The 57671-nt window shown below is 59.5% G+C and carries 47 protein-coding genes, 2 pseudogenes and 1 riboswitch (1 of these 50 running past the window's edge); of the genes and pseudogenes, 27 read left to right on the plus strand and 22 right to left on the minus strand.

Annotated elements, in window-relative coordinates; all coding sequences use genetic code 11:
- On the plus strand, positions 1–1224 hold a 1224-nt coding region (gene gspD, locus BMW76_RS25195), incomplete at its 5' end, for a type II secretion system secretin GspD (protein WP_090870155.1).
- Between the two features lie 546 nt (positions 1225–1770).
- On the opposite strand, the gene BMW76_RS25205 is transcribed toward gspD, so the two are convergent.
- Complete coding sequence (locus tag BMW76_RS25205) at positions 1771–2772, minus strand: pectate lyase family protein (RefSeq protein WP_238558670.1); 1002 nt, start codon at positions 2770–2772, stop codon at positions 1771–1773.
- A gap of 522 nt (positions 2773–3294) precedes the next feature.
- Between BMW76_RS25205 and BMW76_RS25210 the strand changes: the two genes are divergently transcribed.
- The 4 genes from BMW76_RS25210 (at position 3295) to BMW76_RS25225 (ending at position 9584) form a co-directional block, all read left to right on the plus strand.
- Positions 3295–4329: an IS630 family transposase gene (locus tag BMW76_RS25210; RefSeq protein ID WP_090870157.1), complete on the plus strand. Its 1035-nt coding sequence runs from the start codon at positions 3295–3297 to the stop codon at positions 4327–4329.
- Between the two features lie 311 nt (positions 4330–4640).
- Entirely contained in the window at positions 4641–5651 is a 1011-nt protein-coding gene (locus tag BMW76_RS25215; RefSeq protein WP_090870159.1) for a YecA/YgfB family protein, read from the plus strand.
- A 234-nt stretch (positions 5652–5885) separates the two neighbouring features.
- Positions 5886–8564: a DEAD/DEAH box helicase gene (locus BMW76_RS25220; RefSeq protein WP_090870161.1), complete on the plus strand. Its 2679-nt coding sequence runs from the start codon at positions 5886–5888 to the stop codon at positions 8562–8564.
- Between the two features lie 18 nt (positions 8565–8582).
- Positions 8583–9584 (plus strand): zinc finger, SWIM-type, encoded by a 1002-nt coding sequence (locus BMW76_RS25225; protein WP_015004173.1) that lies wholly within the window; start codon positions 8583–8585, stop codon positions 9582–9584.
- A 412-nt stretch (positions 9585–9996) separates the two neighbouring features.
- Here BMW76_RS25225 and BMW76_RS25230 read toward each other — a convergent pair whose 3' ends face one another.
- The 3 genes from BMW76_RS25230 to BMW76_RS42835 form a co-directional block, all read right to left on the minus strand.
- The gene (locus BMW76_RS25230; RefSeq protein ID WP_012406429.1) at positions 9997–10314 is read right to left on the minus strand and encodes a CcdB family protein; all 318 of its coding nucleotides are present in this window, start codon (positions 10312–10314) and stop codon (positions 9997–9999) included.
- Positions 10314–10556, minus strand: coding sequence for a type II toxin-antitoxin system CcdA family antitoxin (locus BMW76_RS25235; RefSeq protein WP_012406430.1), 243 nt, complete (start codon positions 10554–10556; stop codon positions 10314–10316). The genes BMW76_RS25230 and BMW76_RS25235 overlap by 1 nt, the downstream gene beginning before the upstream one ends.
- 78 nt (positions 10557–10634) lie before the next feature.
- The gene (locus BMW76_RS42835) at positions 10635–11057 is read right to left on the minus strand and encodes an RES domain-containing protein (RefSeq protein ID WP_090870162.1); all 423 of its coding nucleotides are present in this window, start codon (positions 11055–11057) and stop codon (positions 10635–10637) included.
- 1046 nt (positions 11058–12103) lie between these two features.
- Between BMW76_RS42835 and BMW76_RS25255 the strand changes: the two genes are divergently transcribed.
- The 3 genes from BMW76_RS25255 to BMW76_RS25260 are packed head-to-tail and all read left to right on the plus strand — an operon-like array spanning position 12104 to position 14314.
- Positions 12104–13195, plus strand: coding sequence for a DNA-binding protein (locus BMW76_RS25255; protein ID WP_090870164.1), 1092 nt, complete (start codon positions 12104–12106; stop codon positions 13193–13195).
- Positions 13185–13397 (plus strand): hypothetical protein, encoded by a 213-nt coding sequence (locus BMW76_RS40475; protein WP_143062308.1) that lies wholly within the window; start codon positions 13185–13187, stop codon positions 13395–13397. The genes BMW76_RS25255 and BMW76_RS40475 overlap by 11 nt, the downstream gene beginning before the upstream one ends.
- A gap of 11 nt (positions 13398–13408) precedes the next feature.
- Positions 13409–14314, plus strand: a complete 906-nt coding sequence (locus BMW76_RS25260) for a hypothetical protein (protein WP_245763373.1) — start codon at positions 13409–13411, stop codon at positions 14312–14314.
- Between the two features lie 387 nt (positions 14315–14701).
- On the opposite strand, the gene BMW76_RS25265 is transcribed toward BMW76_RS25260, so the two are convergent.
- Positions 14702–16030: a hypothetical protein gene (locus BMW76_RS25265; protein ID WP_143062309.1), complete on the minus strand. Its 1329-nt coding sequence runs from the start codon at positions 16028–16030 to the stop codon at positions 14702–14704.
- A gap of 400 nt (positions 16031–16430) precedes the next feature.
- Here BMW76_RS25265 and BMW76_RS41270 point away from each other — a divergent pair, with 400 nt between their 5' ends.
- Positions 16431–16601 (plus strand): hypothetical protein, encoded by a 171-nt coding sequence (locus BMW76_RS41270; protein WP_177200489.1) that lies wholly within the window; start codon positions 16431–16433, stop codon positions 16599–16601.
- A 492-nt stretch (positions 16602–17093) separates the two neighbouring features.
- Positions 17094–17774, plus strand: coding sequence for a DUF2278 family protein (locus BMW76_RS25270; RefSeq protein WP_090870170.1), 681 nt, complete (start codon positions 17094–17096; stop codon positions 17772–17774).
- A 478-nt stretch (positions 17775–18252) separates the two neighbouring features.
- Here the strand turns inward: BMW76_RS25270 and BMW76_RS40480 are convergent, their stop codons facing one another.
- Entirely contained in the window at positions 18253–18528 is a 276-nt protein-coding gene (locus tag BMW76_RS40480) for a hypothetical protein (protein ID WP_143062310.1), read from the minus strand.
- A gap of 160 nt (positions 18529–18688) precedes the next feature.
- Between BMW76_RS40480 and BMW76_RS25280 the strand changes: the two genes are divergently transcribed.
- Positions 18689–20548: a phospholipase D-like domain-containing protein gene (locus tag BMW76_RS25280; protein ID WP_090870174.1), complete on the plus strand. Its 1860-nt coding sequence runs from the start codon at positions 18689–18691 to the stop codon at positions 20546–20548.
- Positions 20549–21123: 575 nt separating this feature from the next.
- On the opposite strand, the gene BMW76_RS25285 is transcribed toward BMW76_RS25280, so the two are convergent.
- The 3 genes from BMW76_RS25285 to hsdR form a co-directional block, all read right to left on the minus strand.
- A complete protein-coding gene (locus BMW76_RS25285; RefSeq protein WP_218162556.1) occupies positions 21124–22509 on the minus strand; it encodes a restriction endonuclease subunit S in 1386 nt (461 codons plus the stop codon).
- On the minus strand, positions 22506–23963 hold the full coding sequence (locus tag BMW76_RS25290; RefSeq protein ID WP_090870176.1) for a class I SAM-dependent DNA methyltransferase: 1458 nt from the start codon (positions 23961–23963) through the stop codon (positions 22506–22508). The genes BMW76_RS25285 and BMW76_RS25290 overlap by 4 nt, the downstream gene beginning before the upstream one ends.
- A 66-nt stretch (positions 23964–24029) precedes the next feature.
- The gene (gene hsdR, locus BMW76_RS25295) at positions 24030–27494 is read right to left on the minus strand and encodes a type I restriction-modification system endonuclease (RefSeq protein ID WP_177200490.1); all 3465 of its coding nucleotides are present in this window, start codon (positions 27492–27494) and stop codon (positions 24030–24032) included.
- 925 nt (positions 27495–28419) lie between these two features.
- Here hsdR and BMW76_RS25300 point away from each other — a divergent pair.
- The 4 genes from BMW76_RS25300 (at position 28420) to BMW76_RS41285 (ending at position 39961) form a co-directional block, all read left to right on the plus strand.
- A complete protein-coding gene (locus BMW76_RS25300) occupies positions 28420–31794 on the plus strand; it encodes an STY4851/ECs_5259 family protein (protein ID WP_143062312.1) in 3375 nt (1124 codons plus the stop codon).
- Between the two features lie 7 nt (positions 31795–31801).
- Entirely contained in the window at positions 31802–38050 is a 6249-nt protein-coding gene (locus BMW76_RS25305; RefSeq protein WP_090870182.1) for a DEAD/DEAH box helicase, read from the plus strand.
- A gap of 194 nt (positions 38051–38244) precedes the next feature.
- The gene (locus BMW76_RS41280) at positions 38245–39195 is read left to right on the plus strand and encodes an ankyrin repeat domain-containing protein (protein WP_177200491.1); all 951 of its coding nucleotides are present in this window, start codon (positions 38245–38247) and stop codon (positions 39193–39195) included.
- A gap of 361 nt (positions 39196–39556) precedes the next feature.
- Positions 39557–39961 carry a hypothetical protein gene (locus BMW76_RS41285; protein WP_177200492.1) on the plus strand — a complete coding sequence of 135 codons (405 nt, stop codon included), beginning with the start codon at positions 39557–39559 and terminating at the stop codon, positions 39959–39961.
- Positions 39962–40109: 148 nt separating this feature from the next.
- Here BMW76_RS41285 and BMW76_RS25320 read toward each other — a convergent pair whose 3' ends face one another.
- Together BMW76_RS25320 and BMW76_RS25325 are read right to left on the minus strand one after the other, a co-directional pair.
- Complete coding sequence (locus BMW76_RS25320) at positions 40110–40490, minus strand: hypothetical protein (RefSeq protein WP_090870184.1); 381 nt, start codon at positions 40488–40490, stop codon at positions 40110–40112.
- Positions 40491–40596: 106 nt separating this feature from the next.
- Positions 40597–40976 (minus strand): annotated as a pseudogene (locus tag BMW76_RS25325) (hypothetical protein).
- Positions 40977–41224: 248 nt separating this feature from the next.
- Here BMW76_RS25325 and BMW76_RS25330 point away from each other — a divergent pair.
- From BMW76_RS25330 to BMW76_RS42840, 5 genes and pseudogenes are all read left to right on the plus strand, one after another.
- On the plus strand, positions 41225–41665 hold the full coding sequence (locus BMW76_RS25330; protein ID WP_090870186.1) for an Hsp20/alpha crystallin family protein: 441 nt from the start codon (positions 41225–41227) through the stop codon (positions 41663–41665).
- 15 nt (positions 41666–41680) lie between these two features.
- Positions 41681–42088 (plus strand): Hsp20/alpha crystallin family protein, encoded by a 408-nt coding sequence (locus BMW76_RS25335; protein WP_090870189.1) that lies wholly within the window; start codon positions 41681–41683, stop codon positions 42086–42088.
- Between the two features lie 76 nt (positions 42089–42164).
- Positions 42165–42437 carry a DUF6566 family protein gene (locus BMW76_RS25340; RefSeq protein WP_245763374.1) on the plus strand — a complete coding sequence of 91 codons (273 nt, stop codon included), beginning with the start codon at positions 42165–42167 and terminating at the stop codon, positions 42435–42437.
- A 50-nt stretch (positions 42438–42487) separates the two neighbouring features.
- Complete coding sequence (locus BMW76_RS25345; RefSeq protein ID WP_090870300.1) at positions 42488–43051, plus strand: Hsp20/alpha crystallin family protein; 564 nt, start codon at positions 42488–42490, stop codon at positions 43049–43051.
- A 206-nt stretch (positions 43052–43257) separates the two neighbouring features.
- Positions 43258–43566, plus strand: a pseudogene (locus BMW76_RS42840) (hypothetical protein).
- Positions 43567–43914: 348 nt separating this feature from the next.
- Here BMW76_RS42840 and BMW76_RS25355 read toward each other — a convergent pair.
- The 3 genes from BMW76_RS25355 to BMW76_RS25365 all read right to left on the minus strand — a co-directional run bounded on the left by BMW76_RS25355 (position 43915) and on the right by BMW76_RS25365 (position 45803).
- Positions 43915–45015, minus strand: a complete 1101-nt coding sequence (locus tag BMW76_RS25355) for a PD-(D/E)XK nuclease family protein (RefSeq protein ID WP_090870193.1) — start codon at positions 45013–45015, stop codon at positions 43915–43917.
- A 28-nt stretch (positions 45016–45043) separates the two neighbouring features.
- The gene (locus BMW76_RS40485) at positions 45044–45271 is read right to left on the minus strand and encodes a hypothetical protein (RefSeq protein WP_143062313.1); all 228 of its coding nucleotides are present in this window, start codon (positions 45269–45271) and stop codon (positions 45044–45046) included.
- Positions 45272–45581: 310 nt separating this feature from the next.
- The gene (locus tag BMW76_RS25365) at positions 45582–45803 is read right to left on the minus strand and encodes a hypothetical protein (protein WP_090870197.1); all 222 of its coding nucleotides are present in this window, start codon (positions 45801–45803) and stop codon (positions 45582–45584) included.
- Positions 45804–46815: 1012 nt separating this feature from the next.
- On the opposite strand from BMW76_RS25365, the gene BMW76_RS25370 reads away from it, so the two are divergent.
- Positions 46816–47136, plus strand: coding sequence for a hypothetical protein (locus BMW76_RS25370; protein ID WP_143062314.1), 321 nt, complete (start codon positions 46816–46818; stop codon positions 47134–47136).
- A gap of 91 nt (positions 47137–47227) precedes the next feature.
- Here the strand turns inward: BMW76_RS25370 and BMW76_RS25375 are convergent, their stop codons facing one another.
- Complete coding sequence (locus BMW76_RS25375) at positions 47228–47860, minus strand: NUDIX hydrolase (RefSeq protein ID WP_245763383.1); 633 nt, start codon at positions 47858–47860, stop codon at positions 47228–47230.
- A gap of 72 nt (positions 47861–47932) precedes the next feature.
- Here BMW76_RS25375 and BMW76_RS25380 point away from each other — a divergent pair, with 72 nt between their 5' ends.
- The 3 genes from BMW76_RS25380 to BMW76_RS25390 all read left to right on the plus strand — a co-directional run bounded on the left by BMW76_RS25380 (position 47933) and on the right by BMW76_RS25390 (position 49970).
- Positions 47933–48514, plus strand: a complete 582-nt coding sequence (locus tag BMW76_RS25380; RefSeq protein ID WP_245763375.1) for a YbjN domain-containing protein — start codon at positions 47933–47935, stop codon at positions 48512–48514.
- A 60-nt stretch (positions 48515–48574) separates the two neighbouring features.
- On the plus strand, positions 48575–49483 hold the full coding sequence (locus BMW76_RS25385; RefSeq protein WP_090870302.1) for an ADP-ribosylglycohydrolase family protein: 909 nt from the start codon (positions 48575–48577) through the stop codon (positions 49481–49483).
- Positions 49484–49556: 73 nt separating this feature from the next.
- Complete coding sequence (locus BMW76_RS25390; protein WP_245763376.1) at positions 49557–49970, plus strand: hypothetical protein; 414 nt, start codon at positions 49557–49559, stop codon at positions 49968–49970.
- A gap of 20 nt (positions 49971–49990) precedes the next feature.
- Here BMW76_RS25390 and BMW76_RS25395 read toward each other — a convergent pair whose 3' ends face one another.
- The 5 genes from BMW76_RS25395 to BMW76_RS25410 all read right to left on the minus strand — a co-directional run bounded on the left by BMW76_RS25395 (position 49991) and on the right by BMW76_RS25410 (position 52281).
- Complete coding sequence (locus BMW76_RS25395) at positions 49991–50476, minus strand: hypothetical protein (protein ID WP_143062315.1); 486 nt, start codon at positions 50474–50476, stop codon at positions 49991–49993.
- On the minus strand, positions 50473–50781 hold the full coding sequence (locus BMW76_RS40490) for a hypothetical protein (protein WP_143062316.1): 309 nt from the start codon (positions 50779–50781) through the stop codon (positions 50473–50475). The genes BMW76_RS25395 and BMW76_RS40490 overlap by 4 nt, the downstream gene beginning before the upstream one ends.
- A complete protein-coding gene (locus tag BMW76_RS25400; protein WP_090870207.1) occupies positions 50738–51373 on the minus strand; it encodes a hypothetical protein in 636 nt (211 codons plus the stop codon). Before BMW76_RS25400 ends, BMW76_RS40490 begins: the two co-directional genes overlap by 44 nt.
- Complete coding sequence (locus tag BMW76_RS25405; RefSeq protein WP_090870209.1) at positions 51370–51723, minus strand: hypothetical protein; 354 nt, start codon at positions 51721–51723, stop codon at positions 51370–51372. The genes BMW76_RS25400 and BMW76_RS25405 overlap by 4 nt, the downstream gene beginning before the upstream one ends.
- Positions 51724–51852: 129 nt before the next feature.
- On the minus strand, positions 51853–52281 hold the full coding sequence (locus BMW76_RS25410) for a DUF3293 domain-containing protein (protein WP_090870211.1): 429 nt from the start codon (positions 52279–52281) through the stop codon (positions 51853–51855).
- A 28-nt stretch (positions 52282–52309) separates the two neighbouring features.
- Positions 52310–52415: riboswitch (SAM-I-IV-variant riboswitch) on the minus strand.
- A 204-nt stretch (positions 52416–52619) separates the two neighbouring features.
- On the opposite strand from BMW76_RS25410, the gene BMW76_RS42845 reads away from it, so the two are divergent.
- A complete protein-coding gene (locus BMW76_RS42845) occupies positions 52620–53039 on the plus strand; it encodes a winged helix-turn-helix domain-containing protein (protein ID WP_407669023.1) in 420 nt (139 codons plus the stop codon).
- A 6-nt stretch (positions 53040–53045) separates the two neighbouring features.
- On the opposite strand, the gene BMW76_RS41295 is transcribed toward BMW76_RS42845, so the two are convergent.
- Positions 53046–53891: a hypothetical protein gene (locus tag BMW76_RS41295; protein ID WP_177200493.1), complete on the minus strand. Its 846-nt coding sequence runs from the start codon at positions 53889–53891 to the stop codon at positions 53046–53048.
- Here BMW76_RS41295 and BMW76_RS25420 point away from each other — a divergent pair.
- Both BMW76_RS25420 and BMW76_RS25425 read left to right on the plus strand, forming a co-directional pair.
- Positions 53862–55724 carry an AAA family ATPase gene (locus tag BMW76_RS25420; RefSeq protein WP_177200494.1) on the plus strand — a complete coding sequence of 621 codons (1863 nt, stop codon included), beginning with the start codon at positions 53862–53864 and terminating at the stop codon, positions 55722–55724. The two genes, BMW76_RS41295 and BMW76_RS25420, sit on opposite strands and share 30 nt — an antisense overlap.
- 109 nt (positions 55725–55833) lie before the next feature.
- Entirely contained in the window at positions 55834–57336 is a 1503-nt protein-coding gene (locus BMW76_RS25425; protein WP_090870306.1) for a DUF2779 domain-containing protein, read from the plus strand.
- Positions 57337–57538: 202 nt separating this feature from the next.
- On the opposite strand, the gene BMW76_RS25430 is transcribed toward BMW76_RS25425, so the two are convergent.
- A protein-coding gene (locus tag BMW76_RS25430; RefSeq protein ID WP_245763377.1) for a chorismate mutase family protein crosses the window boundary here: on the minus strand, positions 57539–57671 show its 3' portion. Its footprint extends 122 nt past the window's final position; only the last 133 of its 255 coding nucleotides appear in the window; its start codon lies off the right edge, out of view; it ends in the stop codon at positions 57539–57541.

Here is a 57671-nt window from a genome sequence, read left to right on the forward strand (position 1 = left end):
TCGACGGGCACGTCGGGCCAGCCTCCGCTGCCGGGCGGCTCGCTCGGCGGTTCGTCGTCCTCGTCGATGGGCAGCAATCCGCTCGGCGGCGGCAGCAACGAAGAGAACCAGCCCGGCGGCATGATCCAGGCCGATGCGGCGACGAACTCGCTGATCGTCACCGCGTCCGACCCCGTCTACCGCAATCTTCGCAGCGTGATCGACCAGCTCGACTCGCGTCGCGCGCAGGTGTATATCGAGGCGCTGATCGTCGAACTGTCGGCGACGTCGAGCGCGAATCTCGGCATCCAGTGGCAGGGCGCGCTGCTGTCGAACGGCGGCAACAACGGTCTTTACGGCAGTTCGAACTTCAATTCGAACGGCAGCCAGGGCATCGTGAACCTGACCGCGCAGGGCGCGATCATCGCGAACAACCCGGCCGCGGCCCTCGCGGCGACGGGCACGAACTTGCTGAACAACGGCCTGAACGTCGGCCTGCTGCACCGCTTCGGCAATGTGTTCGGTCTGGGCGGCCTGTTGCAGGCGCTGTCGCAGTCGAGCGATGCGAACATCCTGTCGACGCCTAACCTGATCACGCTGGACAACGAGGAAGCGAAGATCGTCGTCGGCTCGAACGTACCCGTCGTGACGGGTTCGTACGCGACGCCGACTGCGAACGCCGCGACCTCCGTGACCGCGTTCAACACGTTTGACCGACAGGACGTCGGTATCGTGCTGCACGTGAAGCCGCAGATCACCGACGGCGGCATCATCAAGCTGCAAATCTATTCCGAAGACTCGTCCGTCGATCCGACGTCGACAAACAATCCGGGCGGCGTGACGATCTCCACGCGCTCGGTGCAGTCGACGGTGCTGTCCGACGATGGCGAGATCATCGTGCTCGGCGGCCTGATGCAGGACAAGTACTCGAACGGCAACAGCAAGGTGCCGCTGCTTGGCGACGTCCCGTGGATCGGCCAACTGTTCCGTTCGGAGGAGAAGAGCCGCACGAAGACGAATTTGATGGTGTTCCTGCGTCCCGTCATCATCAACGATTGGGATACGGCGCAGGCTGTCACGTCGAACCGCTACGACTATATCCAAGGTGTGCAGGGCGCGTACCATCAGGACAACAACCTGATGAAGGACAACGACGATCCGATGGTGCCGCCGAAGCCGGTCGGCCCGAGTCAGGGCGGTTCGACCCTGAATCTGTTCGATCTCGACCAGATGCGCCGCAACTAGGCCGACGGCTTTGTCATGTTGATAGAATGCGAGCTGATCGACGATTCAGACGGGATTCGGCCGGACCTGAACGATGTTCGCGTTAGAGCTGGCGGGGCATCGTGCCCGACGCGCCCCTGATCTCGAAGGCCATTGGCGGCGGCTTTCCGCTGCCCGAAGTGCTGTATCAGGAAAGCGACATCAGGTAGCCGACGATCTCCAACGGGGACTGCGGCGACATACGACCATCTGGAAGCTTCTCGACAACTACTACGTCATCGCGACGAGGTTCGACGCGCCCGACATTGAAGCCTTGCGGTCAAAGTCAGAGGGCCGGCGGAGCAATTACGGACCCACCAGCGGGGCTTCGACCGGCCTAAATACGGAGAAACGCGCTCCCGTCAGCACATATCGACCGTTGCGTGTTGCACGACGGGGAATCCCGATCTGCGAACGAATATTGCGGCGCCCCGCGATACGTCGCTGGCGACCATCGGCCTTTACTGACGTCGATGCCCGTGGGACAAATCCAACAGCCACGCGCAGTCGTCCTGTTCATGCCTGCCACTAGCGAGGACCGAAAGTCTGCACAGCTTTGAGAATAGATGAGGCTGTCCCGGCCCGATACGCGTAACCGACTGGCGCGAGCGAAAAAGCCTCGCCCTTTACCGATCTGCCGGTGGTCTGGTCGTACCGGTTTGCGTTCTCATGGAAGGCGTAGACGTCGTCCGGCGAATCCAGGCCAATCTGAATGCTCTGGTTTGTCCTGAAAAAATAGTTGTTTTCCGAATAGACAACGCCGCCGCTGCCAATCTGCAGGGCGTTGTACTGGGTCTCGTCTGAGCCAGCAGCCGTGAGGCCAGTGGGTGTCGCCCCGTTATCGAAATAGTTGTCGTAGGCGTGAATCCAGCCCCGCAGCAGCGGACGTCCCTTTAGGTTCGGGCCGAACTGGTTGTGGTGCAACGTGACATGCAGCCTGCTCCCTCCATATGCATAGGAATCCTGCCGGTTTGCGCCTACCAGCATCGCCAGACGTTCATTGGCCAGGTCTTGGTTCTTGCCCGCCCAGTTCCACATAGGATCGGGGTGCATCGTCAGCCATTCGCTGGTGAAATAGAACCGGCTATAGGAAACCGTCACCTTATCTGATGACAGTGTCACGCTCATTAGGTCGTCGCTCGTATCGTAGAAGGCACAATGATCGACCCACGCATTGGTGACCCGTCGAAGCGACACGCCTTCATAATTGATACCGGCGTTGCTGGATGTGCCGTAGACTTGGGCGGGCAGGGCCTGAAGATCCCGGATAACGCCATGAAAAGTGATGTTCCTGATCACGACATTCTGGATGTTCTTGCCTGCCGGCAGCATTTCGCCGTCAAATTTGAGCTGGATATTTTTCAGCACGGCACTGCCTCCACTGGCGCCTTCGATCGTGGTGTTGTTCCAGTCCGTGCTCGCGAAGGTGACGGTCGTCAGTCGCGGACCGCCGTAAATTTCGCCCTTGACAAGGATGTGGTGCTGTCGCGTATTAAATGCGGCCAGCAGATCAGCGAGGCTGGCAACCATGACGGCGGAATCGTCTGACCCAGTCGCCGTTGCGAACCCGCCGGTGTTCGTCGGCGGGTGCGCGGTGATTGCTGCCTGACTGGCCCGCGAGCCTGTCGCTGCTGAGGAATCTGGCACAGAAGACGCACCATGCGCGCTACCACGAGCGCACAGTAGATTTGCGATTAATATTGTCATGAGTAGCCGCCAGTTCATTCATTTCTTCCAGTCGGTGCACGCCCGCATCAGGCCGCGCAATCTGATGCGCGCATCGGCGACGTGAATGTTAACGCAGCTCTGCGCGCGCTCAGGATTGTGACGGCGGGCAGTCATGCCCGTGAGCGCGGATTGGCAAACGCTCATAGGTATTAAGGATCCTTGTGTAATATTTTTGGCTTGCCATGGTCTGCGTATTCGGCGTGCATGGCGGACACTGACGGAGCATCCGGGAAAGAGGATCGAAGCCGGTGACCAGCATCGGCATATTATTGATCCGGCAATAAAATATTGAAACTTTGAGCGCAACACCTGGTCGGAAGTGGTATGCAAAAAATCGACTCCCGAACCTTGCCGATGGCGGCACTGAATGAACGCCGTCGCCGCGCGGTGAAGATGCGCATCGAAGGCGTAGCGTTGAAAGAGGTGGCGCTGCGTTGCGAGATGTCGCCCACGACGGTGATTGCGGCCTGCAAGGCGTACGAGGCGGGCGGCTGGCGTGCCGTGGATGTCGGGCCTCGCGGTCGTCCGTCGGGTACCGGACGCAGCCTGAGCGCAGATCAGGAGCGGGTGGTGCAGAAAATCATCCAAGACCGCACACCTGACCAGTTGAAAATGCCTTATGCCCTGTGGACCCGTCAGAGCGTGGCCGAAGTGATCGAACAGCGGTTCGGCATCCGTGTGCCGGTTCGTACGATGGGGCTGTATCTGTCGCGCTGGGGCTTCACCCCGCAAAAGCCATTGAAGAAGGCTTATGAGCAATCGCCGGCGGCGATCAGGAAGTGGCTCGATGAAGACTATCCTGCCATTGCGCAGCGGGCCCAGGCTGAAGGAGCCGAAGTCCACTGGGGCGATGAAACCGGACTGCGCTCCGACGATGTTCGGGGCCGCGGTTACGCGCCCACGGGAAAGACACCGGTGCTCAAGGTCAACGCGAAGCGTGCCGGCCTGTCGGTCATCTCCACCGTGACGAATAAAGGACAGATGCGCTGGAAGATCTTCGACGGTGCGCTGAACACCGGCATCCTGATCGACTTCATGCGACGGCTGATCACCGGGGCGAAGAAAAAGATCTTCCTGATCCTGGACAATCTGCGTGTCCATCACGGCAAGGCCGTGAAGGCCTGGCTGGGCAGGCACCGCGACCGGATCGAGGTGTTCTATCTGCCCAGCTACAGCCCTGAGCTCAATCCCAACGAGATGGCCAACGCCGACCTCAAGCAAAGCGTCACACGGCGGGCGCCAACGCGTACCAGGCTGCAACTGGTCAAGGCCACCGCGCACCATTACAGGGTTGTGCAGAAGCAACCCGAACGCATCCGGCGATACTTCCAGCATGATCCTGTCCGTTATGCGGCTTGATTTCAACATTTTATTGCCGGATCAATATAGGTGCCGGAACAATGGGGAGGCGCTTTCGCGAAACTCGAGTTTCTCCAGCAAACGCGTCCCAAACGATAGCGATAGCAAGAGTTAGCGATATGCACGGGAAAAAATTCATCGTCTTCCGACCGGTATTCCAATTTGCGCATCGCCCCGTCGGGTAAAATGTTGGCGCACCCGGCGCCCGCCGAAATGGTTGCGTGCAAGCGCTGCATCGAGTTGCATGTCGGCGATAGTGACATACACAGGCGATCAGCATCGCGTCCACCGTGTACCACCGTGGGAATATCATGAATCTCGATCCCGAATTCGACGATCCGCTGACTGATGAAGAGTTTGGTGTGCTGGAACGCTTTCTTTCGAGCGATGCCGTTTGCGACGATGCGATGGATGCCGTCATGTTGCACGGCTTTCTGACCGCCGTCATCTCCGGACCGAACATGGTCATGCCGGGCGCGGTGCTTCCGTGGATCTGGGATGCGCGGCACGCAACACGTCAGCCCAGATTTTTATCAGCCGGTCGGGCACGCAAGATTACCGGACTGATCATTCAATACTGGAACGACATCAACAACGCCCTGAATCACTGTCCCGATCTGTTCGGACCTCCGCTGCACACGACCAAGTGGCAGGGTGAAGAGATTCTCGTGCTCGACGAGTGGTGCGAGGGCTATTGCAAAGGCATCGACATCGATCGGGAGGCCTGGGAGCTGCTGATCGAACGACACCCCGAGTGGTTCAATGTCATCCTGCTGTTTGGAACAGCCTCCGGATACCAGGCACTGGGGCAGCGGGATTACACCGTCGAGCAACGTCGGTCATTCGCAAACCTGCTCACGGCCGCAGCGCTCAATATCCATCGATACTGGGGTGAGGAGCGCAGAAAACTGATGGAACAGGGCGAGCGGCCGAACATGATCCCAGCGGTTTCAAAGCGGAAAGACAGGACGGGCAAGCATGCCGGACGCAGCGATCTGGATGCGCAAGACGGGACCGAGTCCGAAGACCTGTTCCTTGTCGATTCGCTCGGCCGGACGACGGAAGACGCGTTTCACCCGCTTGCATTGTCCCCGCTGTCTACGCGCGTCACTCGCGAAGGCACGTCTGTCGATGTGCACGTCTATCGGGCCGGAAACGACAGCCGCGATGGCTGGCTTCTGGAAGTCATCGACTCGCACGGAACATCAACAGTCTGGGACGACCCGTTTCCGACCGACGGAGCCGCGCTGGCAGAAGCGTTGAACACGATCAGCTCGCATGGCATTGCATCGGTAACGGCAGAGCACGTGACGAAGCACTGACCGCTCTTGAACCGTCTTGCGCCCTGAGTAGAGGTCCGGTCGCCGCAGCCCGCGGGTCAAACCTTGTGCGGCACGGACACAAGCGTCACCCGGCAATGCCGTACAACATGCCGGCGGAAGCCAGCACCATGATCAGGAATAGCAGTTCTTCCCCAGGCGCAAGATATTACGTGATCTGCACGCAAGGCTATTTGCCGCCTGCAATCGAAGCTGTTACTTCCCCATCGACCATCCATGCCTTTGACCGATAGCGATTGTCTCGCGCCCAAAATCACACCGGCAGGCCATCTCCTTGCAGCGCCGGACGTCGATGCGCCTCCCTTGCCAGATGACGTTGCGCTAGGCGCTTCCTTCAGGCGCGGCACGGGTCATGGGCTACTCTATCTGGGGAGCGCAACCATAGGGCGTGCACTGCCGCCTGCGTGGGCATGGTGGCGCGACTTTGGCGCCCGCTATGTCACGTCTTTATGCACCACGTCAGAAGGCGAGGAGGTCACGGTTTCTCAACCGGACACAGGGGACTTCGAAAGACTGATCGAAGATGCGCCGCCCATGACGGGTGCCGAATATCTCACGTCAGATGTCCTGGCGGCACTGTGGGGCGAAATCGACATCGCTTTACGTGATGAGCTGGCGAGCACGGGGGAGTCGCTTCAGGCATTTCTCAAGTCGCGTCATCCTGCCTGGAATCTTGTGGGCCGTGTTCACTTCAACCTTGCCGAAAACCGCAAGGATCCTGAAGCCCCTTTCGCCTTCCTGGCAACCTACGCAGCGCGCATATCGGCCCATGGCAAGACACAACATCAACCACTTTCGCGGGCGCTCGAGGAATTTTCCGGTGCGCGGAACAAGGCGAAGCTGCTCTCTCTCCTGATGCCGGTTCAGCGCGCCGCTGAACGCTGCGACTGGCTTCGTGCGATGCTCGATTCGCGCGAAATATACCACCCGTTGCGCTGGATGCCGGCTGACGCTTACCGTCTTCTCTGCGATTTGCCCGCTCTGGAGTCTGCCGGAATCATGGTCCGGCTACCAGCTACCTGGGCTACGGGCCGCCCCGCTCGACCTGCGGTCAAGGCCAGCGTTGGGGCATGGCCTCCGTCCCTTCTCGGCAAGGATGCGCTGCTCGACTTCAGAATGGAGGTGTCGCTCGATGGCGACGCGTTAAGTCCCTCCGAGATCCGGCGTCTGCTCAAGGGTGCCGACGGTCTCCAGTGGATTCGTGGACGCTGGATCGAAGTGGACACGAAAAAGCTCGGCCACGTACTCCAACGCTTTGAGAGTCTGGAGAAGGCGGCGCAATCGGGGCTGCCGTTGAACGATGCCTTGCGTCTCCTCGCGGGCGTATCAGACGACGAAGCCGTAGGCTCCGACGAGCGCGACTGGGCACAGGTCGTTGCAGGAGACTGGCTGGCAGAGACGCTTGGACATTTGCGCCAACCGGAAGGGTTGGTGCAGGTCGATCCGGGCCCCGACCTGAGAGCCCAGCTTCGGCCATACCAGCAGGCCGGCGTGCGATGGCTATACCTGCTCTGCCGGCTCGGGCTGGGCGCGTGTCTGGCCGACGACATGGGCCTCGGAAAGACGATGCAGGTACTCTCGCTGCTATTGATCCTGAAGCGCGAACAGGCCGACTCGAGCCCCAGCCTGCTGGTCGCACCCGCGTCCTTGCTGGCAAACTGGGCTGCGGAAGCTGAACGCTTCGCACCCGGCCTGCGTGTACTGGTGGCTCACCCGTCCGTGACGCCTGCAGAAGAACTACGCGCACTGAGCGACGCGCAACTCACGCAGACAGACCTCGTCATTACCAGTTTCGGTTCGCTGCTGCGTCAACCCGGTCTGGAAACGATCCAGTGGCGCATCGCGATTGTCGACGAGGCCCAGGCGATCAAGAATCCCGGCGCCAGGCAGACAAAACAGGTAAAGAAGTTTCGGGCCCAGTCACGTATCGCCCTGACGGGCACCCCGGTGGAAAACCGCCTGTCGGATCTGTGGTCCATTTTTGATTTCACGCATCCGGGCCTGCTGGGCTCGGCGAAGGAATTTGCCGAGCTCAGCCGGCGTTTGGCAAAAAGCGAGCATTTCGGTCCGCTTCGCACGCTTGTGCGGCCCTACATCTTGCGCCGTCTGAAAACCGACAGGCGTGTGATCGCCGATCTCCCCGAAAAGACCGAACTCAAGGCGTGGTGCCACCTGAGCCCCGTCCAGGCCGCGTTGTACGAACGCGCGGTCAAGGACCTGGCGGCCGCGCTCGAGGGTGCCGACGGTATTGAACGCAAAGGCATCGTTTTAAGCTACCTGATGCGTTTCAAGCAGATATGCAACCATCCGTCCCAGTGGCTCGGCGACGCGGCGTGGAGCCCCGAAGCCAGCGGCAAATTTGGCCGCCTGCGGGAGCTGGTCGACGTGATCGCGGCGAAGCAGGAAAAGGTACTGGTGTTCACCCAGTTCCGCGAAACCACCGAGCCGCTTGCCGCGTTCCTGGGATCCCTTTTCGGCCGGGAGGGCTTGATTCTCCATGGCGGTACGGCCGTAGGCAAACGGCGCGAACTGGTCAGGCAATTCCAGGAAGACGAATCAACACCGTTCTTCGTGCTGTCGCTCAAGGCGGGAGGATCGGGACTGAATCTCACGGCGGCGTCTCACGTGATTCACTTCGACCGCTGGTGGAATCCCGCCGTAGAGAATCAGGCGACCGACCGGGCGTTTCGCATTGGCCAGCGCAAGAATGTTTTGGTGCACAAGTTTGTTTGCCAGGGTACGGTCGAGGATCGGATTGACCAGTTGATTGAATCGAAGCAGCAGCTGGTGAACGATATGCTTGAAGGCGGTGCGGAACTGCAGCTGACCGAGATGGGTGACCAGGAGCTGCTTGATCTTGTCAGGCTCAATATTCATTCCGCGCAGGAAAACTGATGATGGAGAGGAACGCTGATGGCTAGCTACGGTGGATGGAAACCTTACGTCCCGGTGGCCGAGCGGCGAAAAAAAGCGGAGCAGCTGGTCGCCAGAGCGACCAGGGCTGGCAAGACCCTGTCACCCATTGCACCGTATCGCGGGGCCATTGCGAAGACTTTCTGGGGCAAAGCGTGGTGCGATAATCTGGAGCAGTACAGCGACTACGATAGCCGCCTGCCAAGGGGGCGCACCTACGTGCGCAACGGTTCGGTGATCGATCTGCGGATCACAAAGGGCAAGATCCATGCGCAGGTGATGGGTTCAAGCCTGTACGAGATCACCATTGATGTCGCCGCCTGTCCGGAAAGGCAGTGGCGCGCGTTGAGCGCCGATTGTTCGTCGTCGATTGACTCGATGGTCGAATTGCTGCTGGGTAAGCTATCGGCTGCGGTGATGGGCCGCATCTGCCAGCCCGGCACCGGGCTTTTCCCCGCGCCGAAAGATATCAAATTCGGTTGCAACTGCCTGGATTGGGCGGTGATGTGCAAGCACGTCGCAGCAGTACTCTACGGCATCGGCGCACGGCTCGACCAGCAGCCCGAATTGCTCTTTACGTTACGTGGCGTTGACCCCACCGATCTCGTCAATCACACAGGTGCGAATTTGTCCGGTGCGGGAAAAGCCATCCCGGCGTCCGGCAAGCTGCTCGATAATACGGCTCTGGGCGATGTGTTCGGTATCGACATTGACACGGGACCCTTTGCAGATGCCGACACGGTCCGAGGCAACCGCACGCGCAAACCATCCACTTCGCAAGCGAGAAAGTCTGCCTTGACCACGCCGAAGCCGTCCGTGACCGCGAAATCGGCACCGAAAGGCAAGGTCGCGACGCCGACCGCGAGGTCCAGCCCCGCCGCCATGAAAAAGCCCAAGGGCACCACCGATCCCGGCACGTCAAAGACGAACCGTCCGGTCGCGTCTCAAAAGCCCGTTGCGCGTCCGCGTACGACGTCGAAATCCGCGAAACGCCGCGGGTGATCTTTTGTCCCAGGTTCACCGCTTGAGCCGGCGACCTGTTTCGCGCTTACATCGTGTTGAGATCAAGATGTGGCGGATTTTTGAATCCTGCCAACTCTCTGATTGAGTGGGACCACGGTGTCGCGATTGCGCCGGCGACGGCCAGGCGCTACCTCAAGGCGCGGATCACGACTGCGCATAGACTCAATCTGGCAAATATCGATAGTTATCCTATCTTTTAGGCACTTTTATGCATCGACCGACAACCTTCAATTTCGACTATAGTGCTAGGCCGCAACTGCATGCAAGAGAGTTGCAGGTCGCGAACTCTTGCATTATGCGGCCGGGAGAGGATAACGCTTGATGCTGACGACGGATGTCGCGTCAACCGATTGGGTCCCGTTTGGTCATGCCAACAGCAGTGATTAATCGGTCAGTAGCCGCCCAGCAGACGGTCAAGCGATGCCGTGATCTTGTCCCGATGCTCCCGCAATGAGCCGATCGAGGGACCAAGCTCGTTTAACGGAACAGATGCAATAAACGCCGGGTGCATCAGGCATGTGACGCCAGCGATCTCGAAGGACGGCGTGAAATCTGCTGGCAGTTTGCCGGGAGGGAAAGAGTCCGCACGAATCAGCGGGACCACAACCCGAATTGTCAGGCCATCGAGAAAGTCGCTCTGCACGTCGACAAGGTATGGCGCATTCGCCTTGCTTTTGCCGGGGTTGGCATAAACTTCAAATCGCGCCATTAAAACATCCGGTATTCAGCGAGTGGAAGGCCATTCTGTTCGACCCAGTCGTTGGTGTTCTTAATGAACTCCGCGTTCTCCTGCGCCCAGCGCCGGCCTTCCTCGGCCTTGATTGCGTCGCGCAAAGCCTGCTCGCAGGCACGCGAGAAGTTGATGCCCAGTTCCTTCGCCCGCTCATAAACGTCGACAGGCAGCGTGACATTGGTCGCCTTACGTGGGACGGCGGCAGTCGCATGTGCCATGTGAGCCTCCATGTTGGTGAATATGCGCATATCCGTCCACATTCTACACATTTTCAATGCCTTCCGCTGCGAAGGCGCTTACGTCCAGGACGACTGGTTTTGCGGAAGCGAACGCTGTGGGTCATACACGTCAAGTCGATCTCTCGGCTCAAGCTCATCCACGTATAGGACGAGATTTACTCCATCCTGCGATAGGGCGTGACTGAATCCCTTTCGCCCCAGCCGCAATAATCTCGTCACCGATAACCCAACCGGGCGGTTCGATGCGCTGGTTGAACCAGCAGCCACGCCAGTCGCAATAGAAATCTTCCCACAGGGCAGACCATTTCCCGCTCTGATACCCGCTGTAAGGTCGACGATAGGGTCGACGGTCAACTGGCAACTGACAAGCGTGCCCGGCGGCATCAATGGAGAAATCTGCTGGTATTCCCGTGCGGCCGTGTCGACGTCCAGTGCGAGGTAAAGGGCGTTAAGTCCAACGCGGTTAGCGCGGCCGCCCACTTGGGAACATGCATCCGGTAGGCCGTGAGCTTAGACAGGGCTTTGTGACGATCATCCTGCCGCGCCCGCCTCGAGCGATGAGACATAGCGTAGCAGGTCGTCAGTCCGGCCATCCGATACCAGTTGCTCGGCTGTCTTGTAGTCGAACACGGGCAAGGGTTCGTTCCGGTACCAGAAGAGCGCCTGATTGACGTCACCCGAGATGTCCGTCGCGCCCGGATAACCCGGAGCGCTTCGCGCAGAAATCGCTGGACACTCTCCGAGGCGGGCTGGCGGCTCAGCGTATTGCGATGCACAATGTGCTTGCTGGGCGAGCGTCTGCAGGCAATATGCAGGGCGTCGCCAAAGCGCCGGGCAGACACGCTCGCGCCAGCGTTTGGGCGACTGACAGCCGAATCCTTAACAGTAAAGTCGCAATATAATGATAAGGAATACATATCATCTGTTGACCTGGAACGCCGATTTTGGTGACAACCATGATCATCATGGTGGCAGGCTCACGGTCCTGATGCACGAGGCGGCAAGGCGCGGCACCGTCCATGACAGGCATCGAGCCGTTCGTGTCTGCGCCAACGAAGGATACAGGCCTTCGCAGCAAGCGACCTGTTCGGCGACGCGCGACAGCTATCCAGGCACGTGAAGCATGTTGCGGCGCGATGCGCGAATTAAACCGGTTCTTTCGCCCATCGTGTTTGCAACTAACGGTCAGTGGCGTTCTTCATCGTTGCCGGCTTCGCCGGCAATCCGTCAGCAGGGAAGGGCGACCCGCCATAGTGCGAGGTGACCAGTATGCCCCGGTCTGCACGGCGCGCTAATCTGAAGGTTACCCGTGGCGCGCCGGGCGCATCGCACCCGTCACCAGTCGATGCGATGCTTCGCTCCCGTCTCACGATGCCGGCGGTTATCGAGGACGGCGACGGATGGATTTTGCCATTCCAGCCTGCTACACGACATTATGGGCGTAATGTCGGGTAGGCGAAAAATAGCGTCAATAAATTGACATTTTACGTTGTATTATTGACGACCAATTCTCAGTTTCCCGTCCGATGACCGACGTTCTTTCCGATGAGGCCCGCCTTGCGGCCGAGATCGACCGCCTGAAGGCCGCCTTTCCGAAGACGCGCGAGCTGTACCGCGAGGTCTGCGCGCTGCTGTTCTTCCGCTTCGGTCAGACCCCCACCGCCAACCGCCTGTACCAGCTGGTGAAACGCGGCAGCATGGGCACCCCCGCTGCGGTGCTCGGCGAATTCTGGACGGAGCTGCGCGAGAAGAGCCGCGTGCGCATCGAGCACCCGGACCTGCCCACCGATCTGCGTGACGCGGCAGGGGAGCTGGTCGCGACGCTGTGGACACGGGCCACGGCCTCGGCGCAGGCGGAACTCGACGCGCTGCGCGCGGACGTGGAGGGCGAGCGCACGGCGGCGGCGCAGCGCGTCGCCGCGGCACGCGCCGAACTGGAACGCACCGAAACAGCGCTCGAGCAGCGCACCGCGGCGCTGCTCGCCGCGCAGGTCGAGGTCCGCGAACTGGAGAAGGCGCAGGCCGAAGGGCAGGCGGCGCGGCAGGCGATGGAAGCCGACATCGTGCGCCTCAAAAACGAGGCGGCGGCACGCGACCGTGAACTGGAGAAGGTGCGCGACGGCTTCTCGCGCGAACTGGAGAAACTGCGCGAGAGCGCAGCGCAGTCCGACGAGCGCCTGCGCGCCACGGAAAAGCGCGCGCTGCTCGAGATCGACCGCGAGCGCGGCGCGGTCGCGAAACTGCAGAAGGAACTCGACGAGACCACGAAGCGCGCCGACCGGCGCGACGCGGACCATCATCGTACGGTCGACGCGCTGCAGGCACAGCTCGGTGACGCGCGCCATCAGGCGGGCGTGCTGCAGGGGCGCCTGGAGGCCGTGCGGGCGACGAACGTGACGCTGCAGCAGCAACTGGCCGCCCTGCGTGAGGCGGACGCCCGCGAGTCCGGGCCGGCCCGGCCGGGCCGTACCAAGGGCGCGTCTGCCGGGACCACCGCGGCACGTCCGGCGGCGACACGCCCCGCACGTCCCGCAGGTGCGGCGCGCGCCGCGTCCGCGCCCGCGCCCGCCAGCAAGACCGCGGTGCGCCGCAAGCGGGGCAAGACCGATGGAAAGTAGCACCCGGCCACGGAAGAGAAAGAAGGCGCCGGCCTGTCCGCCGATCGGCGCGCTGATGCGCTATGGCGAGCGGACCGTGCGCGTGATCGCCGAGGCAAGCGGCCAGCGCGTGATCATCGAGTCGGTGGATGAGGAGGGCCGCACCTTCCGCAGTGCGGTGAAATGGATTAGCCTGACCGCTCTTCATGACCAACTCTTCTGAGCGCGATGACGATGCAGCAGACGACGATGCAGCAGCTCGATATCTTCGCCGACAGCCACGACGTGATGTTGCGCAATGACGTGCTGGCGCCGCTGCAGCGGCGCGACGCGACGGCCGCGAGAACGGCGCTCGCGCTGCTCGCCGCCGAGTATCCGGATGACGGCGCACTGCCGGCGATGACCGTGCTGGTTCGCGAACTCGAAAGCACATCGACTGCGCCCTTTGCCGATCGCGCGGCACTGGCCAACGCCCGCCAGCACCTCGAGGACGTGGTCACGCCCGCTGCCCGGCGCGTGCTGCCCGCGCAGGCTGTTCAGCCGTGGCTCGTGCCATGCTGGCGGGCGCTCGCCGCGCGGGCTGCGAGCCTGGCGTTTCGCGCTACCGAAGCTGATAGTCACGCCGCGCCGCTGTGGCTGCTGGCGGGCGACGGGGCGGCCGCGATCGATGCGGTTGAGGGCATCGAATCGTGGTGGCGCGTCCCGGCACCGCTCGCATGGATGACCGAGGCGCGCTACCGGACGGGCGGGCTGGATGCCGCGTGGCCGCTGCTCGCGGAACTGGCGTGGCTGGCGCCGGTACGCTTCGCGGCATTGCTGCCTCGACTGGGCGACGCCTTGCTTGATGTATTGCGCCGGCGCTTCGATGCCGAGTTTTCCGGCGCGGGCGAAGTCGACGATTATGCGTGGTTCCCCGCGTGGCTGCTGGTGGTCAAGCCGGCGCTCGCAGGGCGCCTCAGCGAGGCGCGCGTGCAGCGCGACCAGGCGGCCTCGCGCGCGATGGCCCTGCTGGGGGAAATCCTGCGCCGGGAGCATCAAGGCGACCAGCACGAACTGATCGGCCTGCGCCAGGAGTTCAGCCGGCTGCATGCGCCTCTGTTCGAGGTGTACATGGCGACGCGGCAAGTGCAGCACCGGTGAGCACGACGATCGGGGACCTGGGACCAGCGCTGACGCCGTTGTCGCACCGATGAGCCGGGCACAGGCACGGAGGCGAAATGACATTGAAGGCCCAGTGGTACCGCGACAGGCTTGCGAAAAAAGCGCGCAGGGGTTTTTGTGGCTACCCGGTCGCAACCGTTGCCTTCTATGGGCCTGACGACAGGCGGGCGACAAAGGTGTCATAACGGGGTGCGCGGATCTCATCGAGGCTGCGGGCGTGCTTCGGCAACTGTCCAGCTGGCAAGCCGGATACATACATGCAGACCGATTCGACATTTCGAACAAGAAGATGCTTGCACAACGCGTAAGGACGATTACCCCTACTGGGATGCGCCCCATCCCCAGGCTTTTCGTTTATTTATTTATTCAGGGTTTCTTGGGCGGGAACATGGAACCAACTACACGATCAATGAACCCGAAAAATTCGTCTGATGCATAACCGCCTATAAATGCTATTGCAAGCGGGGATAATTCCTTTCCGCCTTCCAAAGATTTCTCGAATAGTCCAATCGTGATTCCAACGATCGAAGCACTAATGAAATGAGCGGCTTGAGCAGTTTTTGCACTCTTTGCGTGATAGGTATCTTCCACCACACTAACTCTTAGGTCCCGGAAAATGCATGCACACGCGCCAAGGAGCGCATAGAGGATCGGGAGTAGGAACCCGGAGATGGCGCCTGCATAGGTTTCTACCTCGCTGCTCAACGGCAGCGAGATACCGCGGATATCCTGGTACACCGCAATCTTGCGGAAGCCTTCCTGTACGTCCATTTCCGGCGGCCACGAATCCAGTTGGTCATCAGGATCTACAGACCCTACACGTAGCAGCGGGAGCTTGACCTCCAGTGCCTTACGGACGTCATCCGGGTCACACATCCACGGTCTCGTGTGGGTCAATGGCCTGACAATAAAGAGGTACTGAGTCGCGCTGTGCGTACCTCTCATATACGAAGGGTACTTTTCGAAAGGGACCGGATCAATTACGAACGTATAGATCTCCGGATTGTATTCCTTGCAACCGGGCGCGTATCGATTCCGTTCTTTCACGTCCGGACCCAGGCTAAATGAAAGCGTGAGGAGCATTCTCGGCAAGTAACTTACATATGTCCATATTTTATTCAGGTACATCATGTCTGAATACAGTTGCCGGTTGTTTCTTGCGAATTTCTGAAGATGTTCCTTGAGCTCGATCGATGCAGGGGAGTTGACCAACAGGTTGTGGCCGCCCGGAGCAGCTAACTTCGAATCGTCAATCGTAAGTATATAGCCCTGCAACTCGTTGTGTATCACGAGCGCCGTCGCATCGTTTTCCTTGACGAGATTGGCGATTTCATCGGAAAGTCGATTCATCGTTAGTAGTGCAACTGATAGCAAGACGACTACGACCGCCAAGCTTATCGTACGTTGCTGGTACAACGTGACCTCCCTCGTCGCCGCTCTCTTATTCTCCTCTTTGATCGACTCCGCTGTGACAGGCGCCACTGCCTGTGCTATCCGACTCATTGCGGCATAGCATTCGCCGAGGTCCTCCGAATTCAAATGGTGACCACCATGGTGTGCTTCGGAAGCCCTTAGAACAACCGCGACATCGGCATCGCAAATCTTTTTTCCGTGATTTGCGGCATATGAGATCAAACTCAGACAGGAATTCAGATCATGCGTGAGTTTTTCATCCGACTCGTCGGGACCCTTCATGATATTCCGCCTGTCTATCGAATGAAGCCGACGCGAGGTTGCAAGCCGGAACGAAACCAGCGTAACCGTTGTTAGAACCGTCAGATCGACGAGGCTCCAGAGAGATTTGCCGAGCTAACCGATCCCCAGTTATAGCACGACGCATGTACTTACGTCTTTGGTATGTGACAAGAATCGTAGATAGAGGGTTAAGAGACGAAAGTTCTGACTATTTAATTGTGTGTGTTATCCCACACTGCAAAGTTAAACAAAACGTTTTATTAAGCAGCATTTTGCAATTAAGCCCCAGCGGGCACCCAAACTCCTCCGCCATGGAACTGCCTGCTGACTGTTGAGCGGCGGCTAACGATGTTGCAGGACGTCTATTTTCTTCTCCTTCGAACAAGGAGGAGATCGGGAAGTGAACTTCTTAAATCCGCATCTGCAAAGCACGATACCCAAGCGTCTAAACTCGCCGATCGAAACGCTGGCTTATGACGAAATGTCTTTTTCTTGTCCAGTGCAGCTCTCGCTCATGAATGCAGTCAATGCAGCTGCGCAAGTTGTGTTCGGAATCAATGCCGGAAAGTAGCAACGACAAGGAGACGGCCATAAGCGATTCTCCCGGAAGAAAAGAATCAAAGTGCTGCTTGAACTGAAAGGTGTCAGCCCGAACACTTGAAAGTGTTTAGCGCTACGGGAGCACTTGTTTAGTGGACGTATCTTGGGTTGATCGGTTGCAGCGGGGTAATAGAAAGCCGCCATATGGGTAGGGCGCGGCATGAGCGCGTCATCCTATGGCTGTAGGTTCTTTGCAAAGCTCATCAAAATTCCGTGCGCGTAATGCGGCATGGTGCGAAAAACTTCACGGTGTCGGCATTTTTGACCTAGAGTATTCACAGTGAATCCGCCCAAGACCAAGTATATTTCGCGGACCATAGCCTTACATTCCTTGCTTCCTGAGTTTCCCCTTCCTTTGTAATCGGAGGGCAGGACGCTATTTGCTTTCCAGAAATCTGGATTGGATGAAAGCGTCTCGCACAGGGAGACGATCCGCGCGCGCCCCATACTTGGGAGAACCGAAATGTCCAACCGCTTTCGCAAGGCCACCTCGAAGTATGTATATGGCGTACTGGTGGGACGCATTACCGATGGTCAAGAAAACCCTCATGGGAATTCGCCACACTACGAAATCCTGGTCGACGCGGCTGGCACGCCGTACCGCATCGCTGTGAACATCCAGTCGGTCGAAGGAAGCGAGGTACTCGCCTTTTTCGACCAGAACTACTCAAACAACACGAAGCTTGATCTGGGCAGCGTTACGGTCGGCTCACACGGATTTAACGCGCTCAAAGATGGACCCGGTGGAAATGGACTTGATTACCTTCGGGATGAACTGTTTCCCCTCGACAAAATGGCACCCATCCCGCCAGACGGCAGCGGAATCACACTCTCCGCCTTACTTGATGCGCAGATTGAACGCGCGAAGCAGGATTCCTCCTCAGTGATAGTCGCAGTCGGCGACATGTTCGACGACTCACAAACAACGGAAGAAGTGGGATTCGCCCTGGGGCGAGGGGTCCACGACATTCATATGATGCAGGGCAATCGCGGCCACTTCGCAGAGGACAATCGCATCAACGGCGACGGTGCTTTGTTTGTTCGCTTTTCAGGCGGAGAAACCATCGCGCTCTTCGTCAGGTTCTTGTCGCAGGAGACGAACACCGACGACCATGGAAATCCAAAGGACGTTTCCGATCAGTGAGCAACGTCCAGCCGATTCTGAAACCCGAGCCGGAGGGTACCCGACCTAAGAACCTCACACGCTTGCGCACAGGGATCATCCAATTCCGAGGGGGCATGGCTGCAGCACCCAGAAGCGGCTTTGGCTGCGCACGCCGGCACCGGAAGGAGGTCTTAGGCGCTACTGAAACACCACACGACGCCTAGCGCTAAGGAGAACAACGATGTCTGAACAAACCGTCCTGATTATCCGCCACGCTGAAAAACCAGAGGCGGGTGGAGACACTGGAATCGATGGGTCCGGAGCCCCCGACTCCAGATCCTTAACACCGCGCGGCTGGCAACGGGCGGGAATATGGACGGAGCTGTTCGCTCCATCGCTTGATCACGCAGGGACATATCCCAGACCGGCTGCAATCTTCGCTTCGGCCCCCGCAACGCATTCCGAAATCGCGGCGGGCAATAGTGGTAGCAAGAGCCGACGTCCCCTCGAAACGGTCTCACCACTCGCGGCGAAACTGGGAATCGATGTCAACCTCAACTTTGGGAAAGGTCAGGAAGGTGACCTCGCGGCGGCAATCGCTCAGATTGACGGCATAACGTTGGTCTGCTGGCAGCACGAGGACATTGCGAGCATCGCGACCGCGCTCGCCCCAACCGTCGAGAATATTCCCTCCCATTGGCCAGGCGATCGATTCAACGTTATTTTCGAATTCAGCCGCACCGGGAACGGGGAACCGTGGAGTTTCAATCAGGTGGTGCCAGTCATGCTCCAAGGCGATCCGACCAGCAGTATCTAGCTCGGTCGGCCAACTTTTTTAACCCTGATCGGATCGCACAATTCCGTGAACTTGCGCCGACATGTTTGTGCAGTGGTTTGCCTGAAGGAAACAAGAGTCAATCATCATCCATGCCGCCGCTATAGGGGAACAGTCCATGTCATCCTTTGTCCAGCAATCGGGAACGAAGCTCTTATTGAAAGCCTACGCAGGAGACGCGAAAACCCTGCTTGCGTTCAATCTTCCGGACGAGCGTGATGCAAAGAATCTCGCTGGTTTCACGATTCAATGCAAACCTGACGGTCAGTCGCCGTACTTTATTCATAATACGCTGCGATTTGAAAATCCAGGAGATCATGCCCAGGACCAAAGCCAACCACCAAACGCGAGCATCAATGCTCCGATCCACAAGTTTCGCTGGATCCACATCCCGGGTTCCGTGCACCAGGGAATCTCGCCTTTTCTGGGTGAATACACATACACCGCTACACCCCGATACTTCAACGATGGAGGGATCCTGCAACCGCTCGACCCGAGTCTCAGTGTGTCGCTGACGATAAAGGTAGTGCCGTTTGCGAAGGGGAATATCGAGCTTGGATTCACACGGGGCTTTACACAGTCCCAAGCATTCGTCAATCATTTCGGCCTTCACGCCCCCATAGAACCGAAAGGAGAGGATAACCTTGTTTTTGATACGACGGCGATCGCGGGGACCAATGCGCAGGGTCAGAATTTCACCTTCGACGATGAATATGGATGGCTTGGTTTCACCGCCCGTCAAAAAATTCTTAGCCTTCTGAAGGATGTAGTTGAGGATGAGGCAAAGTACCTCGACGTCTTTGCGTACGATCTGAACGAACCGACGATCGTTTCGGCGTTGCTCGAACTCGCCAAGCAGGGGCGAATCCGGATCATTCTCGACGACGCGGCTCTGCATCATTCCGAGACAGACTCAAAACCCGAGGATGTGTTCGAAAAGCAGTTCGTCACGGTTGCGAAAAGCATGTCAGAGACCGACGCTACCGAGCGATCAAAGCAACCCACCCAGATACTTCGAGGGCATTTTGAACGATATGCACATGACAAGATTCTCATTGTCTACCAGGGTGACACCCCCGTCAAAGTACTGACTGGATCGACGAACTATTCGATTACCGGTCTCTACGTAAACTCCAATCATGTTATCGGTTATGAGGATAAGGAAGTAGTCGCCAAGTACGCCGATCTGTTCAATACGGCGTGGTCCGGGAGCGCAAAACTGAACGCGTTCGTTTCATCTCCGATCTCCAACTGGACCTTCTCTACTTCGAAATCCACGACACCGAGGACCGAGATTACGTTTGCACCCCACACCAAGGCATTTGCAAGTCAGGTGCTCCAGTCGATCGCAGACCGGATCAACGAGGAAGGTAAGCAAGTGACGACCGGCAGTGTCCTCTTCGCGGTGATGGCGCTTGACGAAGGTAGCGGTCCAGTCCTTGATGCGCTGAAGCAGGTACACAAGAACCAGAAAATATTCAGCTACGGAATTTCTGATAGCACCGACGGCATCTGTCTGTATGCGCCGGGAAAGACAACTGGTGTTCTGGTAACAGGCAAACCCGCAAAAACAAAACTCCCGCCGCCCTTTAACCAGGTCCGGAATATCGGAGGCATCGGCCACCAAGTTCACCACAAGTTTGTCGTATGCGGATTTAACGGTGACAACCCCGTTGTCTATTGTGGCTCGTCCAACCTCGCGCTTGGCGGAGAAACGCACAACGCCGACAACCTGCTGGCCATCTACGGACCGGATGTCGCAACCGCGTTCGCGATCGAAGCGTTGGCTCTTGTGGACCACTTCGACTTTCTGGACCGACTTTCTTCAACAGCCAAACAGGCGACGGAGAACCCTCCTGCCATGAAGTCGCAGGCCGCAGCTGATGCGCAATGGTTTTTGTCAACGAATGACACCTGGGCAAAACCCTATTTCGACCCTGGCGACCTTCACTGCGTAGACAGGTTACTTTTCGCCTGATGCAATGATTCAGATAGGCACAAATCGCGCGACACGCCTACGGCAGGTTGAGTAGGGGTGATCGTACTTACCGTGCAAATTCTGGCGGTTGCCGTGCGCAGAGGCTTGCCCCACACGGGTTTGCCGTTTCCTGGGTGTCGCACAATCATGAGTTACGCAAGTCGTTGATCTGTAGGTTGTTTTTCGTGGAAACCGCCAGAATTTGCACGATTCGGACGATTACCCCGAACAGCAAGAGCCGCAGTGGCACATGCAGCGCGACCGCTATCCGAGCACCGTGCCTTGGTTGCCGAAGCCTGTGCATTGACCACTGGGTCCAGAATTGAGGGCAAGCCCCGCTGCGCGGACGTAGACAGGGCGGCGCGCGCGATCGTCGTCCTGGCTCTAAAAAAATCCCCGCGAACTGGGGGTGGGAGGGGAAAAACCCGACGTCGCGCGGGCGGGGTATGACCGACTCCCGTGGTGCGGCCATTTTTTACCAAAGAAGCGCGGGAGTATGGGCGCATAGAAGCGCGGGGGGGCTATCGCCGCGCCCCGCGGCGCCCCCGCCATGTCGTGACGCGCCGAGCGAAATGCTACTCGACGGAGGTCGGTTCTTCTTCGCGCGGTGCAACGGGTGCGGCGCGTTTTGCACGCGTGCCCTTCGTCGCCTTGCCTTCGCCTGACCGTTGGTTCGCCAATCGCTTCAACAGTTCGGCGGCTGGCTCATCGTTCGGGTCCTGCGGAACGAGTTCGCCACGGAAGGCTTTTGCGAGCAGTGCTGGCGTCAGACTTTCGACTAACCCGTACGCGGCTGCGCAACGGCTTTCAAGGGTGTCAGCGTAGGCAAACAACGACCTGACTCGGCGGACAATCTCGTTTTGTTCCCTGACTGAAGGGAGCAAGAACTCGAACGCGGCAAGCTTCTTCGCGTTAATGTTCGATTGACTTACACCATCCGATTTCACTCGCCAACAGTAGTCCCGACCCGCTGGACTATTGAGGCAGTAGTTAAGGTAATCGGGCAACAGTCGGTCCGAGCATCGAACCTTGATCAGATATCCCGCGTAAATCGCGTCGTGTTCCCCATTGAACACCGCAGTCTTTCCGACCAGTTCCGGACTGTTCGTTCTGTTAAACAGGACATCGCCCGCTTTCAAGCGGTATTTCGCTATTTCCATTGGGTCGGACGTATAGACGAGGTCGGTCCACTTGAGTTGTCCCTCCTGGATGTTACCCATTCGAAGTACCGGGACCGCGCCAGTCCTGGAAGACTTTGCCGATGAACCATAAGAGAATTCCTCCGCAACCGACGACAACTGCACTTGAGGCCAGTCCTCCTCGCGATGGTTCTCGGCACGCCACTGTGCCGTTAGTGAGCCTGACGTTGCTGCGCTGAGCACAGATTGCCGAAAGCGTTTCAGGATCGCTGGAACTCGATCAAGCCGTTCCCGGCACGCGTCGACGCGCGCGATCACGGTGTCGAGCTTGTCGGCGACGCGCTTTTGCTCCGGCATAGGCGCCAGAATGAAGGGCGCCTTCTTACCCGCATCCGTGCCGAGCCTCGGCATATTGACGCCGTGGCTAACCTGATTTACGTAGGTAATGAATATCGGGTTTCGCATCCAGTAGTAAAGGTATCGTCCATACACTGCTGGATTGCCTTGCAAAGGAACGATTTCAGTGGTGCAAACCCCGTCTGAATCTGCGAAAAGGACCTTATTCAAATACGGTCGAAGTTTTCCGTACAGTACATCTCCCGCGTTAAACGCGTTCTTTGTGCTCTTCGACTTTCTGTCGGAAAAAGTACAGCGCTGTATGAGTCGCGAACTATCCTTTTCGATGTCTTCCAGTTCGAGAACCCAGGTCTCGGGACCGATTGCATCCGGTTCGACCTTCGTTGTCTTCCCGTAGTCGACTACATCGCCGAGTTCGATGTGCAACCACGACTCGGGTATTTCGAAACATTGGTTCGAGGTCACGATTCGAGCTCCTCACCAAGTTCGGCAAGGATCGCCCTCAGCCCATCAACCGCAGCATTCAGTTCGTCCATAGCTTCTCTAGCAAGTACCGCAGGTTCTTGTAGATCGAAAGCATCATCCGCATTCTCGTCCTTAAGCCATGCGATATCTAAGCTGTCGCCACGGTCCGCTATCCATTTGCGACTAAAACCTCGAAATCGACCACTATCGCCCTGATCCACGCGCTTGCTCTTTCCATCGACAGCTTTGCCATAGGCTATTTCGAACTCCGCGAAATGTTCACGCAAAAGAGGCGTTCGCTTGCCAAACTTCGGCGCATTCGCCCGCAGATCATAGACCCATACCTGCTTAGTGCTATCGGTCGCTGACTGGCTCACCTTGTTGAAGAAGAGGACGTTGGTCTTCACGCCTTGTGCGTAGAAGATGCCGGTCGGCAAACGCAGAATCGTGTGCAGGTTGCACTTGTTCATTAGGTCGCGCCGAATGTCGGTACCGACGCCAGAGTCAAACAATACGTTATCAGGCACAACAACCGCCGCGCGCCCACCATCCTTTAGATGCCGCACGATGTGCTGCAAGAAAGCGAGCTGCTTGTTGCTCGTCTCGTAGGTGAGGTCGTCGCGGGTTGGCCCTCCGCCACCCTTCGCCGTACCGAAGGGCGGATTGCTCAGGATGATGTCGGACTTGGGAAGGGCGGCCCCCGCGTTGCCGAGCGTATTCCCGATGTGGACAACTCCCTCATCATCGCCCTCCATTCCGTGCAACATGCAGTTCATTAATGCAAGCCGCCGCGTGCTCGACACCAGTTCCATACCGACAAACGCCTTGTTGCGCTGGAATGCGCGCTGCTTCTCGTTCAGATCGTAGAGGTCGTCCGTCTGCGCCTTGATGTACGCGTCCGATGCGATGAGAAAGCCAGCGGTGCCTGCTGCCGGGTCTTGAATCGTCTCGCCCGGTTGCGGCTTGATGATGTGGACAATGCTGTCGATGAGCGGGCGCGGCGTGAAGTATTGGCCTGCACCGGACTTGGTCTCGTTTGCGTTCTTCTGCAGCAAACCTTCGTACAGGTCACCGAGCCCGTCGTGTTTCGCCGAGAACCAGTCGATAGCATCGAGGCTCTTGACAAGTTGCTCGAGATGGCGGGCTTCCTTCAGGCTCGTCTGTGCATCGGCGTAGATGGCTGCGATCAGCTTGTCGGTGCTTTGGCTCAGCGACAGCAACATGGCGCGGTAGTGATTCAGGAGGTTCAACCCGCTCCTGCCGGTCAAGTCAGGCCAGCGCGCCCCTTCGGGCAGCTTGTGCTTGCTGAGCAGGCCGTTCTGCGTGTTCTCATGTTCCATCTTGATGAACAGCAGCAGCACCAGCTCGGTTACGTAGTTAGTGTACGTGATGCCATCGTCACGAAGCACATCACACAGGTTCCACAGCTTCTGGACAATATCGTTGTTAGTCATGGGGGCTAGTTCTTGAGATGTTCGCGGGGATCTGACGCACGGGCGGAGCGATCCCCAAGGTGAGAATTATGCCACTTGCGGCCAGAGCGCCCCGGCGAGGCCTTGCAGGACATCATCGAGTTTACCGCCCAGCGTCTTGTTCAACAGCTTCGCGCCACCATCGTTGGCAAACGTGGTGTTAACGAACTGCTCATCGATAACCACCTCGTGCACGAGTTGCTTCGCCAGTCGTTCGAGCCATTTTCGTTGCACGGGAGTCCAGTTTGTCATCTTGTAAATCCCTTCCATCGCATGTGAAACGCGCTGATCGAAGGGGAGGAGGGCCTCGCCGAGCGCGGCCTGCCGAATGTAGCCAACTATGCTGGCGGCTATCTCTTGATTAGTCTGGTTGCGCCACGCGGTTCTGATCTTCGCTTCGGTGTAGCCGTGTTGGTCGAGCAGCAGGCGGACCGCGCGCAGGTCTGCGCGCGTCAGGTCCCTCGGTCGATTCACGACAACTGACAGCGCAGCCGTCTCGTTCACCTGCCTGCGAATGAAGCTGGTGAAACTGTCGAGATAGTCTTCTGGCCTGCCGAACTCGCCATAGCTTTGTTCCCGGAGCACCAATTCATCCGCATGCTCTGAAATGATCGGCATATGCTCCGTCCCTGCAAGTTGCTTCACCTCGGCGAGTTGGTCGAGTAGCTCCTTGTGCTGACGGACGAAGTCGGCCGCGCCCGTGGGCCCAAGCTCATGCAGGTGTTCATGTAGCTTGCTCGCAGGCACGCCCCACGTCTGTTCAAGTCGGGCGAGCCGTTCTTGCAGCGCTGGTCTCTTTTCCGCTTGGTGCGCCGCCTTCCGGAGCACGCGCATCAGGCTTTGGTTCAGTGCGTCGAGAACCTCGTGAGCATGCGTCCTTTCGGGCGTGCTGCCCGGCGCGTCGAAGCTCGCCGGGTTAGTAAGCTCATCGATGAGCTGCTCGATGCTCACGTTCGGGTCCTTCACGAGCGGCTTCATCGTCGTCACGTCTTCAAGCGCCGCGTAGATGTCCACTGGATCGTAGATCTTGAAGACGGTCTTGCCGATCTCATCGCATCGGCGCGTGGCGCGCCCGATCATCTGCTCGTAAAGAATCCGGGACCGGACTCGGCGCAGGAAAACGAGATGGCAAATTGGCGGTACATCGATGCCGGTTGTGAGCAAGTCTACCGTGACAGCAATGCTGGGGAATCGCTCGTTCTTGTACTGACGGATAAGCTGGCTCACCTTGTCTGATTGGCCGGTAATTTTCTTCACCGCAGCTTCGTTATAGTCATTGCCATACTGCTCCTTGAAGGCCTCGCCGAGCAGGCGGGTAACCATGTCTGCATGCAGGTCGGTTGCGCAGAAGATCAGGGCCTTCTCTTCGCCGAACGGGTCCAATTCCTTCGCCAACTCGGCGCAGATGACCTTGTTGAACTGCTCACTAATGACGCGGCGGTTGAAGGATTCGACATTGAAGTTCAGCTCATCGTCCAACTCGGAGAGTTCCAATTCGCCGGTTGCCATATTGATGGCCGTGACCTTCTCGCCTTTCTCGAACTTGATACCGTGCTTGGTTAGCAGCGTCTCGTATCGGATCGGCGGTTCGTGGTCGATCAGCCAATCGTCGGCAACTGCCTCGCGGTAGGAGTACGTGTAGACGGGTTTGCCGAATATCTCGGTCGTGTGCTTCGCGGGGGTTGCGGTGAGCCCGATCTTCACAGCATCAAAGTAGTCGAGAACCCGGCGATAGCTCGACAAGTATTGCGCCTGCTCGCGAACTACTAGTTCGCCCTCGGTCATTTCCTGGTCCAGCGTATAGCCGCGATGTGCTTCATCGACAATAATGCAGTCGAACTCATCGATCCCCGGAGGGGAGTCAGACTGCAGGATGCGCCGAACCATTGCCTGCACCGTCGCGACTTGTACGCGCGTCTCAGCCTCGGCGGACATATCGCCCAACTCGGCAACATTGTATATCTTCGATAGCGGCTGATTCTGTTCAAGCAATGCCTCGTCGAATGCGTCGGTCGCTTGCTGGCCCAGCGCAGTACGGTCCACGAGGAAAAGTATTCGTCGGAAGCGCTCGGTTTTCAGGAGCCGGTACATGAGACCGATAATGGTTCGGGTCTTGCCGGTGCCGGTTGCCATTGCAACGAGGATGGCGCGTTGTCCCTCGGTCAGGGCTGCTTCGACTCCCTGAATCGCCCTGACTTGGTAGTCGCGCAGCCTCAGGTAATCGAAGCCCTCTTGCGCAAGTTTTGCTTCGGCCTCTTCCTTGCTCCGCTTCAATCGATCGATCAAACCTTCGGGCTGGTGAAAACCAATGAGCGCATCGGCCAGATTCGACGGCACGCGCAGATCGCGGAACCATGTGCCACTCTGTTCGCGCAGTTGCTCAATGTAGGGGCGACCGTTGCATGAGTAAGCGAATGGGACCTGGAAAAATTCATCTTGCCCATCCGGCCATGGTCCGTGTAGTCCGGCTACCTTCCATGCTGGAGAGTGATCCAGTGCAAGTTGGAAGCCGCGCGAGTATCGCTCAGCCTGTCCGATCTTCCCCGCGACGTTTTTGTTGATGCTCTTCGCCTCCACCACGGCGATCGGCATCATCCCCGCGAAGAGTATGTAATCGGCAGACTGCTTGCCTAGCGTGGGCCATTCGGCAATTGCCTTGTTCCTTCCTGCCTCAGGCCGCGCGCCTTTCGCATATGTCAATTGTTGTGTGTCCGCGACCCAGCCCGCATCGACTAGCTGTTGGTCGATGAGGATGCGCGTTAGCTCTTCGCTCAGCACGAGATTCTTCGTCGCCTTCTTCGTGCTCGCCTGCGCCTCCTTGGCTTGCTGGGCGTCGAGTTGCGCCTGCAACTGCTTTACCTTAGCGTCGAATTCTTCCTGGGCCTTCTTGAGAGCAGCCTCTTGTTCGTATGCAAGCTCCTTGTACGTCGTCGCCTCAGCGTCCATCTGCAACGCGAGCGTCTCGTATTCCTGCTTTTCCTGCGCGACGAGGTCGGCAAGCTGCTGATTGTCTTCGAGGGTTTGCGAGGCGGCCTTCAGTTGCGCCTTGAGCTGGTCGATCTCGTTCTGGAGGTTGCGCAGATGCGCGCTGGGGTCTGCGGGCGGAACAAATGGGCCGGGCTTGAATGCCGTCCCTTGTTTGCCGAATGATTCATGGAACCAGATGGCGAGCGCGCGTGCGACCTTGAGGCCGTCCATGGCCTCCTTGTGCTGCGTCTTGAACTCGTGAGTTGCTTTGTTTCCTTCCACGCGCAGGGTATGGAACATGCCCCGGATGGTCCGGTCAAGCCCAGCCTCTCGCTCCAGCCGATAGAGCAGGTCGGCCTGGCCTATTTCCTCGAACTCGACGCCCAATCGCGCCGCCAAGTCCTGCGCCATCGCCTCTCCGAACTGGCGGAGCTTGATCAATGTCGTGTTGGGGTCGGGGGCGAAAACGTTCTCGGCTGCTGCGCCTAGTTGCGCGAGGAGTGGTGAGTGCTCGGCAAGAAAACTGAAATTCCCGGAATGGCTCACGATCGGTGGTCTGTCGTTTTTGTGTGAGGAGCATACGCCAAATGATCGCGCGTGAAAATGAGGCTCCGTCCTTCCGCCAACATTGCAACAGTATATTTTACCGATCGATGCACAGTTGGGTCTGAGAATCTTTGTTGCTCCGTTCATCTCGCAACCAAAGCGAATGTCGAATCTAGGATTTCGACGAAATTCAATTCTGCCGGGATAGCGCCGAACTACAGTTGCGGCCGATCGTGTCCGGGCGCTTCAGCAGCATGGCCGCGGTGACGCATTCCACGTGGGGGGAGGCATTGCATCGGAAGTGGCCGGGCAAAACGGGGCACTACGCCGCGAAACGGTGAGCATGATTGTTGGGCCCAAGCGCCGGAGGTTATCGCTCGAACCGTGATCGCAGCCGCTCACTAGGGCGCTCGCCTGCGAGAGGCCGGGCCCCCGCTCCAACTAATGCCGGTGCAGGAAGTGCTTGCTGACCTATCAGGTGCGCCGCCGGGCCTATAGAGCCATGATGTAGTCGACTCGCCGTGGGGCACCGGTCTTCGCCAATTTGGTCGATGGGTGACCACGGCGCGCTCTCTTGCCGGCGGACCGACTGGATGGCAACCGTGCTGCGTATCGCGGCGCACTGAACGACGTTTGACTTGCGTGCCACATAGATGCTCCGGGTGCATACGCGCCTTCGCGCGAACTGCGCCGCAGTGGTGACTTTCTGTGGGAGGGGGCGGGCACTAAAGAAGTCTATTCTCTTGCCGATAATCCGAGAAAATGTCCCAAATTTATCGTCTATGTGTCATTCAACACCAAGCGAGGCCTCACCTTCCGGATAATGCGGGAGACATCAGCATCGACGCCCATGTAGCCGATCATAAGACCGTTCGGCTGGACTCAGGGCCAGCGACGACAAACAGAAGAACATCGAGGAAGAGACATGCCGTATGTAGCGCCCCGGAGCGCATCGCCCCGGACTGTATCGCCCCTTCGTGTTTGGTTGACGGAATTTCTTTTAATACGACGCATTTACAGGGAGCCGGCGGGCGTTGCGCTGTACCGCTATCAGGTCACCCCAAACGAATTCCGGGAGTTGGCCGAGCTTCTTTGCGAACATCGCGCTCATGCGTTTCACCCGACTTATGGCGCGTCATGGGCTGCGGCATTCTGTCTATTTGTCGCTGAGAGCTTTCGCAGGCAGTACGACACCAGGGACGGCGGTTGGTCTTGGGCGCCCTTCGAAAAGGCGCTCGACTGCAGGTTCACCCCGCAACAGCACGGAGAGCTCGTGCGCGTGGGTCTCGCGCAATACTGGAAGCGCCCGATTCGGCAATATCAGGGTGGACGCGACAACCTGCTCGGCTCCCTGTTCACTGAAGGCGGCTTGCCGTGGCCGCTTGTGCAGAGCGATACCCATGGCTTCGGACGCGTGGTGCGCAAAGGGCTCAAGTACTTTTACCGAACAGAAGCCGGATTGCGCACCGCAGCTGATCTGCTCACCGAATTCGAACACGAACTGCCGCAGACTTTCCGGACGCTGGAGACGAGACAATTGCTCGCCGGCATCGTCGAGCAGCTCATGTCTCTCGCGACCCGTTACGAACTCCGGGGCAAGGACGATCCCGCCCAGTATCTGGATACCGTCGAACCCAACTGGCGACACGAATTTCCGCTACCCCTCGACGAGGTGAACGCGCGCGGCCTCATCAACGACTGGCTGCGCGACGCGAGCCGTCGCCGCGAGGAGAGGGAATCGCAGCGGGCGAGCGCGGGCACGTTCGCGTGCGGGCATCGCTTGATTGAAGGACCGCATGGTTGGCGCATCCGCTCTGAGGTCACGGTTCCTCGCTTGGCGGATCTGTCGATCGACGCGAGTATCGTGAATTACGGCCGGTTCGAACTCGCGTTCTTCGAAGGCGACCGCCTCCTCGCGCGCGCCGGTGCGGCCTACGGCCAAAAACGCGAGGACTCGACCGAAGTATCGGTGCGTTTTCTGAAGACGCAGTTTTCGCTGGACAGGGCGCAACTCAAGGACGAGCTCACGCTGCGCCTGCTCTCGAACGGCAGCGTGGCGTGCATCGTTCCATTCGATCAGGGCTCGCTCGACGCGCAGGAACTTCCGCTCGTCTTCGAAAACAAGGGCGACGAATGGTGGTTTATCGCGAGCGCGTCGTGCTCAAGCGACGCGAGTACGGTCCGTGTCCTCCTTCCGAAAGGATTGAGCTACACCTGCGACGGGCCGGTCAGCCTCAAAGAAGAAGCGGATGGCGTGCGTTGGATCGAAGCGGGCGATTCGTTGAAGCTCATCTCGGAGGAAGGCGACCGTTACGCAGTAACGCTCAAGAGTGGCTCGCAATTGCCCTGCCGTCTCACGCTCAAGGGCGTGTTGATGCACTACGACTCCGTGCCGCAAGTCGTCTATCAAGGTTGGCCCAGGCTCGACGTATCGGTCGAAGGAAGCGAAGCACGTGCATCCGTGCCCGCGCCCAACGAATTCGCCGATCGCCAACGTGTGACGAGGGCCAACAGCGACGAGCAGCTGGGCGCGATCCACTACTCGGCGCGCGAGGCCAGCGGCGACGTTCTGCTTCAACGGCGCTTCGGCGTAGTGCCCCCGGGCTTTGCCATCCAGGCGTTTCCGGGCTCTGGCGGCAAGCCGGCGCGACTCGTCGTGAAGCAGTCGCGCCAACTCGAACTGCAGGCTGTGGATCACACGATCAGGGGCCGCCTGGAAGCGCGAGGTCGGGACACGGTGATCTGGCTCGAATCGCTGACCGACCCGGTTCCTTCGTTCCTGACGCTGGAAGTGCGCGGCCGATCCGGCTGCGCACTTGCGCCGATCCGTTTTAGAGTCGCGTATCCGTACGAGGGCGCCCGTCTGATCGGCGTGGACGGCGCTACCTTGTCGACGCGCGACTTCACCCTCTCGGACCTTCTCGGTCTGCGGGTCGCGTTGTCGACGTCACTGCCGGGCGGCACGAGATTCTGCCTTAGGCTGGAACTCGTCAGCGGGGAAGCACGATGCACGCGCCACTACTATCTTGGCGTGAGCAATAACGCGGTGTTGCTGAGCCTCTTCAGCTACCAGACAGACATGATGCAGATGTTCGGCGCGGTCGACGATCAGGACGCGTTTCTGCGCGTGAGTGTCGAGACGGACCGTCCGCTCTTGCGTTTCCAAGTTCGTCGATACAACGGAGCGGCGAAGCGTGAGGATGCCGCGACGTTCTGGATGACGAGTCCATCGGGAGGGGCACTGCAGACCGAAATCGCCGTCGAGGCGATGCTGCTGACCGATCCCAGGCAGGCGAGCGTCGACATTCCCGAGCTGACCACGCAAGGCGTCGGCACGGGCCGCTTCAGGACGCCGTTGTCAATGCATGCCGACGGCCCATGGCTTATCTATCCCGCGTCCAGCTCTCCGACGCAGTTCCGCCCCTTCCTTCATTTAGGCGAGCGGTCCGCGTCAATCGACGCGGCGAGCGAGATCCACTCGCTGCATGCGGCAGCGCGCGCGTACCATCCTGTCACTCAGCCCCATGTCATCGCGCAGCAGATCACCCACATGGCTTTCGATCTCGACCACAGTGGCTGGCAATATCTGGCGGACCTGAAGCAGCACTATCACCATCTGCCGCTGTCGGTATTCGAGGCCTGGCTCGCGCTGTCGCGCAACCCTGCGGCTCTTGCCATCGCGGTGTTTCGCCTGGAGATGGACGAATCCTTCTGCGCGCGAATCCGTGACGAACTCGCCGTGATTTGGGAATGCATCCCCTTGCCACAATGGGCGGTCACGTACGGTCAATTTGGCACATGGCTGAATTCGCAAGGCCTGCCTCCCGCGTTGTCCGCGAGCGTGCTGCAGAACCGGCGTCTAATGCTTCCGCACGTGCTCGAAAGCTTCGACGAGGGTGAGATGGGTCGCTATCTGGAAACCTCGGATGCCGCGGCGCTACGCAGGTATCCCATCGAGATTATTTTGCCTTGCTGGTATCAGCAATTGCGCCGTACGCACGAGAGCAACGATCACTGGCCAACCGAGCTCGGCCATTTGCTCAGGGAGTGGCTGGCTCGGCAGAAGCTTCCGCCCCCCGTGCTTACGTTGTCCACAACGGAATTCACCGATGCAGTTACGATACTGCCGATCTTTATGGCGTATGTGACCGCCGGGCTTGAGACGATTGATGAGCTCAAGGGCAACCGTTCCAACGTCAAGTTCGCGATCAAGATGGTGTCGGACTTCGACCGCTGCAGCTGGTACGCGCCCGCTCACGGACTGATGGTCTCATACTTACTCGCCACCGGAAAAACCTGACACAGCGATGCACTACTTCACGAGCCTGATCGATCAGAGTCTGAGCCGTACCCGGGAGGCCACCCTAGGTGTCCTGGGTATCAACGACGGCAATCTGCGGCGCCATCTGAGCGAGCAGATGAACGATACTCTGGGCAGCGACGGCTGCTTCCTCGCGCCGCCGGTCTTCGAGCACACCTTTGGATGGCAGGAAGCCGAGGACGTCACGCTGCAAGACTTGCGCGGAAAGCTGCTGTCCGGCCGCCTGCTCGATACGCTGCAGAACGCAAAGCGTCCTTATCGGTTTGCTTCAGACAGTCATCCTTATGTACATCAGCTGAAGGCGTGGAACGCGCTGCTCGACGACACGCCCAAATCGGCGGTGATCACGAGCGGTACGGGTTCCGGCAAGACCGAATGCTTCATGCTGCCGATCCTGGAAGACCTGATCCGCGAGTATGAAACCGGCGGTGGTGCGCTCGTCGGCGTGCGCGCGCTCTTTCTCTATCCGCTCAACGCGCTGATCAACTCGCAACGCGACCGTCTGCATGCCTGGACCATGGACTTCGGCTCGGATATCCGCTTCTGCCTTTACAACGGGAAGACCGAGGAGAGCGCAGGCGCGGTACGCAAGGAGCAAAAAGACCGGCCCAACGAGATCCTGTCCCGTGAGGAGCTGCGCAAGCATCCCGCGCCGATGCTGATGACCAACGCCACCATGCTCGAATACATGCTGGTCCGCCAGGTCGACGCGCCCATTCTGGAGATCTCGCGCCAGCAGCGTTCCTTGCGCTGGATCGTGCTCGACGAAGCCCACACGTACGTCGGTTCGCAGGCGGCCGAGCTTGCGCTGCTATTGCGGCGCGTGGTGCAGGCATTTGGAAAGCGCCCTGAAGAAATCCGCTTCGTCGCGACGTCCGCGACGATCGCCGACCGCGATGCGGAGGAGCGCCTGCGGCAGTATCTTGCCTGTCTCGCGGGCGTGAGCGCTGAGCAGGTCGTGGTCATCGGCGGTATGCGCAAGGTGCCCGATCTGACACGTGGCGATGTGGTGTGGCGCAGTTTCGAAGACGTGTCATCGGTCGATGCGGGCTGCGAAGTCTCGCCCGCGCGCTTTGGCGCGCTCGCCAGTCATCCCGCGGCGGCCGCGCTTCGGCATGCGATCGTTAGCAAGGGGCGTCCGCTCGATCTGGACGAGCTGGTGGGAACGGTCGGTGACAGGCTCCAGGCGAAGCAGTTGAGCGAGCAGCAGCGGGAAGTGCTGGGATGGCTGGACCTGATGAGCGGAACACGCGAGGCCGAGGACGAACCACCCTTCGTCAAACTGCGAATCCATCTGTTCCAACGCATGCTGCACGGGCTGTGGGCCTGCGTCGACAAGCAATGCAGCGCGAAGCCGGCGACGCTGGGCGACTGGCCGTTCGGAAATGCGTATGTCACTCAACGCCCGAAATGCGGCTGCGGCGCGCCGGTCTACGAGCTGGCATTCTGCGACGACTGCAAGACGCCGCATCTGCTCGCCGAAGACAGCGCCGGTCAGCTTTTGCAGCGCAGCCCCTATGCGAACGACGAATTCGAACTGAGCTACGAAGGCACGGCGGAAGACGAGCCGGGCCAGGACGCGGCGGCACCGTCTTCTCGCAGGCAGCCCGCCACGAAACTTTTGATCGCGGCATCGGCTACGAGCGAGGATCCATATCTCCCGCTCGCGCTGAATGTGCGGACATTCGAGATCGGCGGCCCCGCCTCGTCGGATATGCGGAATCTCGCCGTCGCGCAGGAGTCAGAAGCGCGCTGCTGCCGGTGCGAGGCGGATTTCACCGGCTCGCCGAGCACGCTTCGCCAAGCCTATCTGGGTGCACCGTTTTACGTGGCCAACGCGGTTCCGACGGTGCTCGAATTCTGTCCGGACCCGTCGCCCGATGATTGCGAAGGCAAGTCGCCCGACGAGCTACCGGGGCGAGGCCGCAAGCTCATCACTTTCACCGACAGCCGACAGGGCACCGCGCGCATGGCGGTACGCATGCAGCAGGAAGCGGAGCGGTCGCGGCTACGGGGGCTCGTGTTCGAAATCCTGCGCAACGCGCAAGCGAAACTCGATGCCGCCCCGAAGGATGAACTGACGGGCGACACTGACGAAATCCTGAACCAGGCAAAGCAGCTCGAAAAGCTGGGCATGAAAGAGATGGCAGCCACGCTGCTTCTGAAACTGGAGGAGACCAGGTCAGGCGGCACCACGCGTCGCGTGAGCGAGACCGCTTGGCCCGACATGGTGTCTGAACTCGCGGCGTCCAAGGACATCGCGCAATCCATTCTCGATTACAACAAATACGCCAATCCGGAATTGTTCGGCGGCAGTGAGGCGGCAGGGCCGATGGCGCGCCTGCTCCTCGCGCGTGACTATTCGCGCAGGCCCAAGAACCAGAACAGTACTGAAACGCTGGCGCTGGTGCGGATCGGCTACCAAGGCCTGGCGAAGATCAACAGCGCGCCCGCGATGTGGCTTCAGCGCAAGCCGGGACCGCTGGCTGGTGCGAGCCACGACGTCAATCTGACGCTTCAGGACTGGAAAGACTTTCTCAAGGTCGCGCTCGATTTCCACGTCCGCGACAACACCTTCATTCGTCTCGACCCGACCATGTTGCGATGGATGGGCAGACGATTCACCGCGAAGCAGCTGATGGGGCCGAGGTGGGAGGGTGAAGAAAGCAACACGATCAAGAAGTGGCCGCAGGCCCGCAACGCCACGTCGGGCCGGCTCGTCAAGCTGCTGGAGCTTGGCTGCAATCTGGACCGTGCCCGTGCCGACGACCGGGACATCATCAATCATTTGCTGGAGCAGGCCTGGCATGCGCTAACCGAAGCGAAGATTCTCGAGCCGTTCGAGGGCAGGTTTGCCCTCAACCTCAACACGCTGACCTTCTCGCTTGCAGTGGAAGCGTGGGTGTGCCCGCTCACGCACCGGATGTTCGACACGACATTCGTCGGCCTGACGCCGTATCTGCCGCAGCGCTATCGCGAGGGCGACTTCCGCTGCCGCAAGGTGCAACTTCCCGTCTTCTCGGAGCTGTCACCGGGCGGCGGCTCTGAAGCGGCGCTGACGCAGGTCCGCAAGCGCATCGCAAAAAACGCGTCCATCCAGGCGCTGCGCTCGGAGAATCTCTGGAACAACATCAGCGACCGGACCGCCGAAGGCGGCTTCTACTACCGCACGGCGGAGCACTCGGCACAGCAGTCGTCGAAGAAGCTGGAAGACTACGAAGACATGTTCAAGCGCGGCAAGATCAATGTGCTGAACTGTTCGACGACGATGGAAATGGGCGTGGACATCGGCGGTATCTCTGCGGTCGTCATGAACAACGTGCCGCCGCATCCTGCCAACTATCTGCAGCGTGCAGGTCGGGCGGGGCGCCGAAGCGAGGCCCGCTCGATCGCGTACACGCTGTGCAAGGCGGATCCGCATAACCAGCGTGCCTTCAGGAACCCGAAGTGGCCGTTCGTCACGGCCATTCCGGCGCCCGGCATCACGCTCAGCTCCGAGCGCATCGTGCAGCGGCATGTCAATTCGATGCTGCTCGGCACATTCCTTCGTTCGCTCGGCGACACGGGCACGGACCGCACCAAGCTGACGGTAAAATGGTTCTTCGCCGGCGAAGACGAATCGTTTTGCACGCGCTTCATCAACTGGCTGCAAAGCAGGCCCGAAGGACTCGAAGTCAGTGTCGCGGAGCTGACTCGCGGGACGAGTCTCGACACGCGCTCGCTGCAATCGATCGCGGACAGCGCCGTCGACGCGGTCCAGCCCTTGCAGGCCCGTTGGCGGGGCGAGCACGACAAGCTGACCCAGCTCATCAAAAGCGCCACGGACGAACCGTACAAGAAGGCGCTTGGCTTCGAGCTCAAACGTCATGAAGACGAGTACCTGTTGCGCGATCTCGCCGTTCGCGCGTTTCTGCCGGGCTACGGCTTCCCCACGGACGTGGTGAGCCTGAACACGTATAACGTGGAAGACTTCGTTGAGCGGGCGCGCCAGAGGGAAGACAAGAGCCGAGAGGACAACATTTTCTCATCAAAGGAGCAGCCGACGCGCGGCCTGAACATCGCCATCCGGGAATATGCGCCGGGTTCGCAGATCGTCATCGACGGCCGCGTTTTCCGTTCGGCGGGCGTCGCGCTGCATTGGCACTCGGGTGGCGCGATCAACGAGGCGCAGAAGTTCGACATTGCGTGGCGCTGCGAATGCGGCAGCACGGGCGTTACAGAAAACGCCTATGCAAACGGCGACGTGCACTGCACTCGCTGCGGCAGTGCAATCGCGGCGGCCGCACGCAAGCTTGTGCTTCGTCCTTCGGGTTTCATCACGGATTTCTATGAGCCGACGACAAATGACATCAGCTCGCAGAAGTTTATCCGTGTCGCGCCGCCGCGCATCCAGCTCGACGGCGAAACGCTTGCGCTGCCCGACAGCCGTTGCGGTTACTTCCACTTTGGACACCACGGCAGCGTGTTCTACCATTCGTCCGGGGAGCATGAGCACGGCTATGCCATCTGCCTGACGTGCGGCCGCGCGGAATCTATGACTCAGGATGGGCAGGTCCCCAAGGCGCTTCAGCCGTCGAAGATGCATCGCCCGATCGGCGGCCCGAAAGGGAGCAAGAACGAGAAAAACTGCTCGGGCGAGTCAGTGAAGCCGTTCGTTCACCTTGGACATCACAGTTCGACAGACGTGCTCGAACTCGTCCTCCGCAGCCCACGAACGGGCGAATGGCTGGGCAATTCGAACGATGAGCGGATCATCGCAGCGACGCTCGCAGTCGCCTTGCGCGACGCGATCTCCAGCGAGATTGGCGTGGCGAGCACCGAAATGGGCTTCGGCACGCGTCAGGACAGGGATACCGCAACCGGCAAAATCCGAACGGTGATCCAGCTGTTCGATCAAGTCAGCGGCGGCGCTGGATTCGTGCTGAGCGCACTTCCGCAGATGGTGAAGATGCTGACCGAAGCCGCGAACCGACTGAACTGTCCGGTCGATTGCGACAACGTCTGCTCGGCGTGCCTTGCGAGCAAGGACAGCCAGGTCGAACAGGAGGAGCTCGACCGGCGCAAGGCAAAACGATGGCTGGAGGAACATGCATTCCTCGCGCATCTCGAACCGCCTGGCGAATTTAGCGCCATTCCGGGCGCGACCTACTGCTCGTTCGGACCGGAACGATTCATTCGCGAACGCATCAACCAGGGCGCAGACCGGCTCGGTATCGTCTTGAACGGCGACTCGCGATTGTGGGATCTCGACAATCCCGCGTTCAGGGATCGCGTGCTAACCTGGAAGATTCAGGATCGACTCGACGTGCAGGTTCTCGTTCCATCGTCCGCTTTGCTGTCGGCGGCAAACAAGCAGAGCTTGGGCTTCCTCGCGAAGGCCGGAGTCCGCATCGGCCAGCATGAAGGGTCCGGTATGCTGTCCGGCGTGCCCGCTGTCGTGCAGCTTCGCCGTGGCGAGACCGACGAGACGCTATTTACGCTCGAACGAGAATCGGCGGTGCCCGGCGGGTGCTGGCTGCACACGAATGACACAAGCATATGGGTGTCATCACAGGCAGTGAGCGCGTTTGACGCAGAGCCACTCGATACCACCGGCTGGGATCTTCGCGATTCGGGCGCCACGGTTGTTGAAGTGTCGAGGGAACTCAATGGCCCAGTGTCGTCGCTGAAGGCACGTTTGCGTGATCTCTTCAGGGAGAAGGCACCTGCCCTCGCCGAATTGCTGGAGAAAGATCACGCCATCGAAGTGGAATACAGCGACCGTTACCTCAAGTCGCCGTGGTCGGTCTTGGTGATGAGCGGATTCCTGTCGTTGTTTAGTAATGACCGGCTCCGCAGCCTTCAGATCACCACGCTGGAGCCGCAGGTCACCAGCCAGCCCAGCAACGCCGTGAAGCACGACTGGCCACGTCCGCAGGACATGGAGGAATTGATCGAGGGATGGCTTGAGGCGACCGTATCCATCAAGCCGCGAGTCACGATGTGCGAGAAGACGCAGGATATTCAGCACAGCCGCATGCTGTCCGTGTCCTGGGCATCGGGCAAGAAGACGAAGCTCATTCTGGATCAGGGCGCGGGCTACTGGCAGCCGAGGACGCCTTATCGAGATCAGGTCTACTTCAATTTCAACGAGCGCGTTGAAGCACAGGCCGCGCGCATGTTCGAGCAGTACGGGGTCACGAACATGGTCAATGGTGGCGTCTGGAAAACCCTGTTTTACATCGTTTCCGAATAAGGGGGTGCGATTTCCGTTTGGACCTCGCGCCGTATGACCACCTAAACGATCCGGGAGTTCCATGATGCGTGTTTCCTGGGACCTATGATAGGTCCGTCGAGACTCTTCAATTTCGTCGCGCCGAACCGGTACGTCATGCGGACTCAAAAATGTTCGAATTTCGTTTCAACACAATTCGCTAATCCAAGGTTCTGATGAAATCAGAAGTTGCCGCACTGGCATACAAAGGTGAATGGAACGAGTTGCTTGCGCTGCTGCGCCGGCAGCCGGATCTGGTCAATTCCGCGAGCGAACCCAAAGGCTATGCACCGCTCCATCAGGCCGCATGGCATGGAGCAAGTCTTACAGTGATCGGCGAATTGCTTTCGCTCGGCGCTAATCCGGCACAGCGGACGCGTAACAAGATGCAGAGCCCTCGGCAAATTGCGGGGGAGAAACATCCCCGACGCGATGATCTTCAGTTTCTGCTAGATGAGCGTCCCCGGAACATGGCGCAGCTCATGCGAAAAGTCGCCACTGAGTTGTCAGATCCTTTCGATGCGTACGATGGCAATCAGGTGCTGTTCGACCGGCTGATCGACTGTTTCGGATCAGACTCCTGCGAAAGCGAATCGGCTAGCGACGTTGACAAACGCATTTCGTCGGCTTTTGTGGCGATAACCGGCAAGCAGAGCGACGCGATCCGGGCGGTCGTATGTGGGCCGGACAAGACGTTTCAATTGGATGCGAACCCGGATTTCTGGTCGAATCGCTTCGTGCCGTTGCTACGGAACCTATTTTCCCGTGCCTCGTGTATTCCCTTAGAAAAGCACTGTACTGTCGTATCGGACATCTTTGATCCGCCGCCCCATCAATGGGGAATGCGAGGCGATCTGTTTTTATGGATGGAGATGCGCCAGGTTCTGTGTCATGTGCCGCTGCCCGAGGAACCGCAAGCGCTCGAGCAGACCATCATGTCGGCCTATAAGATGCTGACCGGCGTACCTCTCGAGGGGCGGTCGGACGCAAACGTCTCACGGTATGACCGAGGCGGCATGAGTAGCGGAATTGTCAGCGGAGAGTTCTGGGCGACGACCGCAATCCCGTTGCTCCAAGCCCGTTCGCAATGGCTATTCGAATCATGGCGGCACGGAAGCGCGATCTAGACAAAGCGTGTGGGCAGGTATAGGGTAGCCACGTTCCCTCTCGGAAACGCGGCCCCCGAAGAACCGTGCGCTCCGTGAAGCGCTTCAGTTCCGGAAGCAGTGGGCGCACGAGCTCGCTGAACAGCGCCAGCCCAGCGCCGGCGGGCCCGGTCGCCGCGCCTTTGAGTCGCCGCAACCCGGCGCGGCGCTCCTTGCGCCGCCAATTGTCCTCGTGACGCAGATGGGCGATGTGGTGCTCGAGCTGCCGCTCCAGTTCCGCGAAGGAGAGTTCGAGGGCTTTGCCGAGCTTGGGCGACTCATCTGAGCAGGCGAGCGTGGCGCTCGGCAATCCGAGCCGAAGCCTTGCCCGGTAGAGACTGCGATGGCCGCTTCGTTCGAGGGTCGCACGCAACCGGACGAGTTCGGCGGGGAAGTGCGACAGGTGCGGCTGAAGGTGTCGGTCGAGGAGATTGCCAATCAGGCCTTTCAGGTCGGGGCGGGCAAGCTCCGAAATGTTCCGGTAACTGATCGCCGTTTTCATGACAGCCCTGCACGTCTTCCGCTGGCCGCCGCATCGGAGGCGGCCGTCACTCCCTCAGGGGCGGGGATCGCCGGCGGGACCACCGGCCCGACGCTTGCGCTGCGAGGTTCACCGTATCCGGTGACGTTCCGCTTCGCGCCCCTGATTCTGCCCGCTCGCAGTGTTTTCCGGACACTCGTCATGCGACGCCACGGGCATACGCCAATTGCCCTTCATCGCAATACGGGCTGGCAACACGAAATATAAAAAGCAGTGCGAAAAAATCAAGGGCCTCGGCGCACTGTTGGGCATCGCGGGCGACCCCGACGACAGCCGCCCGAGCGCGGGGATGTCGACGCGCAGAAAATGGACGCCCGTACGGTACTGCGTGCGCCTTCGCAGCTCTCCCGTCGGATCAGTAGATTGGAAACACGAAGTCCGGCGTCGGTGCAAACTGAATCCCGGAAGCCGGGCAGGTGATGCGCCCTCTCACGGCGACCCGCTGGTTCAGATAGGGCAACAGCAGCAAGTGTTCGGTGGTGCCGGTCTGACCGAGCAGAATGTCGGTCACGACCTTGTCGCTGCACGGTGACGCGGCCGGGCGATCCAGCTGGATCGTCGTATAGTCTCCCGGGGCGAACTGCCCGTTGCCCCGCTGGATCGTGCCGGTGATCCAGATGTCCTGTTGTACCGGCAATGCCCGTGGCAGCGGCGCCACGGCAACCACGGCCGCAGGCAAGGCGCCCGCGGCGGCCAGGGCAGCCGCGGCGGGTAACCCATGTGAACGTACTTTCATGATGGTGCTCCCATTCCGCGACCGGCACGGCCATGTCCGCCCCGCGTCGGCATGGCAGGACGCGGGAACCAGTGCCGGCCGCACGGCACGGCACCGGACCGGTCGATCAGCGGATCGGCGGTGTCGTACCCAGCTTCTCCGACAGCATTCGCTCGTACGCGCCAAAGTGCAAATCGACCTCCTTTTGCGTGACGGGGGTGACCGTAATGTTGATCTGGTCAGGCAACAGGCCCAGCACAACCGCAACCGCGGCTTCAAGTTGCGGTGCACAAACCTTGTCCTCCGCCATCGTCGTGCCGACCAGCACGTCGTAGGTCTTTTCCTGCCGGCAGACGACCTCGACGAGTCGCGCCCGCGCGCTCATGTTGCTGTCGATCGCGCGGACGACCTCCGCTACGGTGCGCATCGTCTCGGTCCGAAAGCCCTTCGCCGAGCGCAGCCGGATAGATGCCTGCCAAGCGTGAGCCAGTCCGTGTCGAATTCCATGGGGTTCTCCGTAATGCAGTCCCGATTCGCCGCGACGATAGGAGCCGGCGCAAAAATTTCAAGTGCAAAACTGCTGTCGCCTCTTGAAATTTTCCGCAGAGTTCATATTTTAGATTTCGCTCAGGCAGACGCGTGGGTCGCTTCCATCCGCGCGCTGCGTGTTTCGATTTGTTTGCCAACAGTCTGGCAGGCGAACTGGAGCGCGTAGGCCCGTTCGCCTCCCGGCTGCACTCAAGGAGGATACGATCGTGAGCGATCTTTACTTCGGAACCGACCTCTTCAGCGAATTCGACCGCCTGCAGCAGCAGATGGCGCAACTCTTCGGCGGTTTCCCGTCCAGCATCCGCGCCGGCCGGTTCGGTGCGTTTCCTCAGATCAACATCGGCGCGACTGATGAGTCGATCGAGATCGTCGCCTTCGCTCCGGGCATCAACGCCACCGAACTCGACGTATCGATCGACAGGGGCCTGCTGACCATCAGCGGCGAACGCAAAGCGACACAACCTGACACTGGAAGCGAGACGCGCACCTACGTGCAGGAGCGCTTTGTCGGCACCTTCCGGCGCGTCATCGAACTGCCCGACACCGCTGATCCCGACAAGGTCCAGGCGCGCTACGAAAATGGCTGCCTGTCGATCAGTGTCGGCAAGCGCGAGTCGTCTAAGCCGCGCGCCATCACTGTCCAGTAACCTGAGGAGCCGATCATGACCGACACGACCCAACTGGCTGAACACGACCAATCCGCCGTAGCGCGTCGCGACACTGAGCAGGCCACGCGCCGGATCACGCTCACCCCGGCCGTCGACATATATGAGGACAGCCAGGGCGCCACGCTGTGGGCCGATTTGCCCGGCGTGACGAAGGACAAGCTGGACGTCAAAGTTCACGACAGCAGCCTCTCGATCGAGGCCGAGGCGGTGGTGCCGACGCCAGCAAATCTGCGGCTGCAGCATGCCGAGGTTCGCGAACCGCACTTCGCCCGGACGTTCACGCTGTCGCCGGACTTCGATACGTCCAAGATCGAGGCGAGCCTCCAGGACGGGGTGCTGAAGCTGACAATCCCACGGCGCGACGAGGCCCGCCCACGGCGCATCGAAATCAAGACCAACTGACGCGTCAGCAGCGGCAGGTCGGCAGCGCGAGCGTCTCCGTTGCCGCGAAACGGGAGCAGGGAGCCCGATGCCTGATATGACGCTGGAGTCTTGGAAAGGGCACGCGATCCACATCCGCACAATCCCCGTGCGACAGATCGTGGCACGAGTGTCCGCACCGGACGGCTACATCGCTATTGTGCGGATCGAACGGAGCGGTGAGGTGTTGGCCGACTGGCATCTGCCGTGCTTCAGCGAACGCTGGACGAGCGCGGCCGAAGCACAGCGCGACGCGATCGAGTACGCGGTGAAACTAATCGATCGCGGCGTGCTTGGAGCAGTCGGCGTTCAGGGCGCGCTCGCTACCTGATGGGCTGGCCGCCACGCTCAAAACAGATTGAAGCTGAATCGGAGGACGCGATGAACACCGATCTGAAAAAGTGGAACCCCTTCAAGTTCCTTCGCGGAGCTGCCCGCAAGTCCGATGCAGAAGGCCCGGAAAGCCCGCCGGCAAGCGAACAGTGGCGGGCCTCGTGGCCTGACATTCCGCGACTGTTCTCACGCGAACCGTGGCGTGCAGTGGAGGAGTTCTTTCATGACCCGTTTGCAGGCCGTGGCGCGCTCGAACGATGGTTTGGCGACTTCAGTTCATCGCGCTTCCAGCCGCGCATCGACGTCGTCGATGAAGGGCAGGTGCTGCGCGTGACCGCCGAACTGCCCGGAATGGAGCGTGAAGATCTGAAGGTGAGCGTCGAGGATGGGGCAATCGTGCTGCGCGGAGAGAAAAAGCAGGATGTGCGCAGCGAGGAAAACGGCTGCTACCGGCTGGAGCGTGCCCATGGAAGCTTCATGCGCACGATCCCGATGCCGGAGGACGCCGATCCCGATCACACCTTGGCAAAGTTTGACAACGGTGTACTCACGTTGACCGTGCCGAAATCGGAGCCGGCGCAGACCGTGAGTCGCACGATCGATATCGGCTAGGGCAAGCACGGAAAATCCCGTGGCGGGCGGATACCAGACGGTACGCGCCATCACCGCGGGCTGTCTCGACGACACAGGCTCGCGGGCGCTTCTTTGCGTGACGGCGTCGCGCTGCATCGCAGCGCGTCCCCTATACGGCCTGCACTACGTGTCGTTTTTCTGCAGCGTTCCCCTGCATTCGGGACCATGGTTTACGGGAGACGGAAATGCTCAGTCCACACGAATTTGCGACCTTGATGCTGGTTCGCCAGGCGCCAGACCAGCTCGACATGAATCGCCCCGAGCTTGACGCGCTGCTCGAACGACAGCTGGTAATGCTGGAACATCGCGCCGCAAGCGCACGCCTCGCGTAACTGACCGAGAAGGGCAAGACGTTCCTCGACGCGCTCCACCCGAGCGACACAACACGCCGAAGCCGGAAGACCGCCGGCAACGGCGTGGGGAAAGCGCGGAGACTTCTTCCGTGCCGGGTGGCCGCACGACGGATATCGTGGTGCGCTGGACGCGCAGGCTGAATGGCTGGAGATCGCAACGACAAGCTTGTCGTCGCCGGCCAAGCTAATTGTCGCCGCCCAGCAAGAGCCGTATGCGGTAATTCCGCACGTACGGATCTGTCCGGGGGGAGCTGGGCGACCAGCGTTCCTACCGGGACACTTCGACAATCAGATTTTCAGCTGAAGCCTCTACCGACTTCAATCTTCCGCCTTAACTCACCCGTACGGTATGGAGCTTATCTGCGCCAGCGTGAAATCTAAGTTGCTCGGCTCGTTGCATGCCGAACCGTGCAGCCACTCGGCCGACGCCAATGCGCAATATAATAGGAGGGGAATCTTCCCGAGCGTCAATGCGTCGGCCTTTATCGTTCAGCCTCGCAGCGATTCAAGAATGGTCTGGCAGTCTTTCAGTGTCGCCAAAGTAGGATCGAGGGCGAGAAGGCTGTTGCTATCAACTGAGGGAAAAATTCTCGAAGTCTTCCAGTTCTGACCATCGTCTATTTTTGCCACCAACAGACTGTGCGAGTTAAGATTCTGCCGGTTGAAATTAGTCGGTGTCGCACGGTGCGGTTTTGCAATGTACGAGCGAAGCGGGCTTTTCGCTGCGGCGTCCATCATGCGCTTGTGCCACTGATCCCAAGCCGCAATGTATTCTTCCTTGCTCGATACACGTGGCACATCGACCTTGAAGCGCAGATGGATCTGTGGCTCCTCGTTGTTTGAGGCCTCCACCTGAAGATATGCGCAGGCGTTGTCGACTTGGACAACGGGTCCACGATAGGCTCGAAATCCACCACCGCCGCCACCTGCTGGTGCCCACTCGCCCTTATTCCTGGCAATCAGTGCCTCAAGGAATCCAATCTGGGAGGGCGTTTCCCATTTCGTTATATCGATAACCCCAAAATTCCGGTACTGATCTTCGAGCTTGAGAAAGTGGAGATGAAAGTCCCTATGAATTTTGCTATTGCTGCAGGCGAGTCGACCGGCTTCTGTCTCGAACAAACTCAAAAGCATACTCCTGCTCATGAGCTTGAAATTTGCACTCTCGATGTTCTTGAGATTGGCCTGGTTGCCTGTCTGCATGTACATCAGCAATACGTCCTCGGTGGAGACTCCGAGAGGTTTATGGATTTCGCTATAGATCGATAGCTGATCAGAATGGTCTTGCGCCTGGCGCTTGTCTTCGATCGCAACGTAGATGTCGTTGACCTGTACCAGGATATCCAGGTACTTACCGCTGATACGGTATTGTTTTCTGACGTCTACTTTCTCGATTTGAGTCGGGAATACCTTTCCGCAAATCTCGAACATCTTTCTTAGGAGCACGCGGGCGAATTGGTGTTCCGATGCGTGCGGGCCGCCCTCGTACTGCGGGGCACCATACGAAAGAAAATAACAGAGCGCGGCATCCTGCGAGAGTTCGGATGTCGCGTAATCAAAAAGATTCGGAACATGAAGTAGCTGAAGCATGGGGACCCCGTATTTGATGCTGAAAGTTTTAATGTTCTGGTGATGCTCTTGCAGTTCTTCCGCAACCCACTCTTGTCGAGCACACGGTCGGTATGCGCGTCACCGCGCACAGAGACAGCACCGCGCCCGCATCGGATTCGGCAAGGGCGAGCCGCGTCTTCACGAGTGCCAAGGCCGCCTCCATGTCGAAGGTGCCATCGGAGACATCGACCGGATCGTGATCATCGAGACTGATGTGCTCCTGCTTCGCGGGCACGCGCTGTCGGAAAGGCGCCGGGCGGCGCAGGTCCGGCTGGGCGAGCGCGTCCTAAACCAGGTCGCTCGCCCAGCCGCTAGGCTTGACGAGGTAGCGATGAAGCTCGAGCCTGACGAGAAATCGCAACGACCAAAGTTCGTTGACGGTCTCCAACTTGCAGCTCGTTCTGGCGCACTCGGAAGATTGGGACGGCGATGCATCATGGGTTGAGTTGTATCTCCAGCAGCGGATTGACCAGCGTAAAGCTTGTAAGCCGCGTCGCATCCTTCCTTCGTCTCGGGTATGTGAACTGCGGACCAAACTGGCTGGATCAATCCCAGTTCCTCATTTTCCTCCAGACGTCGGTATTCCGATCCTTTTCCGACTTTACGGAACGCAGCCAACTCAGCCACTCCCTAGTGATTTCCTGCATGTCTGTTTCGCCACGCTTAATCTTGTCTTCCGTGAAACTTTCACGTGTCCACGGGAAGAGCGCAATTCCTACCTCGCGGTGCAGCTCTTCGATTTCAAGTTCGATTTCAGCGGAGTCCATATCCTTTCCTCACTCGTGGTTGGCCTTGGTCCTTCGGCAGCAACGCAGATATCGGCACCGTAGTGAAAAACTTGAGGTAGCCCTAACTCGGCGGAACGCATAAGTAGAGGACGTAGCGTAAGGAGCGCAGGCTAACCTGGATTCTGCCTGGTCACATTCTCCCCATGTAATCGACGTTGGACCGCTGGATTCCTCCGAGGGAGCGGTGCAGCTGCCGCGATAAAGCAGTCTGGCCGGAGCTCTTGACTGCGGACGCAATGAGACGTCTCGATCTGCGCGTGTCGGGATCATGCGAAGCGTTTGCAAAATGGTCATCCAATAGAACGGGAGGTCTGCGTTGTACGAACGCTTTTGCCTGCTCGCTACTGCGCTCCGTTTGCCGCCATGGGATGGGGATGCGTTGCGCCCGTTTCTCCGGGAATTGAAACGGCGGTTGGAGTCAAAGGCACTGCGGTTACAGGCGATGTTGTCAGGAATTTCCATTGAAACCAGCCGTGAAGCGATCAGTCGGGCAAGCGTTATGTTCAGTTGACGCCGGATGGACGAGGTCTTCGCTAGCATCGAGACTCAACTGGATTTCGAAGAGCAGGCATGGGAACTTATCGACGTACTCCCAGCGTGCTACGAGCCGGATTCATCTGATTTGCCATTGGCCGCGCTGCCGAGGGTAAGCATCCGGAGCTTTGCAAGTCGTTTGCAAGAGGCATTGCGGCTTGAGGCACCTCATGCGTACCTCTTTACAGACTCAACTGTTCGGAGCGCAGGACTGGCTGACACTTGCCGGTCCGAAGCCCTTCTTGCAAATTGCGGAGCCGATTTATCGCTATGGCCGGGAAGTCGTCGCTGGTCGCGAATATGCGAGGCTGGAGCCATGTGCAGCAGCGAGGCGAGCAGACGAAGAATGCAAAGCGCTGACACAGATTCGACAGGAGGTCTTCCAGGCGGACCCCTTGCCCAAAGTGAGTTGGTCGACCAACCGGGGTTGCTTTGCCCAGGCTCAGTCGGCGCGACCTTGCATCTGCACGACGGCGAGTATGACATCGCGGAATGGAAGGCGCGCACGACACTGAAGGCGGTAGACGAGACCTATCCGGAAGACTGCCGGCTGGCGCTGGCGCCTCATAATACAACGCATCTGCTTTACATTCGTTTGCGGATGGTGCTGTGTGCGACGCTTCACTTTTCCGGAAGGGGCGACGAGGCCCAAGTGGAACGCGAATATCTCGTCACGCGCGGTCGCGAGTACACGGCAGAATACGAGAGGCTCCTTAAGGAGTGGGCTCCCCGAGGTACGACGGCTCAACTGAGGACTGCCCTGAGACTTGTCCATTGATGAGCCGACAGTGAGATCACCTCCCAGACCCAAAACCGACCACCGAACCTAGTCAAACGGCGTGCACCGTCGCGAAGCTTGAGTCAATCTATCAAAACCGAAACCCGTCCGCCGCGCGATACAACTGTGCGGGTCGCTGCGCGCCATACAGGAACTCGCCTGCCAGTTGCTCAATGCCTGGCTCGTCCTTCAGCCGGCGACGAAACACGCTCTTGTCCAGCGAACGGCCAAGAATGGATTCGCAAGTCTGCTGCAATTCGGTCAAAGTAAATCGGGCGGGCAGCAGATGCAGCGGCAGTGCCGCACGGTCCACCTTGTCGCGCAGCGTGGCCAACGCCGCCCTGATCAGCGCTGCATGATCGAACGCAAGACGCGACCCCGGCGCGAAAGCGTCGCGCCACTCGATGGCATCGGTCGCGCGGCCAGCCACGGCGTGAACCTGGTCGCTCGGCAGCAATGCGTAATAGAGCACGCTGAGCGACCATCCGCGTGGATCGCGTGTCGCGCCGCTGAAAGTGGCGACTTGCTCCAGAAATGGCACATCGACTCCAGTTTTTCCGGACAGAACGCGCTGCGCCGTCTCGTCGAGATCGGCGTCCGTTGCGGGATTCAGTATGCCGCCTGGCAAAGCCCATTTCCCCAACTCCGGATCATTGGCGCGCTTGACCATGAGGACTCGAAGGTTACGGTCCTGGACCGTAAAGAGCGCGATGTCGGCAGTCACCAACGGAAAAAGTATTTTCATCGTCTTAGTTGCAAATCGTAACTATGTGGTGATAGGATACTAAGTAGTATAGTGCAACTAAGTCGAAAACGCATACGAAGATCGTCTGCGTTTCGTCCATCAAGTGGGGATGAATCGGGGGATTTCATGAAGAAAATCTGGAACGAAGATGAAGTTTCGCTGGAAGCGCTGGCCGCACATATCGAAGATTCCGGAATCGGTCACGACGCCAATGCGGCCAGAATCATCGTGCACACTGAATCCGGCCTTGCCTATCAGCTCACGCTCGACGAAAACAAGAAATTCATCCGCTTCACAACCTACTTTCCTGTTGCGCTGCACGCCTGCAGCGAGAAGAAGCGCGAGCTGGAGCACGGCCTCAATTCGCAGGTTTTCATGGCTTCGTTCTGGATCGACAGTGACAACGATCTCGTCGTCGACTACCCCCTTTCTTATGGTCACGGACTTGTCGCAGGCAACTTCATGGCGGTACTGCATCGCTTTGCCTCCATGCTCGACTTCGTGATCCGCGAGAAGAACGACGAAGGTCTGATTCTTCTCGGCCCGAACGCGGCTCATGCCAGCAACGAAGACGAGATCGATCCGGAAGGCACGCCCGTGTGCATGACCGAGAGCGCACGCTTGCTGAATTAAGGCATCGAAACAAAGCGCATCATTCGAATAGTGCATCTGCGGAACAATACGGGGCTGACAATGAACCAACTTGAACGATTTGAGGGCTGTCTTCTGGGACTCGCCTGCGGTGACGCCGTGGGAACGACCGTCGAGTTCAAGCCGCGTGGCAGTTTCAGGCCCGTCACCGACATGACGGGCGGTGGTCCGTTCGGACTGAAGCGCGGTCAATGGACCGATGACACCTCGATGGCGCTTTGCATCGCCACGAGCCTCGTCGAGCATCGCCGCTTTGATGCGCGGGACATCATGCAGCGCTTTTGCCGCTGGATGGACGATGGCTATCTGAGCAGCAACGGCACGTGCTTCGACATCGGCGGCACGGTCAGCGACGCGCTCTATCGCTACAAGGACACGGGTGACGTCTACGCGGGCGCGGAAGACCGCTATTCGGCGGGCAATGGCTGCCTCATGCGCCTCGCGCCGATCCCGATGTTCTTTCATGCGGACGCGGCCGCGGCCATGCAGAAGTCAGCCCTTAGTTCGCGGCTTACACACGGTGCGCAGGAATGTATCGACGCGACGCGCCTGTTCGCCGCCCTGCTGGTCAGCGCGCTCGGTGGCGTAACGAAGGAAGAGATCCTGAGCTGCCCGCATCTCACGATCGACCTGTGCGCGAGCGTCAAGGCGATCGCCGACGGCTCGTACCGTCGCAAGGACGAAGACGACATTCGCGGCTCGGGTTATGTGATCGACAGTCTTGAGGCCGCGCTGTGGTGTTTCGCGAACACGTCGTCGTTCGAAGAGGCCATTCTTCGCGCGGCCAACCTCGGACAAGATGCCGACACGACGGCAGCAATCTGTGGCCAGATCGCCGGGGCGTTCTACGGTGTCGGCGGCATTCCCGAACACTGGCTCGAGCATCTCGCGATGCGCGACGATATCCGCAGCCTCGCGGCAGCGCTGGCCTTGGGTCCGGATAGACACTAAACTGCCGGACGATACCAAGCGATGAGCGCGCATCGAATGCAGCGATACGAATACCGCGACCTGGTGAAAGCGAATGAACACAGAAATAGCGCAAGAATCGTCGTTGCTGGCTGGTTGCGATCGATGCTGGCCCGAATCGGCGGAAGCCGCATGGAGCGCGCGGAGTGATGTTCGTGAACGCGCCATGTGGATTGACGAAGCGCACTTCAATATCCGCGGCCTGGAATGCCCACACTGCACGCGCAGATTCGTTTCGGTGTTCACCGAAACCATCGACTGGTCGCGAGGCGACGACGGGCAAAGCTGGACGATGGCACCCGTCACCCTCGGTGAGTTTGAGCGCGTGGAAGCGTTGCTTGCGTCTTCGATCGAAGCAGCGCTGCACGTCGTGCCTTCCGGGCGCAGGAGCTTGCGCCGGGATCATCCTTCAGGCGGCGACGCGCGTACGTTCTGGGCGACTGGCATCGGCGTCGCCTTTAATGGCTGAGCGCGACGCTTGCGCTTTGCTTAGCGGTCGAGTGTCTGGGCAGCTCGTTCGAACATCTGCTTGAAGCATGGCACGATGGCGCCTGCGTCAAATGAAAAAGCCGCATCGCGCCGGATTAGCTCCACATAGTCGTGGATGTGCAGGTCGAAGCCAGATGCTTCGAAGTATCGCTTCGTCTCGCCGATCAGAAAATCGACAAACGCCGGCATGAGCCCGGCTGCTTCGTCTGCGTCGACCAGGCCTTCACGCTCTGGCGCCCACAGAAGCTGGAATGGATTTTCGTGATGCGCGCCGAATCCACACCAGCCAAACTTGGGAAACGCGGTCTGTCGGCGCCACGCTGTATAAAGATCGCGCCGATGCGTGAAGAGGCATTGATCGGTCAGTGTAATCATGAACGTACTCAGCACGAAGTCCAGCCGGTGATCCGGGGCGACTGCCGCCAGATCATGTGAGACGTTCGCCCACTCACGGCCGCCGAAGAAGACAGCCGCCTCGTCCTTCATGATTTCGCGCCTGACGATTCTATTCGGACGTTCGAGCCGGATGCGCTTGAGGTCTTGCGGAAACGCTGTTGAAAAGTACGCTTGCATGGATTCTGCCGATGGTCGAAAAAAAGATCGGGACGGAGCGCAATGCAAACGCCCCATGTGGATAACGGCAGGCAGAAGCTTTTCTTGATTTGGCGCACCAACGCTTTCACGTCGGTTTCTTCCGCATCTTCTTCGGAAAATGCGGTGCGCGCCTGCGTCGAAAATGAATGGACATCAGCCGAACCGGACACCAACGACAGAATTTGCCAATGGTTCATCTCGTACGTCAATATCCCCGGTGACGTTGAGCCGGATCGGTTCGTCGTCGAACGTCGGGCGGTACAGATAGCCTTCGATCTTTCCCGTGAAGAACGTTCGTCCCTGGTGCTTCGCGAAACTCTCGACCACTGCGTTTTTGACGTAGGCCAATTGGTCATTCCGCTGCCATGACGCAATGTCCTCGGGCAGGCATGCGCCGAACCGCCGATTGCCGTCCGTCAAGCCGAACAGTGTGATCTGGGTCGGGCGCTTCAGCTCCGCTATCACGTCGAGTCGAGGCCGGAAGTCTCCTCTCGCTTCCTCCTCTCGGCGCCGTGCTGCGGCTTCCCGTTCTTGCTGAAGCAGCGCGTCGTTTTCAGCCATGACCTTTTTGAGTTGGTGTTCGTCCACGGCGAACCGGCTACCCTCAAGCCTTTCCCATAGCAGGCGATTGCCTTCTCCATGCTTGAGCCAGCAATCCAGCCGGTCTATCGCCTTCGAGAAGTTAGTGAATCCCAGCTCTGCAAAGAACGCTTGTGGTGTCACACCCGATTGCTCGATCAGATTCAACAGCAATTTACCGACGGGGTAGTTGGAGTCGCGTTTTCTCATTGCGCACCCCCTCGAACGGTTTCGAATCGCTCGTGTTCGGCATACGGAACGAGTGCTGCAAAAAAACTTGCGATGTGAACGAGGTCGTAGGCATAAACGGGAAGCAGCCCGTGCTTCATCCATTGCGCCGAACGGATCACGCGAAATCCGCCAATGACGCGGTTCGAGCAGCGTGCTTCAACCGCTTCACGCACGTGCGCAACGGGCTTCGCGAAAAGAAATGAGCCGGTACGCACCGTGCCCGGAAGTCCGCTCAACGGGACGTGGTCGCAAGGGACGTCGATCTGAAACCGGAAGCTCTCGAAGAGGCTGTCCAGCGACGGCAGCGTGCCTAACAATGGTTGCGTCATGTGTATCTCCATCCCCGTCGATTCGGCGTTCACCGGCCTTAGGGCAGAGAGGCATGGCGACGCTTTAGCAGCATTTATGAGTCGCGCTGCAAGTTGTGCTTTAAATCCGCGACGTGTGATGAAAACGGACTACCGCAAAAGGATCAGTCGAGGCACGGCGTTCTCTGCTGACCACACAATCGCGTTCTGACCGTACTTCGTGCCAAGCGCCTTCGCTGCTTCGAGCGATAGGCCGGGCACAAGAAAGCTCGCCTCGCCGGGCCAGTTATTCGACGGGTGTTTGCCGATCCCTTCGATAGCGGTCATCCCAAGCAGCTTCAAGTCCACGGCCAGCGCCACCATACGCGCTGTGTTGGACTCGCAATCACAATCCTCGCTGAAAGGATTGCACGCCGTGATGAAGGCGCTGCACGGGACGTCGTACGCGTCGTGCAGTGCGGCCAGCATCGGATTGGCCTGACCGATGTGCAGCATCGTCGATGCCTCGTCGAAAACGAGGTATTCCGTTTCCAGGTAGGCCTGGATCGTGCCGCCGGCAATACTTGAGTCTGAAAACAAAAAACCCTCCGTTAATGGAGGGTCGACGCTTGACCCGCTTGGTTGCTCTCTCAAGAGCCACATTCGCTTTCGCGTTCCACCTTGCCCGGGGAGGCAGGTTGGCTTGGGCGTCGACCCAATTCGGAATGTATTGCTGCATTTAAGCACTAGTCTCCATTGCTCGTCAAGCAGCTTCTCCACATGTTTCTTCATTAAGGCTAGCGATTGGTTCGTAGACACATATTCTCCATGTGGTAGGGACCAGCGTAGCCATGAAGGGCGTCGGCGTACACGACGTTAGCCGGATGAATCGAGAAACTCCTCCGAAAGGGGCAACAACGACGGCCTCCGTGCCCGGCATGTTGAGCTACTCCGAATGTGAGATCGACATCGATCGGGGCCAGTTCATCGCGGGGCGCGCGGTTGCTCTCAGACCCAGGACCTTCACGCTGTTGAAATACTTGGCGCTGCATCTGGGTCGCCTCTTGTCCTGTGACGAACTCATCGAAGCGGTGTGGCGCGACCGCATGGTAACCGACGACTCGTTGGTACCGTGCATCAGCGAAATACGCTGCGCTTTGGGCGACCACCGTCAACGGGCGATCCGCACCGTGCCTCGAAGGGGCTATATGCTTGAGCTTAGGCCCATCAAGCATACTGCGCCTCCTGAAGGCGAGGTGACCCGTTCGCTCTCGCCCGCACGAGCGTCAGGAAGCCACGTGCCGGCGCAACCGGACTCGAATCGGCGCGGGTGTGCGGCTCATTGCGTTTGGAGATGAGAGTGGTTACAGGACTCCATGCGGCTTTTTAATCCGCACGACTGCATCATTTGGGACATGCTCAAACGAAGCGGTGGGTAGGAGTCTGACATCGTGAACTCGGCAGCATCTGATGACGCTGAGTCCGCTGCCGCCATCCCCTGAATCTTCGCAGTTAGGAGAGCGCGTCGCCGATCTTTGGCGGTTCCTGCACCGTGGCAATGCACTTCCTTTGTCACCAGCAGCGTCTTTCTCCACGACAACCATGGCACCGAAATGGCGGCCCGCTACCTTTGCCATCTCGATCTTCCGTCCGTTGCTGTTTGTTCTGTGGGAGTACGGGTTTCGCCCGGCAAAGGCAAAAGCCTTTCTGGCCTGGAGTCTCCGCAGCCCGGTTATCGGCATATCGTCCGCGTTCTTGAGCGGCACGTCGGCTAAGCGATTGACGGAGCGGTACGCGGGAATCAGGACACGATCTGTCTCAAGCATGCGGCAAACTGCTTGCACATTGACAGCGGAGTCCAGTACGCGCCTATGAAGCATTCTCTTGCCAGACGCAAGTTGTCCCGCACCGGGACGCTCCTGGTCGAACCCGTCGTTAAACTTTGGACCTTGCGTTTCCTGGTGGATCTCGAACTCCATCGGCGGCTCGTGAAACCCAACGGATGGTCGAGCGATCTGGTAGTGCAGGCACTGCAGCTGCCGCAGCCGCACATCCGGGCTGCGGATGCCGAGGACGAATTTGACTCGATGGCCGATTATGTTGACGTCGGGGAAGAAGCGTCCGAGACGGCCAACCGCGCATTCAACCGCGAATTGTGCGTACGAGAGCTCCGCAAACGCTTGCGCGAGGCCGAAAACGAAGCCGCGCATGCGTATCCTCCCGCGATCCTCGCGTCGAACGTGCGGCGTCTGCAGGCACTCGTCGGCCTGAACAATGTCGAGGCAGCCCTTCTGACGTTCGTGACACTGGTGCATACCGACAAGATGCTCGATCTGATGAGCGACTGGATCGGCGATCTGACTTCGGCGCGCGTACTCCACGTGCTGTCGGCGGTATTGCGCCTGCCCGAAAAGGACGTGCGCGCGGCGCTATCGCCGCGCGGCACGCTCGCGCGATCCGGGCTGCTGACGGTGGACCGCAATCAACGGTGGACGCTTGCGTCAAAACTCGATCTGTTGTGCGACGGCTTTGCCGACCGGATCGTGTCCGACGAAATCGATCCCGTCGATCTGTTGCGCGGCATGGTCACACTCGCGCCATCCGCAACGCTCGCGGAAGGGGACTTCGAGCACGTCGGTGAATCTGTGTGCCTGATGCGTTCGTACCTGAGTCGGGCCGCCGCGGCGCGCCGGCGCGGCGTCAACGTTCTCGTTCACGGCGAACCGGGCACTGGAAAGACGGAACTGACGCGTGTGCTCGGCGGCATGCTCGATCTCTCGCTTTACGAAATCGCGGGGGAAGATGCGAGCGGCGACGCGGTGCTCGGCGAGCAGCGCTTGCGAGCGTTTCGCGCAGCGCAGGCGTTTTTCGCGGAGCGGCCGGTGCTGATCGCGTTCGACGAGGCCGAGGATGTGTTGTCCGGATACGGATCGAAGGAGCAAAGTGTCGCGCAGCGACGCAAGGCGTGGCTCAATCGCGCGCTGGAAGAAAACCCAGTTCCGACCGTGTGGCTGTCCAACTCCGTGCACGGGCTCGATCCGGCGTTTGTGCGGCGCTTCGACATGGTGCTCCACATGCCCTTGCCGCCCGCCCGCATGCGCGAGCGGATCTTCCAGACTGCGTGCGGCAACCGCCTCTCGGGCGCCGTGGCGCAGCGCATGTCCCGGCACGCCAGCCTGACGCCGGGTGTCGTCGCGCGCGCCGCCGCCGTGCTCGACGGGGTCGGCGATCAATGGTCACCCGAGCGCTACAACGCCACGCTTGAACGGCTCGTGAGCGGCACCCTCCAAGCGCAGGGCCACGTGCCGTTGTCTCGCGTCGATTTGCCGCCGTTCGGGCCCGACTACGCGCTCGGCAACGTGAACGCCGACTGCGACCTGTTCGCACTCGCGGAAGGGGTGAAGCGCGAACAGTCGGCGCGGCTGTGCTTTTACGGGCCTCCTGGCACGGGCAAGACGGCTTATGCGGCGTGGCTCGCACATGAGATCGATCGCCCGCTGATCGCTCGGCGCGCTTCCGATCTCCTTTCGCCGTTCGTTGGCGAAACCGAGCACAACATCGCGCGTGCCTTCGAGGATGCGCTGCGCGAAGGCGCCATGCTGTGTATCGACGAAGGCGACAGCTTCTTGCGCGACCGGTCGCTCAGCCACCATAGCTGGGAAGTGACGGCCGTGAACGAGATGCTTGCGCAGATGGAGCGCTTCAGCGGCGTGCTGATCATCTCGACCAATCTTGTCGACACCCTTGATGAAGCCGCATTGCGCCGATTCGACGCGAAGATTCTCTTCCGGCATCTGAGCGCCGACCAACGGCGCGCCTGTTTCACCGACCGGTGCCGGGCGCTCGGCCTGCATGAAGACCATATTGACACCGTCTTTGCACGGCAGCTCGCGAAGGCCGACACGCTTTCGCTCGGCGACTTCGCCGCCGTCGTTCGACGTCATCGACTGCAACCGTATCAGTCGGCCACCGATTTCGCGCGTGCGCTTGCGGCGGAATGTGCGTTGAAGCAGCGGGGCTCGGCACCCATTGGATTCATCTGACGCGGCCCGCGAGTCCCGCGAACTCAACTTTCCCGGGCGCGCGTCGTTAAGTGGGTGAGCCTTCAGTGCGAACCAGTGCATCTTTCTTCAGGAGCCGTTTTTTATGTCGATGAGACCTTTGTCAAAGTCCAAGCTGATGGCGTATCGCCAGTGCGCGAAACGGCTCTGGCTTGAGGTCCATCGACCAGGGCTTCGCGAGGACTCGGCCGCGACCCGCGCGAGTTTTCGCACCGGCCATCAGGTGGGCGCGCTCGCACAGCGACTCTATGACGTCAAAGGCGAGGGAACGACTATCGAGTTGCGCCTTGGGAACGTGAACGAGGCGCTCGCCCGGACTCAGGACGCGCTGTGCACATCAGGTCCGATTTTCGAAGCGGGCTTCGCCATCGATGGCGCGCTGTCCTTCGCCGACGTCATGCTGCGAACCGATACGTCAGACTCGACGGCCTGGCACATGGTGGAAGTCAAATCGTCCACGGAGATCAAGGACTACTACCTCGACGACGCGGCGATTCAGGCTTTCATTGTGAAACGCGCGGGCGTTGCGCTCGAGACCATCGCGCTGGCGCACATCAACCGCAACTGGGTGTATCGCGGCGATGGCGACTACCGCGGCCTGCTGGCGGAACATGATGTGTCGAGACACGCGTTCGGACGCGAAGACGAAGTGCAAACCTGGATCGACGCTGCGCAAGCTGTCGTGCGGCAACCGGACGAGCCCGACGTGCGCATCAACCGACAATGCGTCACGCCGTATGCGTGCGGCTTCCTCGCGCATTGCGAGCGTGCCGAACCGCGTGCCGAGCATCCCGTGCAGTGGCTTCCGCGCATACAGCGCAAGGCGCTTAAAGGCTGGATCGAAGCGCACCCCGGCGGGGATCTGAACGACGTGCCAGACGATCTGTTGACCGACATGCAGCGCCGTGTCAAAACGCATACGCTGTCGGGCGAGACCTTCTTCGACGCGCAAGGCGCCGCTGCGGATCTCGCAGGCCACGGCCTGCCGGCGTACTTTCTCGACTTCGAGACTATCCAGTTTGCGGTTCCCATCTGGAAGGGCACGCGTCCTTTTCAACAGATCCCGTTTCAGTTCAGCGTCCATCAACTCTGCTCGGATGGCCGGCTCGACCATCGATCTTTTGTCGATCTGTCGGGCGGCGATCCTTCGCTCGCCTTTGCGGACGCGCTGGTGAGCGCATGCGGCGACACCGGGCCCGTGTTCGCCTACAACGCGTCGTTCGAAGCAACGAGAATCCGCGAACTCGCCGGACGCTTTGGTCATGTCGCGACGGCGCTTCTCGCGATCGAGGCCCGCATCGTGGACCTGCTGCGCATCACGGAGCGACGTTACTATCATCCGGGGCAACGAGGAAGCTGGAGCATCAAGAGCGTGCTGCCAGCCATTGCGCCCGAGCTCAACTATCGGGCACTCGAAGGGGTGCAGGACGGCTCGATGGCGATGGAAGCCTTTCGCGAAGCGATCGCTACCGAGACTTCTTCGCAACGCCGTGTGCAGATCGAGCAGCAACTGATCGACTACTGCGCCCTCGATACGTATGCAATGGTGCGGCTCTGGCAATTCTTCGCGGGCCGGCGCGATCTCGCGTTGTAGCGCGTGGCGGCCCGTGCAACGCGATGTCAGGCCGCGTTCTCCCACGCTGAGCCGTCAGCCGGTCTTACTCATGCCCGGGCCTTGTCGCCGCGACAGCACGCGCGGAACTATGTTTGTACATAGTGGTCGGCGCCAAAAAAGACGCTGTGCGACGGATCCATCGGCATTGGGATCGAGTCAAGCGAGACTACTGCACGTGCGATCAACTGGCCGTCAACATGGCGAGAAGCTGCTGCAGTCTGCGCAACTGCGCGGGCGTGATGCCGGGCGTGAGGCATGCCTGGTGCACGCGCGCGCGCCAGTAGCCCTGGCCGAAAACCGGCATCGTGCAATCG

The sequence above is a fragment of the Paraburkholderia diazotrophica genome, from assembly GCF_900108945.1.
Lineage (GTDB): Bacteria > Pseudomonadota > Gammaproteobacteria > Burkholderiales > Burkholderiaceae > Paraburkholderia > Paraburkholderia diazotrophica.

What these genes read in the sequence shown, in the direction of transcription:
- BMW76_RS25205 (WP_238558670.1), bottom strand. Translation starts at nt 2,772, where the DNA reads ATGGTTGCCAGCCTCGCTGATCTGCTGGCCGCATTTAATACGCGACAG.
- BMW76_RS25210 (WP_090870157.1), top strand. Translation starts at nt 3,295, where the DNA reads ATGCAAAAAATCGACTCCCGAACCTTGCCGATGGCGGCACTGAATGAA.
- BMW76_RS25215 (WP_090870159.1), top strand. Translation starts at nt 4,641, where the DNA reads ATGAATCTCGATCCCGAATTCGACGATCCGCTGACTGATGAAGAGTTT.
- BMW76_RS25220 (WP_090870161.1), top strand. Translation starts at nt 5,886, where the DNA reads ATGCCTTTGACCGATAGCGATTGTCTCGCGCCCAAAATCACACCGGCA.
- BMW76_RS25225 (WP_015004173.1), top strand. Translation starts at nt 8,583, where the DNA reads ATGGCTAGCTACGGTGGATGGAAACCTTACGTCCCGGTGGCCGAGCGG.
- BMW76_RS25230 (WP_012406429.1), bottom strand. Translation starts at nt 10,314, where the DNA reads ATGGCGCGATTTGAAGTTTATGCCAACCCCGGCAAAAGCAAGGCGAAT.
- BMW76_RS25235 (WP_012406430.1), bottom strand. Translation starts at nt 10,556, where the DNA reads ATGGCACATGCGACTGCCGCCGTCCCACGTAAGGCGACCAATGTCACG.
- BMW76_RS25255 (WP_090870164.1), top strand. Translation starts at nt 12,104, where the DNA reads ATGACCGACGTTCTTTCCGATGAGGCCCGCCTTGCGGCCGAGATCGAC.
- BMW76_RS40475 (WP_143062308.1), top strand. Translation starts at nt 13,185, where the DNA reads ATGGAAAGTAGCACCCGGCCACGGAAGAGAAAGAAGGCGCCGGCCTGT.
- BMW76_RS25260 (WP_245763373.1), top strand. Translation starts at nt 13,409, where the DNA reads ATGCAGCAGACGACGATGCAGCAGCTCGATATCTTCGCCGACAGCCAC.
- BMW76_RS25265 (WP_143062309.1), bottom strand. Translation starts at nt 16,030, where the DNA reads ATGAAGGGTCCCGACGAGTCGGATGAAAAACTCACGCATGATCTGAAT.
- BMW76_RS25270 (WP_090870170.1), top strand. Translation starts at nt 17,094, where the DNA reads ATGTCCAACCGCTTTCGCAAGGCCACCTCGAAGTATGTATATGGCGTA.
- BMW76_RS25280 (WP_090870174.1), top strand. Translation starts at nt 18,689, where the DNA reads ATGTCATCCTTTGTCCAGCAATCGGGAACGAAGCTCTTATTGAAAGCC.
- BMW76_RS25290 (WP_090870176.1), bottom strand. Translation starts at nt 23,963, where the DNA reads ATGACTAACAACGATATTGTCCAGAAGCTGTGGAACCTGTGTGATGTG.
- BMW76_RS25300 (WP_143062312.1), top strand. Translation starts at nt 28,420, where the DNA reads ATGCCGTATGTAGCGCCCCGGAGCGCATCGCCCCGGACTGTATCGCCC.
- BMW76_RS25305 (WP_090870182.1), top strand. Translation starts at nt 31,802, where the DNA reads ATGCACTACTTCACGAGCCTGATCGATCAGAGTCTGAGCCGTACCCGG.
- BMW76_RS41280 (WP_177200491.1), top strand. Translation starts at nt 38,245, where the DNA reads ATGAAATCAGAAGTTGCCGCACTGGCATACAAAGGTGAATGGAACGAG.
- BMW76_RS41285 (WP_177200492.1), top strand. Translation starts at nt 39,557, where the DNA reads ATGGCCGCTTCGTTCGAGGGTCGCACGCAACCGGACGAGTTCGGCGGG.
- BMW76_RS25320 (WP_090870184.1), bottom strand. Translation starts at nt 40,490, where the DNA reads ATGAAAGTACGTTCACATGGGTTACCCGCCGCGGCTGCCCTGGCCGCC.
- BMW76_RS25335 (WP_090870189.1), top strand. Translation starts at nt 41,681, where the DNA reads ATGACCGACACGACCCAACTGGCTGAACACGACCAATCCGCCGTAGCG.
- BMW76_RS25340 (WP_245763374.1), top strand. Translation starts at nt 42,165, where the DNA reads ATGACGCTGGAGTCTTGGAAAGGGCACGCGATCCACATCCGCACAATC.
- BMW76_RS25345 (WP_090870300.1), top strand. Translation starts at nt 42,488, where the DNA reads ATGAACACCGATCTGAAAAAGTGGAACCCCTTCAAGTTCCTTCGCGGA.
- BMW76_RS25355 (WP_090870193.1), bottom strand. Translation starts at nt 45,015, where the DNA reads ATGCTTCAGCTACTTCATGTTCCGAATCTTTTTGATTACGCGACATCC.
- BMW76_RS25365 (WP_090870197.1), bottom strand. Translation starts at nt 45,803, where the DNA reads ATGGACTCCGCTGAAATCGAACTTGAAATCGAAGAGCTGCACCGCGAG.
- BMW76_RS25385 (WP_090870302.1), top strand. Translation starts at nt 48,575, where the DNA reads ATGAACCAACTTGAACGATTTGAGGGCTGTCTTCTGGGACTCGCCTGC.
- BMW76_RS25390 (WP_245763376.1), top strand. Translation starts at nt 49,557, where the DNA reads ATGAACACAGAAATAGCGCAAGAATCGTCGTTGCTGGCTGGTTGCGAT.
- BMW76_RS25395 (WP_143062315.1), bottom strand. Translation starts at nt 50,476, where the DNA reads ATGAAGGACGAGGCGGCTGTCTTCTTCGGCGGCCGTGAGTGGGCGAAC.
- BMW76_RS40490 (WP_143062316.1), bottom strand. Translation starts at nt 50,781, where the DNA reads ATGAACCATTGGCAAATTCTGTCGTTGGTGTCCGGTTCGGCTGATGTC.
- BMW76_RS25400 (WP_090870207.1), bottom strand. Translation starts at nt 51,373, where the DNA reads ATGAGAAAACGCGACTCCAACTACCCCGTCGGTAAATTGCTGTTGAAT.
- BMW76_RS25405 (WP_090870209.1), bottom strand. Translation starts at nt 51,723, where the DNA reads ATGACGCAACCATTGTTAGGCACGCTGCCGTCGCTGGACAGCCTCTTC.
- BMW76_RS42845 (WP_407669023.1), top strand. Translation starts at nt 52,620, where the DNA reads ATGTTGAGCTACTCCGAATGTGAGATCGACATCGATCGGGGCCAGTTC.
- BMW76_RS41295 (WP_177200493.1), bottom strand. Translation starts at nt 53,891, where the DNA reads ATGCGCGGCTTCGTTTTCGGCCTCGCGCAAGCGTTTGCGGAGCTCTCG.
- BMW76_RS25425 (WP_090870306.1), top strand. Translation starts at nt 55,834, where the DNA reads ATGAGACCTTTGTCAAAGTCCAAGCTGATGGCGTATCGCCAGTGCGCG.